Source organism: Stenotrophomonas sp. T8, from assembly GCF_051853085.1.
GTDB classification, from domain to species: Bacteria; Pseudomonadota; Gammaproteobacteria; order Xanthomonadales; family Xanthomonadaceae; genus Stenotrophomonas; species Stenotrophomonas sepilia.
The window spans coordinates 575,533-628,552 of record NZ_CP195329.1; the positions used below are offsets into that span (position 1 = coordinate 575,533).

The window sequence follows — 53,020 nt, forward strand, 5'->3', positions numbered from 1 at the left end:
GGCCTGGTGGCCTCGATGGTGCTGCGCTGCGACGACTGCATCAGCTACCACGTGGCCCAGTGCAAGGACGCCGGGGTGACCCGTGAGGAGTTCTTCGAGACCTTCTCGGTCGGCCTGGTGGTAGGCGGCTCCATCGTGATCCCGCACCTGCGCCGCGCGGTCGACTTCCTCGACCAGCTCGAAGGCGGCGCCGCCGCGCCAGCCGCGCACGAGCACTGAGGGTCGTGCCGGCCAGCGGCCGGCATCCCCTGAACCCGACATGGCCGGGGTTGCCGGCCAGCGGCCGGCACTACCGGGCCCTCGAGGGGGCCTGTCCCGCGATCCAACAGCCCAGGAGCCCCTTCTTGTTGAAGGGGCGCGCCGACAGGGCGGGGGTAGAGGGGCGATGCGCGGGCAATTCTGCCTGAGCCGGGGACTGGGACCATGGTCTATTTGGGACCTCGGCCCCGGCTCAGGCATAATTGCCGGTGAAACTTCCTTTGCGCCGGCGTTTCCGGGCACGTCCGGACGGCGTTTTTCCCCCTGTTCGGAACATCGATCAATGACGCAGAAAATTACGGTCATCCGCGGCGACGGCATTGGCCCGGAAATCATGGACGCCACCCTGTTCGTGCTCGACCAGCTCAAGACTGGCCTGGAGTACGAAGACGCCGACGCCGGCCTGGTGGCCCTGGAAAAGCACGGCGACCTGATGCCGGCGGTGACCCTGGAATCGATCGCGCGCAACAAGGTCGCGCTGAAGAGCCCGCTGACCACCCCGGTCGGTGGTGGCTTCACCTCGATCAACGTCAGCCTGCGCCGCCACTTCGACCTGTACGCCAACGTGCGCCCGGCCCACACCTTCCCGAACACCAAGTCGCGTTTCGACAACGTCGACCTGATCACCGTCCGTGAGAACACCGAAGGTGCCTACCTGGCCGAAGGCCAGGAAGTGTCGGCCGACGGCGAGACCGCCTTCTCCGGCACCCGCATCACCCGCAAGGGCTCCGAGCGCATCGTGCGCTACGCCTTCGAGCTGGCCAAGAGCACCGGCCGCAAGAAGGTCACCGCCGTGCACAAGGCCAACATCATCAAGTCGACCTCGGGCCTGTTCCTGAATGTCGCCCGTGAAGTGGCCGCGCAGTACCCGGACATCGAGTTCCAGGAAATGATCGTCGACAACTGCTGCATGCAGCTGGTGATGCGCCCGGAACAGTTCGATGTGATCGTCACCACGAACCTGTTCGGCGACATCATCTCCGACCTGTGCGCCGGCCTGGTCGGCGGCCTGGGCCTGGCTCCGGGCGCCAACATCGGCAAGGATGCGGCGATCTTCGAAGCCGTGCACGGCACCGCGCCGGACATCGCCGGCCAGGGCAAGGCCAATCCGTGCGCGCTGCTGCTGGCGGCCGCGCAGATGCTGGACCACATCGGCCAGCCGGAAAACGCCGAGCGCCTGCGCAAGGCCATCGTGGCGACCATGGAAGCCAAGGATTCGCTGACCGGCGACCTGGGTGGCACCGGCACCACCATGAGCTTTGCCAAGGCCATTGCCAGCCGCCTGTAAGCGGCCGGCCGACCTCGGTCGGACCCACAGCGGGGCGCCTTCGGGCGCCCCGTTGCGTTTTTCCGCCTCTGTAGAGTCGAGCATGGCTCGACTCCACAGAAGCGGTCTGTGCTGATATCGCACAGATCATGTGCTGTTTCACGGCTGGTTCGTGCGCCATCCGCTCCGCATCCTGTGCCCACTTTCCACTGCACAGGAGTCGCTCCATGAATCTCACCGCCTTCGGCCTGGCCAGCTTGCTCGGCATGACCGCCACCATCCCGGTTGCTGCTGCCGAGCCGGCCCATGCCACCATCCGCCATATGGCGGGTGCGCCGGTCGCGACCTCGCTGGATGCGGCGAAGACTGCCGTGCTGGTGATCGACTTCCAGAACGAGTACTTCGATGCCAGGGCCGTACCGGGCTTTGCGGGTGGCCGCATGGTCATTCCCGATGGCGTGGCCGCACTGCGTCAGGCCAGGCGGGTAGTCGAATTCGCCGATGCCCACGGCATCCGCGTGATCCATGTCCAGCACGTGCTGCCGGCCGGCGCACCCCTGTTCGCGCAGGGCAGCGTCAATGCCGCCTTCCATCGCGACCTGCAGCCGCGCCAGGGCGAGACCGTGGTGCAGAAGGACAATGTCAGCGTGTTCGCCGGCGCGTCCGCAGCCGTGCTCGACCCGATGCTGAAGAATGCCGGTATCGATACCCTGATCGTCACTGGCCTGCAGACCCATGCCTGTGTGGCCGGTGCCGCGCGCGACGCAGCGGCCGCCCCACGTGGCTACCGGGTGATCGTCTCGTCCGATGCCAGCGCCAGCCGTGATCTGGATCTGGCCGGCGGCCGTCGCATCGATCATCGCGCGCTGCATGAGGCCTCGCTGGCGCAGATCGAAGACGCCTTCGGCGACGTCATGAGCACCGACGCGATCCTGGCGCTGCCGGTACGCAAGGCCGGTGACGGCGCTTGATAAGCTGGCGGGGCCCGCATGCCGTGGGCCCCGCCACGTGGAGCTGCCCGCCGATGGATCACTTCGCCGCCCTGCGCGCGCTGCGCGCCATCGTTGACGCGGGCAGTTTCACCGCGGCCGCCGAGCGCCTGGGGACCACCCACTCGGCGATGTCGCGGCAGCTGCGGCAGCTGGAAGAACACCTGCAGGTACGCCTGCTCGATCGCAACAGCCGTCGGCTGTCGTTGACCGAGGCCGGGCGCGATTACTACCGCGAGGCGGCAACGCTGCTGGACCGCCTGCAGGAGGCGGACGATCGTGCCCGCGCCGGGCAGGCGCAACCCAGTGGCAGGGTGCGGATCAGCGTGCCGCAGGTAGTGGCCAGCCAGGAACTGCCGCATTGGCTGCCCTCGTTCCTGCAGCGTTACCCGCAGGTCACGCTGGACCTGTCGGCGGATGATCAGGTGGTGGATGTGGTCGGTGGTGGCTTCGACCTGGCGCTGCGCATTGCAGCTTCATTGCCGGACAGCCAGCTGGTCGCGCGCGAGCTGGCCAGCTGCCCGCGCATCCTGGTCGCCGCACCGGCCTACCTGGCCCGGCATGGCCTGCCGCGGCAGGCTGCGGATCTGGGGCAGCACACGCTGCTGGGTTTCAGTCCCACCCCATCAATGCCGCCCTGGCAGTTACAGGGGCCGCGCGGCGCCTGCGTGAGCGTTGAAGCCGGGCAGCGCCTGCGTGTGGATGCCACGCCTGCGCTGTACGCCGCCGCGCTGGCCGGAATGGGCATCAGCCTGTTCACCGCGTTGACCGTGCAGGAGGACCTGCGCGCCGGTCGTCTGATCCGCGTGCTGCCGGCCTGGCATGCCGGCCAGCGGCGCTACTTCGCGTTGTACCCGCATGCACGTGCGCTCGCGCCCAAGGTGCGCGCGCTGGTCGAGCACCTTGCGGCGCACTACGCTGCACAGGCTGGCGTGGCTGGCGTGGCTGGCTAGCCGGGAAATGCAGCAGCCACGCGTTACAAAGAGAAAAGGGCGCCCCGAAGGCGCCCTTTGTCGTTTATGGCTCTGTCCGGTTCAGCGCTGCTGGATCTTCGACAGCAGGCGCAGGAACTCCACATACAGCCAGACCAGGGTCACCATCAGGCCGAATGCGCCATACCACTCCATGTACTTCGGCGCGCGCTGGGCGACGCCGGACTCGATGAAATCGAAGTCCAGCACCAGGTTCAGCGCGGCCACGACCACCACGAACAGGCTGAAGGCAATGCCCAGCCAGCTGGAGTCGTGGATCACCGGCACGTTGATGTTGAAGAAGCCCAGTACGAACGAGGCCAGGTAGAGCAGGGCGATGCCGCCGGTGGCGGCGACCACGCCCATCTTGAAGTTCTCGGTGGCCTTGATCAGGCCGCTGCGGTATGCGAACAGCAGGGCGGCCAGGGTGCCGAAGGTCAGCAGCACCGCCTGGAACACGATGCCCGGATACTTCATGTTGAACAGGGCCGACACGGCGCCCAGGAACAGGCCTTCGACCAGCGCGTACATCGGCGCGGTGACCGGCGACCATTCCTTCTTGAAGATGGTGATCAGTGCCAGCACCAGGCCGCCAATCGCGCCGCCGATGGCGTACAGGCTCGCGCTGCCGGAAATCTGGCCGTACTCGTCGACCGCCTGGCTCCAGGCGAACGCCGCGGTCAGCACGGTCAACAGCAGCAGGATGCCGGTCTTGTTGGCGGTGCCATTGAGGGTCATGACCTGGTCGGGGCTGGTCACTACCGAGCCACTGGCGAGGTCGAGGAAAGTCGACTCGGAAAGAGCCGGGTTGCCGCTGCGCATGCGTGTTCTCCGTGCGGATGAAGGTCGGGACGGCCATCCGGCCGATGGGCGTGAGCATAGCCGATGACTGCTTTCGGCGTTGTGGCAGGCCCGGGTTCTGTGCATCCTTCGTTGACAGTTCCCAACGCGCTTGGCGACAATGAACAACTCCCCGGGCCCAACCCGAGGGGATTGCAAGACCGGGGTATAGCGCAGTCTGGTAGCGCGCCTGCTTTGGGAGCAGGATGTCGGGGGTTCGAATCCCTCTACCCCGACCAATCCCACGCCACGTCGGATTGGACACCGTTCCGGTTCGGGCGCCCGTAGCTCAACTGGATAGAGCACCGGCCTTCTAAGCCGGCGGTTACAGGTTCGATTCCTGTCGGGCGCGCCATTGGAATCAATGGCATATGAATTACTTTGGTGCTGGCGGAGCCTATTCCAGGAACAGCGGAAATGTGTGGCGCGCGCCGCCGTGGGTCACAAAAAAGGCCAGCGCGGTGCGCTGACCTTTCTGTTCTGTGTCCTGGCGAGAGCACTTCGTTGAAGTGCCCCCAAGGCTGAATCATATCTGCTCAAGTTCGCCTACATCGACCCTGCCGCCACCGCAGTTGCCATGGCAACCGCCGCCGATCGGGGCACTGCCGCCACCGCCACCACCACCGCCACCACCACCGCGGGAGTTGGGCGGGAGCACGGTCGAAATCACTTCGCCGGAGTCGAAGCCTGCGCCTCGCCACGTGTAGTTGACGCAGGAAATACCGTTGCAGACGGTCAGGACATCGCCGGTCTGAACTCGCGTCTGGGCTGTCCAGACGGTGGTCCGGCCGTCATTGAGCTTCTGGACCTCTTGGGAAAGCTGCTGGTTGGTCACCGGATCGGGATACGGGGTTGTCAGCGTGCATCCGGCGGTGCAGTTGATGACGCCAGGAAGCTTTTTCGCTTGAACGCTCCCGCTCGCCATGAACAGCAGCACGCCTGCAATGGCGGGAATGGAGTTTCTACCAAGCGAAGGATAATCCCAATCAGTCTAGCTTTCACAATAGGTCCTTATCGTGGGATGCAACAGTTCCTGAAGATTTCATTCGATGAAATGCGGGCTTTCTCTTTCTCCTGACTGCTCAGGTTTTTCTCATGGTTGGCAATGTCATTGGTGGTGGCAAAACGTGGGTCCAGCCGGTTGAGGACGCGGGTGTACGCCAGGGCGGCAACGGGATCGGCAGGAACGATGCCGCCATAGGTGTAGGCCATCGCCATGTCGCTGATGACATTGACGTTCCCTTGTGATTCCAGCTCGCGCAGATATCCGGTGGCGGTGTCCTTCCACGCCTCGAGCGCCGCGGGATCACGGATTGCGTCATCAAGCGAACCGATGACTTTCTCCGGCGATCGCGAGTAAGCGCGCATCGCTTCCTGCGAGCCCATGGCGGCGGCCTTCGAAAGCCAGTCGGCGTGATAGATGTCCCGATCCAGGGCCAGCGACTCGCACTCTCCGAGGATTCGTTCCGATCGCTCCAGGAACCAGTTGCCGGACCCGACCGTGGTGGCTGAATCCGCCAGCTTGTCAGCGCGATCCGAGATGAAGGTCTGGCACTGCTCGATGGTTCGATAGATTTCGTAGGTTGCTGTGGCATCTCCGGATTCGGAGCGCAGCATCAGTTGCTTGACGTGGGCGAGCGCGTCACCGGGAGGCCGGAACTCATTGCCTCTTACGATCTCGTAGGCTTTGGGTCCCACCGCCTTGTACGAGCCTGGCGGGATCTTGTTGTCCCGCTCAAGCCTCTGCGCGGCCGCCGCACCTGACGCAGGAAGCGGCCTTCCCTGGTCGGGCCTTTCATCGAGGCTGCCACTCTTCCAGGATTCCTCTGCCGTCACATCGACAGCCGCCTGCTGCCGGTAGCTGGACATTGCAACGGCTGCCACTGCCAGCACGGCTGCTAGCGCGACGAATCCGATTAGCCGCTTGCTCATCTATTGCTCTCACCTTCATTGCAGGAACCGGCATGGTTGCAAACGCGCGCCTCGCGTTCCATGTCCTGCAGCTAACGTTGTATGAATGGATCTCCCCCATTTCTGTTTGAGATTCATTCATGATTCGTTCACTTATTATTCACGCTCTCGGGAGTGGGCCCGACGATGTCGAGCTGTTGCCTGCGCCTGACCATCGGTACAGGTGGCACGCACCTTCCGGCGATCGGCATGAGGTGCAGTTTCGAAAGGCGCGGGAGAGGTAGAGCGGGTGATGGCCGAAGTGCATCGGCTGCGCAGGCACCAATAGCGGCTCACTCTGTATTGCGGTGGTCTCGCCTTGCTGGTGTTGACTGGCCTGCTGATGGGGCGACAGCCCAGCGCAACGCGCCGTTCGACGTGATCGAAACGATGGTGCCGAAGGACAGCTGCGGCCGATGTTCTCGGCTGAAGATGAGCGCTTGCACGCGCAGACTGTGCAAGCGATTACCCGTCGTGTGCGTCCTGGCAGGCCGCAGTCGCGCAATGCGATGCTTCAGCTGATCGACGGGGCGGGCCAGCTGCGCCTGCAGTTGCAGGTCACGCCCAAAGGTGAGGTGACGCTGTCATTCTTGGATGAGCACGCAGACATCGCGCGCGTGGTCTCGGCGGAGCAGCTCTGATGTCCTGTTCCGGCCCCTGCACATCAATGTGAAGAAGTGCTTGCAATTCCTTCGCGACTACCGGAAAATGCCGGACTCGCTTCGGGGGACGGACTTCTGGTTCCGCCCGGTAGCGAAGCATCAAGTTCCAGCGCCAGCCTCATCGGCGATGGAGCGAAAGTTTCAGTGGTGGCTGTAGCTCAGTTGGTTAGAGTACCGGATTGTGATTCCGGTGGTCGGGGGTTCGAATCCCCTCAGCCACCCCACTGATTCAACCGCATCGGCGCAGCCGAAACGGTATTGCAATAAACAGAAAGCACGCTACAATGTGTGTCTGAGTTTCACGGGCCGTTAGCTCAGTTGGTAGAGCAGTTGACTCTTAATCAATAGGTCCAAGGTTCGAATCCTTGACGGCCCACCAAGACAGAAGCCACCTGGTACGCCAGGTGGCTTTTTTCTTATGGGTGTGACTCCCATCGTTCCGATGGATCACGCGTTGCAGAACCCGTTCGGCGTGGATCTGCAGCAGGAGCGGGGCCCGCAGTGCTGGTTTCAACCACGTTGAAAAAAGTGCTTGCACCCACCGAGCGGATCGGGTCATAATTCGCGCCCCGATTTCGGGCTGTTAGCTCAGTTGGTAGAGCAGTTGACTCTTAATCAATAGGTCCAAGGTTCGAATCCTTGACAGCCCACCAGACGAAAGCCACTTGGTTCGCCAAGTGGCTTTTTTCTTGCCTGTTCGCTGAGGGGCATCTGCAGATGCCAGCGGTGCTGGCTGGAGTGGAGCCCCCTTGAGTCAAGGGGGCGCGGCGAAGCCGCGGGGATGTGGCGGCTGATGAAGTGGGGCCCGCGCTTTGCCGCGCAAAGCGTGGGGCTGCGGCGCGAATGCGCGGCAGCTTCCCACTTGGTTCGCCAAGTGGCTTTTTTCTTGCCTGTTCGCTGGGGGGGCATTTCATCCGCGCATGGCGTGGATCGACTGAAGCAATGCTGAAATCAGGGTCATACGCGTCATCAGTGTTATCAATGCTGTGCGCTGCATCTCACCGCATCGCATCCTGCATCGCACCCAATGGATCTTCCGCGCCGACGGCGCATGCACGAAGGAAGATGTTGATGGCTCATATCAATCGATTGCACCGCACGCTGTGGGTTTCCTTCGCGTTGCTGGCACTGGCGGCCTGCGCGCCCGCCGACAATCCCGCGCAGACCGTCGAACGCGATGCTGGCACTGAAAGTGCTCCTGCGCGCCCGGTCGGTGAGGTCATGCAGATGCAGCCGGCTCAGCCGGCAGAGCGGGAGGCCCTGCCCGATGCGGTGGACGTGCAGCGCAATGCGGATGGTTCGGTGGATGTGCGCAAGGCCACGCCGGAGCCGGCGGCCCTGCGGCGCACCGGCGACGGGGGCGTGGAGATCCGCAAGGTGGATCCTGCAGTCGGGCAGGGTGCCGATACGGCGTCGGCCAAGGCCAGGCCGCAGCAGTGAACCCCGCCACCCCGGATGAGCTTGCGCTCGCCGGGGTGGTTCAACGCGCGGGCTGCGCACCATTGCCATGTTCAGTTTTGTGCAGGCCTTCCGCTTCCCGCCATCGCCTGCGACAATGAACACCTGCGCCGGCCACGCGAAAGTGGCGGAATTGGTAGACGCCCTGGATTTAGGTTCCAGTGAGGGTGACCTCGTGCGGGTTCGAGTCCCGCCTTTCGCACCATCAGCCGAGCACAGACTGCCCTAAGTGATTGAAAAGTAAGCTGGCGACGGTCAGTTGCGTTATTGGATTCCCGCTTTGGCAATTGATCCCTGTCTCGGAACGTCACCTAGGCCGTTCGAGGCAGCGGGGAGGCGGAACTGCTCCAGCGCTGACATACCTTGGAGCGACTGCTCGGCCAGCACCTTGGCGTAGACCGCTGAGGTCGTCTGGATGTCGCGGTGGCCGAGCCACTCCTGCACGAGCTTGATGTTGCCGGTTGCCAGCAGCAGCCGGGTGGCGCAGGTATGCCGGAGCGCGTGCGGTACGCACTCCTTCTCGGAAGCGAGATGTGTCCCCTTGATGGCCCATTGCCACAGCCGGTCGGCGCGTGTCCGGTTGAGCATCGAGAAGGGGCCTTCCGTGGTAGTGCCCAGGGCGTCCCTGCGACGCTGTAGCACGTCGGCTACGCGGGCGGTGCAGGGTAGGGTGCGGGGGCGCCCCTTCTTGAGCGTGGCGTGCCGCCAGAAGCGGACGTGGAGCCTTCCGCCCTGCTCGACCACCTCCGACCAGCGGATGCCGAGGGCCTGGCTCATGCGGCAGCCCAGGTCGGCGAGGCATACGAACAGGTCTCGGTAGTCCGCGCCGTCGCGCACTCGTGGGTGACCCCCTGCAGGGCCATTCGGGAGCGTGTCCCACTCCAGCAGCCGCGCCAGGATCAGCTCCTCGTCCTCGACGCTGAGGACGAACGTGCGTGCGTTGTCCCGCTCGTCGGCCAAGCTGTACTCGGGCAGCTCTCCCAAGTACCGGCCCGCCTTGCGCTCACGTTTCAGCAGGGCGAGGAGGCACTGCATCTTCCGGTTCACGGTGGCGGGGGCCGCCTTGTCGTCGAGCATGCGCTGCGCCATGTCGTCCACCGCGGCCTGAGTGATGTCGTTGATGGGCGTTTCCTCGCCCAGGTAGCTCTGGACCACCTTGCAGTTGGTACGCACGGTGTCGATGGACCGGAGCTTGCCCCAAAAGTTGCGGTCGCCCAGCGCGTCGTCCATCGCGTCCTTGAGGGTGCGATGGCGGACCTTGGCTTTCGCCACGGCCATCTGCACCGACCGGGACTTACCCCTAATCAGCTCCCGCAGTGCGTCCTCTGAAATCTCGGGGTCTTCGCGCAGGGCGTCGAGGGCCGCCTGCTCCTTGCGCTCGGCTGCCACGCGGTCGCGGGTGCCGGTGGACAGGCGCACGCGGCGGTATCCCTCCTGCACGTCGAGCATGTAGTAGCGCTTGTCGGGCGCGCCCGGCTTGGGCGCGGTCCCTTTGAGGCGAAGGGCCATGTGTATCTCCAGAAATGAAAAAGGCCCGCACTAGGCGGGCCTCGGGGCACAGCGGGGTGTTGGGGGTTAGGCGGCTGCGACGCGCGCCGTCACCTTGCGGTTGACACGTTCTGCGAGCGAAGCCAGCCAGTGCAGCGCCTTGGTCGTCGGGAAGATCAGGTTGCGCTTGCGGTAGGCGGGATCAGGGCGCTGCTCCAGGAAGTCAGGCCCCGGCTCGCGGTTACGCTTGATAGACGACAGGTCGAGCACATTGCGGCTCACTGCGGAGGGAGAGAGTCCGCCGAGGACGCGCTCAAGGTCCACCTGCTGAATGCCCGGCTCGTCCACAACGGCGAGTAGGGTGAGGATGCGGGTGGCGGTGATGTCCTCGTCGATCTCTTCCCGGAAGGCTGACAGTGCGGTTGTGAGAATGGCCGTCAGTTCTTTCTGCGAGAGATTCATGGTGCGCTCATTTTCCGTAAGGGGATGGTTCCCCCTTGGGAAACCATCAGGGTCTATCTTGGAGCCGCAATGTAAGGATTACAAGGCCCAAGCCAATGTTGATGGCATTCTTGCCAATTTTGTCCATCCAGAAACCACGCTGCCAAGGCGTGGGGGAGGGGTCGATTCCGATCTCATATCCAAAGGCTTTCACGAACAGGTCCAGCTACTTCTGCCCTGCGAAGGGGCCGTCCTGTCCCCTGCTCACGGCGTTGTAATGCGCCGCCACCCCCGGCTGCGCTCCACAAAAAGGTCTTACGTTTCAGTGTTTTAAGAACGGTAGTGCCAGCATCGCCGCCAGGGTCACAATGGCCCCGACCACGGATGCAAAAAACAGTCCTTGCCCTACGCGGACTACCGCGCTGGCTATTGTCCGTCTCACCGTACTCATAGACTGAGAACGCCCCCCTGGTCGTCTGCGGATGCGCAGCCCGACAGCATGACGCTGCCGTCGGGCAGACTACAGGCCACAATGATGGCGCGTCCGTAGGAATCAAGTACCACGGGAGAGATTGATCCCGACTGGTGCAGTGAAGTCATGGCCGAGGGGTCTCCGTTGGGGCCGCGGGTGGGACCGGATACGACACCCGCCAGCCACAGTCCTCGGGGACGACCGAGAACTGGACGCGCTCGTTGAGTAGGCCGAGCATCGCGCGGAGAGCGCCGCGCTTCTCGTTATGGTCGAAATTGATGGTCCGAATCATTCGGGCACCTCGTAGGTCCGTTCATGCAGGACCAAAACCTCCCGCTCGAATACCAAGAACGGGCCGAACTGGTGGACGCGGAGGGCCACGTTGACGATCACCAGGGTCGAGTTTGCGGTGAAATCTGCGTTACGCATATGTAAGTCTCCTGTTATGCAAGTGCTACAAATGGAACAATGAGTGCCAAATATCGAGATTGGCCTTATGATTAGGGCTGAAGGGCGTGATCGCCACTCCCGACCCCAAGGACCATTCGATGATTGACCCCCGCGTAGAAGTCGCCATTACGGCCCTTCACCTAGTCGTATGGGTGTGGACTAGCTCGGTGCCGGCGCATCGCACATACCTGTATTGGCGCAGGGTCTTGCGGAAGCGGCGTTAGCGGCTCCAGAAGTAGAAGCCGCTCACCTCAAACGCGTCACCGTTGAGCCGAATGTCGCGGCCATAGCTCTCGTAGTCGAAGTAGCGGGAGAGGGCGTCGGGCACGCCGTGAAGAAGCCCCGATTCGTCCACATAGTTCTCGGCAAAGTCGGCCCAGCTATCGAACTGGCCCACGTAGGCTTCGTGGAACTGCTCCACGGTCACATCGTCGAGGCCCTCGTGGTCGCAGAAGGCCGTGTAGGCGGCGCGTTCGGTGTCGTTGTGCAACTCGTCCAGCCGCTCTTGCAATGCGCACAGCTTGTCCAGGTCGGGGTGCTCGCCCCAGGTATCCCCGAACACGTCGTCGTAGTCGTGGACGGCCCACTCCTCGGCGCTGGCGACCTTGCCGCTTCCGCCACACGCCGTGCATTCCGCCCCGCCGAATACTAGGGGGACGTATGTGGTTCCAGTACCGCCGCAATCCGGGCAATCAACGGTCACGTTCGGGTGCGGCGACTCGCGCAGGATGCGGGCAATCTCATCGCGCACGTCGTCGGCGTCGCGTCCCTCCAAGTCGATCCACTCGCCGTGCAGGACGCCAGCGTTATATGAGGCAAGGCAGGCAACGTAGATTTGCATGGTGTGCTCCAGAAATGCGAAGGCCCGCACTAGGCGGGCCTCGGGATCAGCGGTGGTTGTCGGTCAGTGCGCCCAATCGGGCTTGACGTTCAGCAGGTAGGCGGCGGCCACTGCGCGGGCGGTGTCCTCGTCGGCCACGTCGGCAATCCACCACCAGCGGTCCTTACCGGCCCAGCGATAGACGCCCCAAAACTGCGCGGCCATCGGTGCGCAAGGCTCGACGCTTCCATCGAACGCTTGGCGGGGACCGTAGGAGACCGATCGGTCGCCCAGGGTGACCAGCTTGTCACCGGCAGGTACAGCCAGCTCGTTGTCGTTGCTCATTGCGACAGGCCCTTTGCGTGCTCAATGGCACGATCCAGCGCGCCGGGGATGTTGTGAAAAATGCCGTGGCGTGTCGAGTGGGTGAGGCCGATTTTGTAGACCTCAAAATGGTTCGGTCCCTTGCGCAGCACCCACGCCTTTTCGGTCTCGAACATGATGTCCTCCTCGCGGTAGCTCATCGCGCTGCTCCCATGCCCTCGGCGATCCATGCGCGGGCCTGCTGCTCGGCGCGCGCCACACCATCGGCGGTCTCGTGGTCGATGCCGTTCCTCGACAGCCATCCTCCCAGCGGGTCGGCGATGTCGTAGGCCCACACGCCGCTCCACTGCTCGCCGACCTCCTGCCAGAGGCGGTGCAGCATGCGCGCCACCTCGACAAGGAATTGCGAGTCCTCAATGCCCAGCGGCGCAGTGCTGCTCGGCTCGGGCCACGTCCACCCACTCGCCAGCTGCGCGAGGTCGATGGGGTCGAAGTCGGTATCCCTGATTGCGCGGTTGACCACGGTGGCGAACTCCTCGGCTTGCTGCGGCGTCATCGCGGTCGCCGCCAGTTGTTCGTGATAGCGACCCGGCTGTGCCAGGAACACGTTGCGGGTTCCGTAGGTGCGCAGTTCCATCACAGCACCCCCAGCCCGCGCAGCACCGGCATCACCAGCGCGTTGGTCTCGTCGTTGTCGCTCCAGTCGCTCGCGGCGTCGTCCCCGTTCTCCCAAATCAGGAGCACAAACCCCGCCTTTGTCGCGTCCGGGCGGTAGAACCGCAGGTGATCGTGGTCGGTAGAGGCGAGGGCCTCCAACACTTCTTGCCGGTCGCGGCTGTGCCGAACCGTGGTTTCTTCGCCGTCGTAGACGCCGAGCGAGTAACCAGCGGCGAGGGCGGCATCCACCAGCGCCACGGCTATGCGCTTCGCGCTCGCGGGGGCGTAGTTGTCGAGGTTCATGGCTTTCTCCGGGCAACAAAAAAGCCGCCTTGCGGCGGCTGATGGGTTCGGGTTAAGCGCGGAGCGCGTCGCTGCACAGTGCTTCCGGGTAAGCCGAATCGCGCATCGGCATGACGACGAAAGCGGCGCTCCTGATGTAGGCATCGGTGATGCCGCCTACGGCGAACATTGCCGTCACATCGCCGCCAGTCACCGGGATCAGCGAAGTGGCCTTGCCGCCGAACGCCTTGCGGAGCACCCCGGCGGCCTTCACCACGCCTTCGAGGACAGACGGATCAAAGCCAGATGGCTTCAACTCGTTCGGCTTGGATACGACAGCTCGCCAGTCCGGGTAGGTGCCGTCAATGGCGGCAAACTCGATGGCCTGGCCGCCGCGATCCGCCTTGAACCTCTTCGCGTCGCCCACAGCGCTGAAATAGACGTCGCCCTTCATCTTGGCGATCAGCTCGCACGCATCGCGCGGCACGATGATCTTGCCGAGATCCCACGGCAGCCTGGTGCGCACCACCAGCATGCGGTGGCCGTCTGTAGCAACGATGATCGCACCATCGGCGTGCGACTCAATCAGCACGCCATTCAAGTAGAAGCGAACGTCATTCTTGGAGGCCACATGCAGAGAGGCGGCGATCAGGGCGGAAGGAATTTTGTTCATGGCTTTCTCCGGGCAACAAAAAAGCCGCCTTGCGGCGGCTTCGGGTGGATTTGGCGGTGTGCTGTTACAGGAACAGCTTGGTGATCGTGATGATGGCCGTGACTAGCGCCGTAGCGACCGCGAGCGGATACCAGCGGGTCTCCGTCATCAGCTTTTCGCTTTCGCGGTTGATCTTGCGAATCTCGGCGGCGAGCTTGCGCATCTGCAAGTCCTCCATCGGGTTGTTGTCGCTCATGGTAGCTCCAAAAAAGACCCGCCGTCACACGTCGGCGGGGTGTGGAAAACCGAATTGACAAAAGGGGATCAGATGACAACGGGGGATGGACAAGGCGCAACTTGGGTGCGGTTCTTGTTCGCCTGGCGCTCCCGCTCGTTGAGTCGGGCGCGGTGCTCGCGGATGCCGCGGCGGATGCAACCGGCCACGTAGTAGTCGCGGGCGGTCATATCAAACGGGATCATCGTCATGGGTTGCTCTCCAGTGAATCGGACCACCAAAACGCCCCATCACAACGGTAGGGACGCTTTGGCGGTCAGACTCATGCTTGTAAGGCATGGAATCTGACCGTCGCCAGCTTCCGGGAGCGCCTCCAGCTCGCCTAGGAATCCCGTACAGATGGCCCCGCTCTTTCTGGCGTGGCCCGGTGTCCGTGGCGGCCTTCGTCGGCCCTTACACTTCCCGGCGCGGCTAGTGTTACCAGCTCCCCGCGTTCTGCCGTGGGCGGCGATCCTGCCTGCCCCTTTCTACTGTCAGGACCGCACCCTGCGGCCCGCTTTCCGATGGTGGGCATTATGCCCGGTTCCTCCCGGCTTGTCAATCGTTCCCGGTAGCGGGACGGTCGAGGCCGTTGTTACCTGCGGTGCGCTTAGGGGCCTTTGGGGCTAGTCCTGGTGCTGGCGGGATAAGCTCTAGGTGCTGTCGATCCATCGGTCGCACGTCTGTCGCCGCCTTTTCCGCTGCCGCCGTGTTGCTGGCGACGGGTATAGATTAGATCAATCCCCGGATGGCTGTCAATACCCCGATGGCAAGAATTTTCAGAGGGGCGATAGGACGCCTTACGCGCGCGCGTGTGAGCTTCTATGGGCGGGCCGGTAGGGTTGCCCGTGTCGGATGCTGGGCGGGCCGTGGCGGCGCTGCGGCAGGCATTGGCGGGCCTTCGTTCCCCGTGGTGGGACTGAGGCGGGCGGCAGGTGGGCGGGAGCGTGCCGAGGTGGGCGGCGGTGGTGCCGAGGTGGTGCCGAGGTGGGCGCGTGGCGGTCAGGGCAAAAAGACAGATAGGGACAGACAGAGGCGCGAACGTTTGCGGGCCGATGTCCGCAGATTGCCCAGGCATCGCAGGGGATCGCCTAGGTACTGGATACCTAATCCGGTGGTTCACCTTTGGAATCAGCAGGTTAGCCGAGGTGGTGACGCCGCAGGTGACGCGAAGGGGGCGCATCGTGCCTTTGCGCTACAGGGGGGCGACCCCCCTACGGGGGGTGATCGCGCGGTTCCAAGTAGTTGGATACCCCTTCGGAAATTTGCCGCAAACCTTTCGACCCCCTCAGTCGCGCGAGGAGGGAGCCTCAGTCACACCGGAGCGCTTCCGCGTCGCCACGACAGCGAACCAGGCGAGCGACCCAAGTCCCCATAGGACGCACACAGGTACAGCCCAGGTCATCCCTCGGTTGTACGCGAGGATCGCCAGGAGCGGGTTGATGGGCGTGACGCCCGCGATGAGCAGGATCAGGAGAAGTCGGTGCATGGGAGTTCCGCCGCAGTGGCACCCAAGGAGGACAGAGGAACACCCCAGGAGTGCATAGGAGGACTGTAGTTCTACTTGGTGGTGAATACCAATGAATAGAACTCTACAGTCCCACTATAGTAATACTTAGGTCTTACTATGATACCACGCTTGTCAAGTGGGTCTTTGGTCGCCCCCTCTTCCAGTACACTCCGACCCGCTCGGGTTGGTCGGGCATCTAGACAAGGACAGGGGGTTCAATGAAGAAGCTGTTGAAGTGGTTGCTGCTCGCGGTCATTGTTTTCTTCGCCGCGGTGCTGGCCTTGGGCGTGATTATCAACGCAACGATGTCGCCCGAAGAGAAGGCAGCACAGCAAGCTCAGATCGACGCCCGAAAGGCGGAACAGGCAGCTGCCGCCGAGAGCGCACGAGTCGCTGGGGAACAGAAAGCACAAGAGGCTAAGCAGGCTGAAATCGCTGCACTTCCGGTGGTGAGCGCGCGCGATCTGGCGTCCGCCTATGAGCAAAACACGGTTGCCGCCGATCAGATGTACAAGGGCAAGAAGTTCAAGGCAACGGGCGAGATCGCATCCATTTCCACCGACTTCATGGGGCGGCCCTATTTGACGCTTCGTGGCGGGGTCAATGAGTTCATGGAGCCTCAGTTCATTTTCTCCAAGGACGCGCTGGACAGCATCGCCAAGCTGAAGAAGGGTGACGTTATCAGCGCCATCTGCGTGGGCAAGGGCGACGTTGCCAAGACTCCGATGGTCGGTGACTGCGAGTTCTTCACTCAGTAATCAGACCGAAAGCGGGGAGGCTTATGTCTCCCCGCCTCGGAGATCACTTTCGCGGCTTTAGAAAGGCCCGCCTCTTGGTGCCGTAGGTCTGCACCGGAGGACCGCTGTAGAGGTCCGTCGAGCAGGCCATGAGGACTGCTTCGGTCGCGTTGTGGCCTGCCTTCATGGCGGCCAGGGCAATCGCACCACCACTACCGGCGACGAGGAAGTCGCGCCGGAGGTCGAGAGGGAGACCGTCGTGGTAGAAGGCCACCGGGTTGTCCCGCAGGCCGACCACGAGGATCGTGTACTCGCCCTTGGTCAGTTCGTCGAATCCCTCCGACAGCTCGCGCACGGCTCGCTGGATGTGGGAAGTGGTTCCCGCGCCGAACACCACCAGGTCGCGCCCGGTGGTGTCGGTGGTGCGGTAGAACTTCTCCTCCTCGTACCGCAGATCACCAGCGGTGACCTGCGAGTCGATAGCAACGAGCCGGCCGTCAAAGGCCAGCGTGGTCACTGCTTGATGTGCTCCCGCCAGTAGCTCGGGGTGAACGCAGCCCACTCGATGTCGCTCACGTCATCCCACAGGCGCTCCGCGGCATTCCGCAGGTGCTCCCACAGGCCGCCGAGGACGACGTATGGCAGCGCCAGGAACACGGCGACGAACAGCCAGCCGGTGTAGGTGCGACGGGAGGTCTCTCGCAGGCGCTCCAGGAGCCACTGCGAGGCCAGGGCGATGCGCAGCGCTACGTATCCCTTGGCGCGCTCGTAGGCGCGCACCAGGCGCTCGCTGGCGCGGTTGTAGATGGTCTTGATGGTCACTTGGAGTTCCAGAGTTTGACTTCCGCCTCGCGGCGGTCGATGAGGCCGCGCAGGTCCGTCAGCACGCCCTTGACGCGACCTTTGGTCCATCGACGGAGCTGTGCGGGCACCGCCGCGTAGTCGCCCGCGTTGAGCACGCGGAGCAGGGTGGAGCTGGCGAAGTTGCCCTCGCCAAGGTTGAACACGAAGTCGATCAGAGCGGCTTCCTGCGGCGCGCTGAGGGGCACGCGCACGTATCGACGGACGACCGTAGCGGCCTTGGAGAGGTCAGCCTCCAGCAGCTCCACAGCGCGTTCCTCGGTGATGCGGAGGCCGGGCCTCACGTCGCTGCCGGTGTGGCCGTAGCCGATGGTCCACTTGTCTGCGGGGCACAGGTAGGCCACCAGGCGCAGACCCTCCGACTTCATCGTCAGAGGGCGCGCGAGCTGGACAGCCTGGCTCACACCGGGGCGTATGGGTTCGACTGGCCGCCCTGGGTGTGGCAGCAGGGAGCGCGGTTGCAGTCGCACGGCGTTACCGGCGCGGGTGCGCTCGGGCCGTCGTTGTCGTCGTCGTTCTTGCGGCGCAGGAACAGGTACAGCAGGGCAGCGGCGGCGAGCGCCATCAGCCACGCAGCGAGCGTGTTGGACATTGGGTCTCCTACAGGATGTCGAGGTAGTTGTCGGGTGACGGCATGCGGCCGGTCACGGACTGGATGAAGGAGGCGTACTCGCGGTCGAGCAGCTCCTCCAGGTAGCGCTGCTCCTCCTTGGACACGTCTCGGGAGAGTTGGTCGGCCCAATACTTCACGGCCATCGCCAGCGCTTCGAGGCGGTCGTCGTGGCGCAGTGCGCCGCGGTCGCGCGTGATGCGCGTCAGCTGGTAGAACAGCTGGTACTTCTGTTCGGACTTCTGATCGGCGCGGATGATCGAGGCATCGACCACCAGGCGGTGCTGGTTCAGCACCGGCTCCAGCACGTCGATGATTCGGTTCTCCTTCGAGGTGCCGTAGTGCTTCACCTCCTCGATGGAGCACGGGTACACGCGCGCCAGGACGCCGGAGAGCATCTTGGCGAACATGCCGTCACCGAAGTTGGCCTCAATGAGGACTGCGGAGACCTTCTCGGCGCGCGCGATGTGCGCCAGAGTCTCCAGCGTGTCGTCGTCGTAGCCGCCCTTGGTCGCACCAGCACGGCGCGCGTAGAGCATGCCGCGAAGCATGCCGACGACCGCGTAGCCGGTTTCGTCGCCGCCTCGCCCCGAGGGGTCGATGGCGAGCACTTTGCCGGTGAACTCCTCCATTTCCGAGGCGAGGTACATGGGCCGGTACAGGCGGTCGCCAGTGAAGCCCACGGATGGGATGTCGCTGACGATGTACTCCGGGCCGCTGCTGTAGACCACGCGGATCGGAGCGACCTCGCGGTCCACGTCCATCACGATCAGGTCGGACAGCTTGAGCGGGTACTTCTCGGCGTCGGACAGCGACGCATCGAGCATGAACTGGAGCATGAAGCCGGAGCGTCCGTAGGACGCCTCGCGCTCCATCAAGTCCTCATCGGAGAAGCGGACGCTCTCGCAGTTCTTCCAGGCGAGCTTGGGGTTAGCGTCGAACGCATCGGCGATCATCGGCGCGAGGCGGTCGCCGTACACCTGGCGGTGCTTGGTGTCCTTCGGGTAGCGCGCAGGCCAGATGCGGATGACGTAGCCGCGCTCGGGCAGCTTGTTGTAGAGCGACTCCTCGGTCTGCGGGGTGCCGAGGTAAATGATCTCGCCGCCCGGCTTGAGCACCGCGTCGAACTCCTTGACCAGCTCGGCGAGCTTCTCGCGCTGCACGACGGTCATGGAGTTCTTCGGGACTTCGATGTCGTCCGCGATGATGGTGTCGGCGCGAGAGCCGGTGAGCTGGCCGTTGATACCGACCGACTTCACCGAGGGCGACTGATCGGGCTGCGCGGGACCGACATCGAACGCCAGGTTCGAGTTGCGCTGGTCCGGGCGCGGGCGCAGGTGTTGCAGCTCAGGCAGGGTTTCGATCAGGCGCTTGACGAACACCGAGAACGCATCGGCGCGTTCCTTCGATGCCGAGACCACCATGATCTTGTGCTGGGGGTCTTTCCAGAGGAGCCAGCAGACGTAGGCGGCCGTCACCCAGGACTTGCCGACGCCGCGGTACGCCATGATGACGCGACGGCGCGGGCCGGTTTTCAGGAACTCGCAGATGTCGTACTGGATCGGAGTGGGGCTTGGTAGCCCCAGCTCCTTCCAGACGTACCAGGCGAAGTTGCGGAAGTCCTCGAAAGGGTGACGAACGTGGAGGCTCGTCATGCCCTCCATCAGTTCAACCGCCCATCCTCAGCGGGATCGAACGGGAACTCGGACACCTTGTCGGCCAGCTTGCCCAGCGGTGAGCCGGGCGGGGTGGCCGCAACGTCGATGCCGTTGTCCTTGAGAAACTGCCGGGCCACGTTGAGGATCGAGGCCAGGCCCTTCGCGTCCGACTCCATCGAGTCGATGGTGTCGGCGAGCTTGTCCGCGACTGCGGCGTGCAGTCGCTCCAAGGCATCCTTGGGGGCGGTCACTTGTTGACGACGCGGTTCAGTACGGTCTCCAGCGCGGACGTGCCGAGCGACGCCAGGATGCACGCGAGGGCGACCTGGGCGACGAAGGAGACGCCGGGGATGAAAATGACGATGGCACCAGCGGCAAGGCCGGTAGCACCGGAGAGGATTGCGCGGCCGAGCGCCTGCTTCCAGGTGATCGGGTCGTTCGACGTGAGCATCTTTGCGATGCCCACGATGAGGCCGACGCCCGCGAGAGCGCCGACCAGCTTCACTTCATCGTGCATTAGGTCTCTTGTAGGTGGTGAGGGCGTTAGATCGGAACGCCGAAGGTGTAGCTGTAGTTGCCGGTGAGGGTGATGTTGGTCACGCCGTCAGTAACGACGACAGTGAACGTACCGGAGCGCTCCGTGTTACGGCCGGTCGCGCGGACGACGACGTTCAGTCCGCTGCCGGAGATCGTCGCCCCGCCCGTAACGCTGCGCGAGACGATGGAGTAGTTACCGGTTCCGCCAGAGCAGCTGACGGTGGTACTACGTGACACGGTGCCTTGCGTGTTCTGCGCCCACTCACCGGACAGCCAGCTCGCCATGGACGCCTGGAATGGCGTGGCCTTGACGGCGTTGTAGAACTGCGAGGCGTAGATCGGGCCGCTCGTGGGAACGCCGTAGTTGGCTGGAACGTCGGGCACCAATCCAGCGCCCCGATAATACTGGCTCGCATAGATCGGGTAGCCTCCGCCAAACTCGGCGCGGATCATTTCCCAGGAGATCGGGCCGGAACCGGGGAGGGCCATTAGGCACCTCCCCGCAGCTCGGCGACTTCCTTGCGGAGCGCCTGCACCTCGGCGATCAGGAAAGGCACGGCCTTGTCCCACAGGATCGTCTTGATCCCGTTGTGCTCGGACTCGTAGACCATGTACGGCAGAACCTCCTCGACCTCCTGCGCGATTGCGCCGTACTCATGCTTGGCCGAGTAGGTGAAACCGGGGTTCAGCTCGTTGATCCGTTCGTCGTTCCAGTCGAACTCCCGCACGCGGAACTTCGTAAAGAAGTCGTCCACTGCGGCGCGCGCGATGGGTGCGATGTTCTCCTTGAGACGGGCGTCCGATGCGTAAGAAATGCTGTTGCTCTGACACTGCCAGTCGTTGCTGCCGTTGCGGAAGCAGGCCCAGGCGAAGCTATTGCTCGCCAGGAAGCCGAGGTTGTTGTCGTTGCAGTGAATCCAATGGGTCGTGCCCTGGTCGGCGTCGTAGAACGTGATGGTTGGAGAGGTGCCTTCCAGACGCAGGCCAGCGTCAGCTCCGTTCGCCCCATTGATGAGAACGCCCCTGCCGTTATACGAGCGAATCCACGAGTTGTCCTGCATGAACCAGCCGCCGCCGTGCGGCTCGGAGTACCAGCCGGTGCCGGACTGCTGGGAGCGGAACCAGCCACCGTTGAGGTAGAGCTGATCCCCTACCGTCAGACGGCCGGTCGCCGTGATTGCGGTGGCGCTTAGGGAGCTGGCAAAGTTCGCGCTGTTGTCGCCGTTGATGCGGAACAGCCAGGTGTTGTTGGTCGCGTCGTAGAAGCCAGTGTTAGGCGTGGTGTTGGACACGATGCGGATGACGCGGCCGCCGTTCGAGGGGCCAAGGTTGATGTTGGCCTCGTTCGCGGTGTTGATCGTCATGTTGCCGCTGAACGTGTTCGCTCCCAGCCCCGCCTTGGCGTCGAGCGCACCCTGTAGCCCCGTGACGTTTGCGATGGTGTGCGAGTGGTTGGCGTCAGCCTTCGTCGCGGGGTTGAACGTTCCCGAGTGCCAGACAGAGTTGCCGTTGATCTTGATGGCGGCCTTGGCCGGGTCGATCTCGATGACGTTGTTGGTCTGAGCCGCTGCGATCTGGAACCTCTTGGCACCGGTGTTGTCATACAGCTGGAGAACGGTCTCAGCGGCAGTGCCCACTTGCTTAAACGACCACGAGCGTTCGCTGTTGAACGTGAGTAGGTCGTTGCCGTCTCCCGCAGAACCTACGCCGACAGGCCCGGTGAAGTTCGCCCCGGACAGGCTTGCCTTCGCGTCCAGCGCTGCTTGTAGGCCCGTGACGTTGGCGATGGCGTGCGAGTGCGACGCCGCGGCCTTGCCGTCGAGCGCAGCCTGGAGGCCGGTCACGTTGGCGATGGTGTGCGAATGCGACGACGCGGCCTTCCCGTCGAGAGCGGTCTGCGTGGCGGTGCTGATCGGCTTGTCGAGGTCGGCGGTGTTGTCCACCTTGTCGAGGCCAACCTGCGCCTTCGTGTGCGTGTGCGTGCTCGGCGGGTATGTCGTCGGCTTGCCCGTGACGTGGGTGTTGAAGTCCACGTTGTCGCGGATCGCTAGTGCGCCCAAGCCGCCGATGTCGCCAGCCACAAGCGATACATCGCCTTGCTTTCCGGCGACGCTGGTGACCTGATCGGTGTTGTCGATCTTCTCCCAGGCGACGCCGTAGAGCGCCTGATCGCCGACTCGCCAGTGGATGTCCCCCACGGTGCCTTCGCCGACGACCTTGTAGAAGTGACCCTTCACGGGATTTGCTGGGAATGCCCCGGTGCTCGCGTCCCACGACCCCATATAGATCAGGGAGCCGGTAGCCGCAGCCTGAGCCTGGGCGGCCCAATGCTTCGCCGAGAACTCGCCCGGAGAAACCTCGGTGCCCTGCGGAGCGTTCGCGTACAGGTTCGCCTTGTCGCGGGCAGCCTCGGCAGCGGTCTTGGCCGACGATGCGGTCTGCGCCGAGGTGGAGGCGGCCGACGCCGAGCCGGACGCTGCGGATGCATGGCCGGCCGCGGTTACAGCCGAGCCAGCCGCTTCGCTGGCCTTGGTGGTGGCGATGGACGCCTGGGCTTCTGCCCGGTTGGCCTGGGAGGTTGCGCTGGTCACCGAGGCGGCAGCAGCGGTTGCGCTGCCAGCCGCGGCGGTCTTGGAGGCAGCGGCCGACTGAGCGTCAGCCTCCACCAGGTCGGCCAGGTCTGTCATGTCCTCCAGCACCGCCGCCGAAGCGGCACGCGAAGCGTCAGCGGCGTCCGCCGCCGCCCGAGCCTGCGACATCGAGTCACCGGCCAAGGTGGCAGAGGAGGCCGCTGCCTGCGAGGACGCTGCGGCATCGGCGGCCGAAGCGCTGGCCTCGGTGGCCTTGGTCGCCGCCGCAGACGCCGATGCGCTTGCCTCGCCAGCCTTGGCGACAGCGGTAGCCGCCGCTTCGGCGGTAGCGATAACGTCTGCCTCGATACTCGCTGCGGAAGCCTCGGCGCGGTCGGCGGACGCCGAGGCCGCGTCAGCAAAGCCAGAGGCGTTGTCGGCATATTCGGCTGCGGCGTTCGCCATGCCGGTTGCCACGGACACCAGGTCGCGCACCTGCACGACCGAGCCGGTCAGCTCGTCGGTCATGCCCGTCACATCCTTCTGGAGCTGCGGGAACGACGGGAGCGTGTAGTTGACGCCGAGGCCGTCCGTCACAACGACGGTGCCTTCCTCCTGCGTCAGCAGCGCGATCATCTGATTCTCGCGCCGGTTCCAGCGGTCCACCAGCGTCGAGAGGCGGGATGCCAGCTCGGAGTTGGAGACGTAGCCGGGATTGTTGCTCATGCGTTTGAGGATTCTCTATGTTGGTTAGCGAATGCCAAATACGTAGCCGCGAACCGAGCGGACGATTCCGTTCTTACGCAGGCTGTCGAGGTCTTGAACAATCAGAAGGCGAAACTCGGACTCGGAGCCGGTCTGATAACCGGCGCCGCTGATCTGCCCGTAGCGGCCCATAGGGATCGCGGTCGATCCGAACGCGTAGATGCCGTCCATGCCCGCGCGGGTAACGTCTAGCCAGACGGAGCCGACACGCTGCTGTAGTACGTACACAGGGCAGTAGGCTTGGTCGTGGACGATACTGAGGTTGATTGCCGGGATGTGCTGCTCCCCGGCAAGCAGCGGCGCAGGAAGCCAGAAGCGCATCACCTCGACTTCCTCGCGCGGGCCACCAAGGTTGACTGCACCAGACCAAGTGATTGCTGCGGCGGCCTGGAACTGGCCCACGATGTTCGGGGCGTTGACCCTGCCCGCGAACTTGGCACCACCGGAGCGGTCCACGTAGAAGACGGCGTTGTTGCCGTTCTTGCCGCCCGACCCCACCCACAGGGGGAAGTCGCCGACGTTGGACATTTCCGCGCGGAACTCGTTGGCGTTGACCACGTTGCCGTTGCCATCGAGCGTGTGCGTCTTGAAGGTGCCGCCATTGATCGTGCCTGCATTGGCCGTGAGGGCCGACAGGTCGTTCACCTTGATCTTGTTCGCGGTGATCGTCCCGTCCACCACCAGCGCGCCCTGGATGCCCACGGTGGACACCCCGCCCACGCTGCCAATCACGAACGGGTACTTCACGCTCGCCAGGTTGCCGCCTTGGGTGTACTGCGGGTGGACGAAGGCGAACCGGTCGGCGGACACGATGAAGTCGCTGCCCGTCTGCGGGTTGGCCGACAGGGCGATACCGGCGACCACGGGGACGCCGTTGATGGTGCCCGCGTTGATCTTGACCGAGTAGTTGGCCTGCCACTGACCGTACATGCCGGAGTGCTGCCCGGCGACCACGTTGAACTCCTGCCGGATGGTGGCGAAGTCGCCGTCCTTGAACGCCTGGACCTGCGTGGCCGCGATGGCCTGTGCCTGCTCGGCGGTGATCTTGGTGGTGTTGAGCTGCTGCACCAGCGCGCCGGTCGGAGAGGTGACATCCAGGTCGGCCTTGCGCCAGCCGGTGCCATCCCAAATCTGCGTGAGGTACGCCCCGGTCTGCCCGGTCTTGACCCAAAAGGTCGGAACCTTGAAGCCGCCAGCGGGCGGGGAGGGCTGCGTGTCCGAGAAGATCGTCGGCGCGGTGCTGGTCTCCAGCGTGGATACCTGCGACGCCAGGGCTTCGCGTGCGGACGCTTCGGTGTCGATGCGCTGCTCGAAGGCAGCCGAGACCGCCGACACCTGGCCGTCGATCTCATTGGCGATCCCCTGCGGCACGTTCGCGCCGTAGCTCGCCGCCATCTGCTGCCGGAATGCCGTGTTGGCACCCTCGGCGTCCGTCAGGGCTTCGGTGGTCTCGGCCAAGCCAGCAATGTTCTCGCCGTGGCGGACCACTGCCGTCTCAACGTCGGACACGCGGGCCTTGGTTGCGTCAACCTCGGCCATGACTGCCGTGCGGACCTGCGCCGCGCTGTCCTCGATCTCCGCGCCGAGGCGCTGCTCGGTCGCCGCGCGCGCCGCTTCGGTGGTGCTCTCCACCTCGTCGATGCGCTGGTTGAGCGCAGCGGAGATCGTCTTGCCGTTCTCGACCACCTGGCCTTGCAGCTCGGTGATCGCCTCGACGCGCGCAGAGTGCTCGTCGGCGATAGCGCGGTTGACCTCCAGGAAGCGCGCTTGGTTGCTTTGCTCCCCGCGATCCACCCGCGCGAACAGGTCGATGATCTGCTGCGCGATGACCTTGTTGCCTTCGGTCAGCAGTCCGATCTCGTGGGTGGCCGTGCTGATCTTGTCGCCGTAGTCGCGCTGCACGTCGAAGAACTCGTGTGAGCGCATGATCTCCTCCAGGATCGCCTCGGCGTTCACGTCGATGAGGTCGATGCGGGTCAGCAGCTCTTGCAGTGCTGGCGAGCGGAGGAGCTGCTCGATGATTGCGTTGAGGTCCGGGTTGCCACCGGGGTTGCCGGGGCCGCCACCGGGGAGGCCGCTGCCGCTACCGAACTCGGCGAGTTCCTGGTGTGCGTACAGCAGTTGGCGGAACGACTTGGACAAGTCGCGCGCCGGGAGGTTTGCGCCTTCCTTGTAGTTGACCAGGAGGGCGTCAATCGGCGTGAATCGCCGGATGGTCACAGTGTAGGGTGCGTCGAGCACGCCATCCTGCGACGGAATCTCGATGGTGCTGGCGTCCACCCACGACACGGAGACAGCGCGGGCCGCGTCCGGTTCACCGACGAACGCCCGGATGTGCTCGCGGGCGATGTACGGGAACGGCACGGTGAACCGCGTAGGGCCTCCCTCGTAGGTGTAGAGCACGAAGGAAAGGCCGCGCGATAGTTCGATCATGAGTCCTCAAAAACGTGGAGGCCCCGAAGGGCCTCCTGGTTACGGTCGATCAGTCCCGTCCTTGCGGTCGGGGAACTGCTGTAGGGCTTGATCCGCGATGTTGCGGACGCCCGTCATGTTGTTGAACCACCAAATCTTCCAGAAGTCGCGCATCTGCTTCTCGGTGATCTCCTCGTCGTCCTTGAGGGCCGAGCCGATCATTCGGGAGCTGCCGTAGACCTTGTTGAACAGGTCGATGGACGGGATGCCCATGACGCCGTTCTCCAGGCCGGTCGAGCGGTTGTTGGCGAATACCGGGTCGTTGCCCAGCGTGTCCGCCCACACCATATCGGTGATCGCAGGGATCACGTTTGACCAGCTCGATTGCGCGACGGCGTTCTTGTAGAAGTTCGCCTGGGTGAGCTGCTTCTTGCGCTGCTCCGGGTTGCCAGCGGTGTTGATGTACGTGCGCGCCGCCCAGCCCATCCCGGCTGCCGACGTGGACAGCACGACCATCATGTAGGTCCGCCAGTCGTCGTAGTGGTGGATGGAGTTCAGGAAGTGGCGCGAGTAGCTGTTGACCATGAAGCTGCGGAACTGCGTCACGAGGCGGCCGGTGGTGCTGTGCATCAGCTCGATGCTGTCCGAGGCGTCGCCTTCGAGAACCTGGTGCCGCGTCACGCGGAACAGGAACGCCGCCATGCGCTCGCGCGTCTGGAACGGCAGCTTGTCGGGGTCGATCTGCTCGATCTGCCGCTTGCCTTTCAGGTAGCCGAACACGTCGGCCTGGGCCTTCTCGTCGAGGCCCCAGGTGCGCAGGCGGGCCACTTCGGCGTCCGACAGCTTCTTGGCGTTCGCCATGTCCAGCAGACGCAGCAGCGTGGCGCGACCGGCGATGCGTTGGAGCATCGTGTTGATCGGGGCCATGCCGGATGCGACCGAGGTGACGTGCGTCGCCATGTTCATCGCGTTGTCGATCTTCTCGCCGTGCTTGACGTTGAACGTCTGCGGCACGAGCGCGTCCTCGTCCAGGCGCAGGAACGGTGGGTTGCGCAGCCAGTCGGTGCCGGGTGCGAACAGCCGCTCCATCACGCGCGCCTCCTGCGAGGACAGCTTGCCGTCAGCGCCGCGCACCAGGAAGTCGCGGGCGGCACCCACGGAGTTCCAGAAGTTGCGGAGACCGGCATGCGCGATGGTCGGGCCAAGCTCGGCGAACAGCGAGAAGCCGACCTGGTTCATCACGCGGGCGAAGTTCCAGTTGCGCAGGAACCGCGCGTAGCGTGCGCCACGGCTTGCGGGATCGAGTTCGGTGCTGCGGCCGAAGGTGGACTTGAGGCCGATGTCGATCAGGCGCTCGATGTCCTTCACGTCGTCGCCGGACTTGCGAGCGTCGCTCTTGAGCTTCGACACGAAGCGGTCGAGCTGCGCGCGGTTCTTGATGCCAGCCTTCGACGACAGCGCCGACCAGCCGGTGATCTCGCGCATGTAGCGGGTCATCACCGAGTCCACATCGTTGTCGAACAGGTCGGCCATCGAGACCTGAACGTCCTCGCCAGCCTCGTTGCGGATGGTGGTGGAGTAGGTCTCGTCGAGGTCGATGCGCTTCTTCGCGCGGTCGAGCTTGCCCGACTCGTAGGTCTTGCGCTCCAGCTTGGACAGCAGCTCTTGCGACCGCACGGGCGAGACGCCCGCCTCGGTCAGCATGTTGCCGATCTCCTCGACCGAATCACTGTCCAGCGGACGGACCAGCAGGTCCATCCCGTCGCCCTCGAAGTTCGCCTGAGCGCGCTTGAGGTAGGAGCGTGCAACCGCACCGAGCAGCTCGTCGTCGATCTCGTCGCCTTCGTCGGCGGCGGCCTCCCATGCGCGGCGCATGGCGGGCTTGATGAGCTGGTCGATCACGTCGTCCTGGTGGAGCTGCATTTCGCCGAACAGGCGCTTGAAGCCCTTGCCGCTCCAGTAGCGCGGCAGGTAGTTGCCGTTCTGCGCCACGTTGGCGAAGCCGTCGAGGTTGCTGTCCTGCGCGAGCTTGAGCGCATCCCGCATCGCCTTGGCGACGCTTCCGGCAGCCTTGGCGGCTTCCGGTGACACGTCAGGCGCACCGCGCACGGCGCGACCGACCTCCTCGTTGAACTTGGCGCGCTCGGAGAAGTTCCACCAGTGCGTGCCCGTCCGCTGCTTGTAGGCGTCCCACGCGGCGTTCACTCCGCTCCGCCATTCCGTCTCCATGACGGCCAGGTGGCGCTTGGCGAACTCGCTGGTGGACTCCTGGACCGCGACGGAGCGATCGGTGTAGCCGACGCCATCGCGGAACAGCAGACGGCCCGCCTCGCGCACCAGCGGCGACTTGGCGCTACCCATGCGGGCAGCAAGGTCGCGGCGGACGGTGGCGAAGTGGGGCGTGATGTGCGCGTTGACCAGCGCCTTGTCGGTGAACTCCTGCTCGAATGCGCTCTCGTTGCGCAGCGGGAGGACGCCTGGCGTGGGGTCGTTGGCGGCGGTGCCTGCCACGCGGGCGGCGGACAGCGAGTCGTCACCGGCCAGCCGCTTCACCACGTCAGGCTTCACCTCGCCATCGAACAGGGCACCCCGGCGAGCGCCGAGGGCACCACCGAACGCGAACGACAGGGCGGCGCTCTGCACGCCATCCGCGAGCGTCTGCTCGGGGTCGTAGGTGGAGGTTGCGGCCGACATCAGCGCGGAGGTGCCCGCAGCCTGTAGACCGGAACGCACCGCGTTGGCGAGGCGTCCGGCCTTGGCTGCGTACCCCAGGCCGCCCGTGGCGAGATCGAGGCCGGTTGCCACCGGGTCGGTGAAGCCGAGGGCGATCTGTCCGCCCAGGCCAAACTGCGCCAGGTCGTCGTCCGCCATCTGATTCATGAAGGCCACGGATTCCAGATAGGAGAGGTGCTCGTCGGACGTGGCCCGGCCGAACAGTTCCCACTGCTCCGGGCGCAGGCCCATCGACTCCCAGCGCTTGCGCGCGTCTGCGGGAATGCGATAGCCCTGCTGCGGCTCGTAGCCCAGCTCGGTGATGAAGCGGTCGATGAAGCCGATGCCGCCCTTTGCCTGGGCAGCGCCCCATCCGTCCCATACGGTCGTCTGATCCTTCCGGCGCTGCGCGGCCTCTCGCTGCTCCTTGCGCTCGCGCACGGCTTGCACGATGGGCTGCTGGGTTGCCGGCTTGACGACGTTCTCGTCTGCGCCGGGTAGGGATTCAAACATGCGGTCTTACTTCCTCGTCAGGTACTCCAGGAAGTCCTCGGGGACTGCCGGGGTGGTGGTGGTTTGCTTGGTGCCCGCGTTGGGGACCAGCGGCTTGGTGAGGTCGAACTTGGGCAGCTCGAAGGCGGGGGCCTCAGCGGCGCTTGCGTCGCGCTTGGCGATGGCCGCGGGGACTTCCGTGGTCGCCGACTGCGAGCGCAGGTCGCGGATATTCCGGGACTGGTCCGCCCAGGTGGTGCGCTGCTCGACCCGACGACGCGCCTGGGATTCCGCAAGGTCTCCCTTCCAGCGCTGGTGCTGTGCCGCGATGGCACGCGGGTCGAAACCGATGGCGCGGCCGGTGTCCGGGTCAGGGATCAGCCAGTTGTCGGGGCCGACGATCTGCCACTGCCCCGGATTGCGGGGATTCGGCAGGGCCGACAGCTCATCCGGGTCGCGGCCGAGCTTGCGCGCGACCGTCTGGATCAGCTCGTCTACCGCTGGCTCGGCACCCTGCGGCATGCCGATGTTCGGCACGCGGCGGCCGTTGACGGTCGTGCGCTGGGCGTCGATCTGACCGACCGCCGCACGGATGGCGGCTTCGCCGGACACGCCGCCACGAGAGGCGATGCGCTCGGCTTCCTGGCGGATGCGGTGCAGCTCACGCGGGTCGCGCGGCTTGCCGTCGATCTCCAGGTAGTCTTTGATGCCGGACTTCCAGGTGTCGTTGATGACCGAGCGGGCCTCCTCGACTTCGCGCTTCGGTTGCGTCAGGACGCGAGCGGCCTCCTGGTGCGACTGACCGCTGCGCCGGGTGTCGTAGAGATACTGGTCCAGCATTGCGGCAGCCTCGCCGCCAGCGACCGTATCGGCGTACTTGGGCGAGACCTTGCGGAGCTGTTCGTACAGCGTCGCGGCGTTCTGGAAGTTCTCCTGGAACGCCGGGTCAGCGCGCTTGAGGATGCGTTCGAGCTGGGGGATGACGATGCCCTGCCGTGCCCACTTCTGGAGCACCTGGCCGCGTGCGGCCTGCGGGGTTTCCTCCCACTCCTTACCGGCCTGCTTCTTGAGGTCGGCGTCGCTGATCTCGTAGGGGTTGCCCCCGGCTACCAGCTTGCGGATGCGCTCCTCTCGGGCGCGCTCCTTCGCTTCCTGCTCCCAGCGGCGAAGCGTCTGCTCCTGCTGGTTGTTCCAGTAGCGCTTGAAGGACTGGAGGTCGCCGCCGCTCAGGCCGAACTTGCTGGCCCAGGTGTCGATGGTCTTGTGGGTGAGTTGGCCGCGATCCGCGAGGCCCTGGAGCGTCCACTCGGCCTCGGCCATCGCCTGCTTGCGTGCCTCGTCCTCGCGGTGTGCGATTACGCGGGCACCAGCGGCAGCCGCCGCGCGCAGCTCGTCGCCGTGCTCGATGTTCATCAAGCCGGGCTGGCCGTCGCCGCGGTCCTTCTCCAGGAACGCCAGGATCGACTGAGGATCGCGGTTGCCCGCAGCCAGCTCCTCCTTGGCGGCCTCGACGTAGAGTTCGTCCACGTCGCGCTTGTTGAGGTAGGCGTACTCCTCCTGGTCCAGCATCGCGTACAGGCCGTTCATGCCCTCGGAGGTGAGGAACGTGCCACCCTTGATGCCGTCGCGGATGATCGCGGTCAGCGACTCCTTCTGCCGGACCAGCATTTCCCGCATCGAGTCGGCCTGCCACTGCTGGCGGACCTGCTGCGCGGCGCGCATGGCGACCGGCATCAGGGCCTTGCGGACCTGCGGGTCTTGGAACTCGGGGTTCTGCGTCAGCGCCGCCATGCGCTCCTTGAGGAGCGGCTCGATGTCGGTGCCGGGTTCGGCCTTGGCGATCTCCTTGGCCGCTTCGATCTGCCAGTCGCGGACGCGGATGATGCCGTCAGCCTTGAGGTAGCCGCGACGCCATGACTCCGACTGCTGGGCAACGAAGTCCTCGGCCTGCCGGGGTGTACCCTCGGCGTCCTCCTGCATACGTTGGGTCGCCGCGGCGCTGTACTGCTCGCGGCTGTTGGAGATCATCTGCGAGTTGACGGAATCCGAGACGCGCGTCAGCACCGCAGCGGCGGTGCGAGAGAGGGCACCGGCACCAGCGGAGGACGCCTGGTCAGCCTGCACCGCCAGGACGGGGCGCTCGGCGAGACGCTGCGGCACCTGCGCGCGGCGGATGATCTCTTGGGGTTTCGTGCGAGCCACGGGTTACTCGTCTCCGGGAATGGAATAGCGCTTGTAGGTTTGGATGTTGCTGTAGGCGTTCGCGCCTGACTGCATCACGCCGCCCAGCGCCTCGGCATTGCCGGTGCGGATACGGGCGCGCGCTTCGGAGCCGCTTTCGACGACTCCGTTCCTGCGGTTCTTCTCGATGAGGGCCACGTCACGGCCAGCCTGGGCCATGATGTCGTTCGCCAGCAGCTCGACCGAGTTGCCGGACACTGCCGCTTCTGCTGCGGAGGCGCGCATCGCGGATCGCAGTGCGCGGGCCTCCTCCATGCGCTGTTGGGTGCGCTCGGCGGCCTGGTCGTTGATCTGCTCCTGCTGACGCTCCGCGGCTTCCTCGATGGCCTTGTTGTTCTGATTCTGGCCGTACATGGTCGCCATCGCGCTGACTGCGGCGATACCGACCTGGACTGCTACGGGGTTGCACATGGGGTCTTGGTTACTCGGACGAAGGGTGTCTTGGCGAAGCCGTAGGCGGACTCGACGCCGCTCTCGCGGAAGCCAAGCCAGCCGAGCCATCGCCGCGTGGTGACGGCGTGGACATCGACGAAGTTGAAGATGGTGCCGAAGGTGGCCGCCCACTCGTCGCTGATCCGCCGAGCTTCTCGGAGGAACGTGCGGCGGAACGAGGGAGCCACCAGGGCGTCGGTGCCCAGCAGCCAAACCGAGGCGATACCCTCGGCGTGCTGGGTGAAGCCGAAGATGCACACGGCGGAACCGTCGTGCATCGCGGCGAAACTGCGGTCGCTCGCGGTGACTGCGTATGCGAGCGCCTGGAGCGGGGTGTGACCATGCGAAGCCGCCACCTCCAGGATGTCCTCCTGCCGCATGTTCTCGGCGACGTGGAGGATGTCGCTGGCGGTGGGGCTTCGATAGGTCAGGGTCATACTCGGCTGCGGGAGACGAACATGCCGCGCCACTGTGCTGACTGGAACCAGCACTGGAACGGCAGGCGGTTGACGAGGTGCATGCGGACGCTGTTGGCGTCGCCCAGCACGGGGAACCGGCGAGAGCCGGAGTGGAACGTCGGGGCGCTGGTGCGGAACACCGAGTCGTTGAGGACGCGCGCGGTGTACGCACCGGAGTGCGACGCCACGTAGGTCTCGACTCGGGCGTTGCCGTGTTGCTCGACCTCCAGCTCGAAGTACGCGCCGTCCTTGTAGGCGACCTCGATGTCACGCACCTGCGTGCGGCCCACCAGCACGGCCTGGTTCTGCCCGCCTCGAACGATGGGCTTGGTCAGGGTGAGGCGGTGCTCGTAGTCCATGCCGACGACCACGCGGCCCTCGGTGTGGTTACCGGGGAGCGCGAGGCGGGTGCGGGCGTTGTCCCAGCGCGCCTTGGTGATGTCGAGGTACGCGCCGGGGTCTTGCCAATCGTCCGTCTTGAGGACGGTGACCGTCATGCCATCGGGCACGATGTAGGGCAGGTCGATCCAGGTCTCGTTGCCGAACTGCTGATAGGTGGGCTGCACCACCAGCATGCGGTCGAGCAGGAAGTTGTAGTCGCCCGTGGCGTCCGCGTCGTGCTGGTTGAGCACCATGCGGAACTTGAGCAGCTCGCAGCCGCCTCCCGGCGCTTCCGCGACGGCGTACAGCACGTCGTTGATGGCGTGCATGTGGACGATGCGGCCGACGCCGGAGATTGACCAGCGCGTCCATGCGGACTGCTGCTTCTCGTCGCCGATCCATCGGACGAAGTAGACGTAGAGCTGCGCGTCGGTCGGCTCGTCAGGAGCGAAGAACACGCAGTCGGCACCACTTGCGCTCGCCATCGCTCGCATGCGGCCTGGCATCAGCTTGGGCACATGCGCGGTCACGTCGGCGGCGTCGCCGGTCACCGACAGGTCGTCGATGAAGTATTCGCGCACGCTGGCGTATGCGCCGCTGTCCTCGGTGAAGTACAGCGACTCGCCCATCAGCTTCGGCCGGATGTACGGCGAGCTGCTGTAGCTGTTAACCGGATCGCTCTTGACGTTCTTGGCGGCCAGGTACGGCTCGGCGGTCAGGAGAAACTGGCCCCCCGCAGCGGCAAGGAACAGGGCCGACTGGAACGGAACTGCGTGGTAGAGCGTGGTGACGCCGTTCGACCCGCTGACGCTTACGTCGATGGGGTCGGCGTCGAGCACCTGGGTCACCGAAGTGCGCCAGAGGTTGAACGGATCGGAGACCTCGGACATCAGCACGTTCTCCCCGGCCAGGAAGCCCAGGCGGTCCCGGTGCTTGAACACCTCGCGGATGCGCTGACCGTCGATGGACGGGAACGGGTTGCTTTGCTCGTCACCCGCGAGGCGCGCGGTCCACTCCGGTCCACCGAAGGAGAACCAAAAGCCGTCCGCATGCACCGGATCGGGGATGCGCTTGAGGATGTGCGGCATCGTCTTGGCATCGAAGCGGTGCTTGATGCCAGGCCGGGCGACCTCCAGGTAGACCGAGGAGGACTGCTTTTGGACGTAGTAGTCGTCGAACTGCGACTCGGACGATCCGATGATGTTGTAGATCGCGCCGGTTGGCACAACGGCCGAGCCTTTGTCGCCGGGCTTCGGCAGGTCGGACATCGTTTGCGCCGATCCGTACAGCGAGCCGGGCGACAGCTCGTCGCTCTGCTTCACGTCTACCAGCCGGTTGACGATGAAGGTGGTGTCAGCGAACGTCGCCAGCGCGAAGCACGACCACGCACGCTGTCCCTGGGTGTCCAGGTAGTTGAGCGCGTCGCCCGTGGCGTTGACGGTGTACTCCTTGCCGGTCTCATGGTCGAAAACGCGGATGCTGCGGTGACCCACGGCGACGATGTAGCGCTCGTTCTCATCGCGGACGATGGAGTGGAAGGCGCAGTCGTGATCGAGGGTGACGCCAAGGCCAGCAACGAACTCGGCGGGCGGGCGCTTGCCCGCGCCCATTGCGGCATGCAGCCAGGCGTTGATCGCCTTGGTGAGCTGGTTCGGCGAGCGGACGGTATCGTCCTGCTGCGACTCGCCTCCCAGGAACGAGGGATAGTCCCCCGTGATTAGCGGCATCAGCGGTCCCAAATATCAGACACGTCCGTCGATCCACTGAGGAAGTTGTGGCCGCGGGCGTAGGTGAAGTCGGCGTGCTCCTGCGCGAAGATGAGGTATGCCTCCTCCTCGTGCTTCTCGGTGAACACGTAGAGCTGGTCGCTACCCAGCACGCTCGTCTGGAACAGACGCGCAGCGCGCACGGCGATGTAGCGACGGGCCGACTCGGGCAGCTCCTCGTAGGCGAGGAACCAGGTCACGAAGTCGGCGGTGGGTGCCGACGAGAACGTGTCGGCGAGGGTGAGCGGGTTGATGAGGCGCGTGCCTCGGATCACCAGCGGCTCGCTTCCGCGTGCGGGGACGAGCTTGAGGATCGACTGCGGCGGCAGCACCTTGCCTTCCGCGTTGAGCGTGAAGGTGAACGACTCGCTGGTGTTGAACCACCAGCCAGCGGTTTGGACCTCGCGGCTCACCGCGCGGAGGGTGTCGCGCGCCTGCGAGGCGTACAGGTTGCCGAGCGCTTCGAGGTCGCTGATCGGCGCTTCGCCGATAGCACCGAGCAGCACGTTGACGGCTTCGAGTTCCGTGGTCGGAGTGAGTTCGAGGTTCATGGATTCGGGGCAAAAAAACGGGGGACACCCGTGTGGATGTCCCCCGTAGATGGAGAGAGGTTGGAGTTGGGACGGGAGCCGACTTGACGATCTAGGTCTGCGGTGCCAGCTACACGACCGGGTACTCTATGAGTCCCGTCCCGGTGGAACTTATGCGGCCTTCGACAGCTCGATGGCACCGCGCGGAGCCAGGATGCCGTGACCCAGCGCGTACTTCGCCAGCATCAGGGTGCCCTGCTTCTCGCCCTGGTACACGTCCTCCAGGGACAGGTCCAGCAGCTTGAGGGTGCCGACAGCCGAGCGGTGGAAGATCACGCCCACGGTGTCCGCGAAGTTGCCGCGGTACTTGGCCGGGATCGAGGCCAGGGCCGACTCATCGACACGCGGCATCGCGTTGATCTTCACCAGCGGGATGCGGGCGACCGAGGAAATGATCGCCTGGCCGTAGGAGCCGTTCGATTCCGCGTTGATGTCGCGGTCGATCAAGTCCTTGTTCTCGGTCAGCAGATACCACTGAGCCGGGGCCAGTGCGCCAGTGAACTCCTGCGGGTTGTCCGGCAGCAGCTTCTCGTCGAACAGCATGCGGGCGTTGCGGAACGCATCGGCCAGCACGGTCGGATCGGAGGCCATCGTGGCGGCCTTGATGATGGCACCACCCGGCTGGCCTTCGACCTTGCCTTCGGTGGTACGAGCGGCCAGGATCGCGCAGCGCAGCTCGTTCTGCATACGCTTGAGCGCCAGCTCCGCACCCTGCTGACGGGTGTACTCGGAACGCACGTCGTAGTGGTTCATCGCCTCGTCGATGTTGGCGATGAAGGCGTGCGAGATCAGCATCGGATCGAGGGTGATGATGGTCTCGTTGTGCTCGACCACCAGGCCCTTGATCTCGGTGCCCGGCACATGGTACTCGGAGCCGATGGTGCCGACGTTCGGGAACGAGGCGGACTTGCCGCTCTCGATGTTGCGCACCGACACGCGGCCGTCCAGCTTGTAGTTCTCGACGAAGCTGGTGATGGTTTCAGCAGTGTAGTTCTGCTTGAACAGCGCCCAGGCGTCGCCGTTGGCCTGGGCTTGACCCAGGCGGGAGGGGATTGCGTCCGACATTTAGTCCTTGCTTGAGGTTGAGTGGATTACTTGAACAGCGGCGACACGGCCAGGCGGGCGGAGACTTCCGCGCGGTAAGCCGGATCACGGTGGTAGCGCACATCGCGCATCGCTTCGACGACCTGCGCCTGCGACTGGAACGGCTTGGGGCCAGCATCGGCGTTCGATGCGGTCTTGCCATTCAGAAGGCGGCCGTTGCCGCCACGGAGGGCGACGAGGCCCTGGACTGCCAGCGCTGCGCGGCCGGCGTCGCCGGACTGCACCGCTTCGTTGAACGCCCGCTTCTGCTCGGCGCTCAGGTTGGTCTTGGCCCACTGGACCAGGCCGTCGTAACCGGCCTTGCCGCCTGCGGGCGAGTAGACGGCGTTCTCGTAGGTCTGCACGCGAGCGCGCAGGCCATCGACGTACACGTCCACCAGCTCCTTCGGATAACCGGCGTCCTGGAGCTTCTTGTAGCTCTCCTCGGACAGCGAGCCGTTCGAGTTGAACTCGGTGGCGAAGTCGTCCAGGTTCAGGCCAGCCCGCGCCAAGGCGTCACGCGCGTCATCCGCGGTGGCGTCGTCGATGGTCGCGGGGCCGCCCTTGCCACCCTTGTCGTCGGCTGGCGTGCTCAGTTGTGCGTAGGCGGCTTCCAGCTCCTCCACGGTCTTGTACTTGCCGCCGAACAGGCGCTCGCCATCGGTGCCACCCTGCGCGCCCGGTGCGGGCTGCTGGGTGTCCTGGGAGTTCTGCGGCGGCTGCTGACCTGGGGTCGGCTGGCCGTTGATGCCGTCAAGGCTGACGGTCACTTCGGACTTGCCCGGCTGCGACATTACTTGTCCTCGGGCTTGTAGTTGACGATGACCAGGCCGTTCGTCTTGCGGGTGATCTCGGCCTTGCCCTTACGCTCGACGCTCGGAGCCTTCGGGGCTTCCTTGGTCGGCTTGGCGGGCTTCTCGGTGGTTTCGTTCGACATTGCGTCCTTCTCGGGGTTACGGGGTTTGGGTCATCGCTGAGGCGATATTCGGAGCGGCACGGACCATCGCCTCCTGCGCCGAGGCGTCCTGCTGCTCGGCAGCAAGCTCGTCGTCGGAGCGGATCAGGCCCTTGGTGGAAATGTCGGAAGCGGCGGCCAGTCGGGAGATCGCCTCGCCACTGTTGAGGCGGCGTGCCTTCTCCTCTGCGCCGACAAGCGCATCCACTGCCTGACCGAACTCGATCAGCTTGTTCAGGTCGTGGCCGCGGCCGAGGGCAGCGATGCCAACGGTGATGCGCGGCTTGATGAGTTCCTGCGGCAGCTCGGGCAGGCGACCCTGCTTCTGGAGCTTGTGCAGGCGGCGGCGGATCAGCGGCAGCAAGAGCTGCTCGCCAGACATCGCCATGAAGCCGCTGAGGGCGTCGTCGAGTTCCTGGGTGAGCACCCGGATTTCGTAGGCGGTCACACGCTCGCCGGGGCGCTGCACGGCGGACTTCACGCCGAAGATCAGCTCCAGCGAGTTCGCCAGCCCTTCGGCCTCCTGACGCACGAAGTTCAGGTCGTAGGCTTTCTGGAGCTGGAGCGTGGTCACGTCGCTGGCCTCGCCACGCAGTACCGCGCCAGATTCGGCCTCGGTGAGCTGGCGCTCGCGGATCGTCGAGGTCGGCTTGAGGAACATGATGATCTTCGCCAGCGCGGCGGCACCCTTGCGGATCGCCTTGCGCAGCGCCTCCAGCGACTCGAACGCGCCCACGTAGTCGTAGACCAGGCCCTCGCCGTAGTCGTCCACGAGGGACGGCGGGGCGCACAGGGGAATCCACGGGCAGGCGTCGATGGGGTAGGTGCCCACGGTCTCGGGGACTTCGACGCCCTCGACCTCCTGCACCACTTCCCACTGCTGACCATCTTCGGAGCGACGCACCCACGTATAGAGGTTCACGTCGTCGTTCTTGGTCTTTTCGTCGCGTTCCTGTGAGAGCTTCTGCATCACCGCCGCGCGGATCGAGTCCGGCAGCATGGCCGGGGCGATCTTGTCGAGCGTGATGATCTCCAGCACATTGCCCAGGCCATCGCGGTCGGTCACGTAGGAGGTCAGCGGGTACAGCTTGGGCTTGCCCTCGTCGGGGTCGTAGAGCAGGAAGTTGCCGAGGACGATGGCGTGCTTGGCCGCCTCGCTGAGGACCGGGCGGACGCCGCTGGTCTCCAGGTCGTTGACGATGACCCGCTCCACGTCCACCAGCGCGGCCTCCAGTTCGGAGGTCTCCACGCCAGCCTGCTCGGCGATGTTCTCGGCGACGGCCTGGTCAGGCGCGAGCTTGAACACCGAGGCGTTCGGCGGGAGCCAGGCAAGCACGATCTTCGAGGCCAGGGCGTTGACGCACTTCGGGCCGGTGTCGATGTAGGCGGAACCGGGGGTACGCGATTTCGCGCCCTCGTCCACCCACAGGCGGGGCAGGGTGACCTTGGCGCAGCGCTTGGCGCGCGTCTCGGCTTCTTTGCGGTTGGACTTGAGATCGCCGTAGCGCTTCGCGGCCGTCTGCTTCTCGGCCGAGGTCTGCTTGGCGTCAGCCATTCGGAATGGTCAGTCCTTGGTACTGCGTTGCGTTGTTCAGGTCCAGGCGGACCTTGGACTTACGCCGCTGATCGGCCGCGTGGCCGGTCGGCTGGGTGTCCTGGCGGGTCAGCAGGATCGGGTCTTTCTCCTGCTGGTCCGGCATGTTGGGCTTGCTGCACATGGTTAGCGGGCGCGGTGCTCCATCTGCTCGACCTTCCGCAGCGCCTTGAGCCGGAGGATCAGGCGGCGCTCGCCCTGCCGGAGCAGGAACTCCTCCTTCGGCTGGGCGGGGTCGTAGATCACTTCGGGGTGCAGTTCGTCCAGGAGGTCGATCAGGTCGTAGGAGTGCAGAGGGATTTGCATAGAACTCCTGGGTGGTGTTTAGGTGGGGAAACTCCCGTTTCCCCTACTACGACGACTAAAAGTCACAGCCGAACAAGGGCTTCGGCGGCTTGGCGCAGGCGGTGGACCGGGCCGTTGTTGTCGATCACGGTGTCGATCAGGTCGCCCTGGACGCCTGCCTCGGAGGCATGCGCCGAGACCGGGGCCGCGCTGTCGCGGAGCACCTGGACGACCTGGCCGCCCCACTCGCGGATGAACTGCGCCTCGTTGTCGAAGCGAACGTCCGACACCACGACGCCAGCAGCGCCGTCGCGGCGGGCCTGACGGATCTTCTGCGCGACTACCTTGACCCACAGGTCACGGTCGATCATTTCGCGGCCCCACTCGGTGCCCACGGTCTGCATCAGGCGGCGCGGGGTCTGCCCGTTGAGCCAGTCGAGCGGCTCCTCCTTGAGCGGGCCGTCCTCCATCGCGGACACCGGCAGGCCGGTGATGTCCGCCACGAAGGCGCGGATCGGGGCCGCGAAGGACAGCTTCACGAAACCGTGGTCGCTGACCAGGAACTCGGCCAGGGTGTCTTTGCCGCTACGGGCGCGGCCGGTGATTCCGATGATCTTCATGGGGACTCCAGAAAAGGAAAGGCCCGCACGAGGCGGGCCGAAGGGGACTTGGGGGAGAGGCGCTACCAGCCGGGACGGCCGTGCAGCGCCAGGTTGATGGCGAGGGCCAGCAGCTTCGGACGCATCAGGCGAAGCACCGGGCGATCAGCCAAGCGGCACCCAGCAGACCGCCGAAGTACGGCCACAGCGGCAGCTTGGCGCTGCTCTTCCAGATGGCGTACTGGATCGGGTTCATGCGGCCCAGGGACCAGCTCAGGACGACCACGCACAGGACGGCGAAGGCCACGGCCACGACGGCCAGGATGGTGACGAACAGGATCAGGGTTTCCACAGCTTCACTTCCTTGGTCTTGGGGTTGTAGTCGCCGTAGCGCAGGATTCGCGCGAGGCGTGCTTGGCGGATCGCATCGTGCTTCGACAGCGGCTCGGTGCCGCCGCGGGGGATGCGGGTGGTGTAGGTGGTGACGACGGTGTTCCACAGCGCGCCGAGGTGCTCCTCGACGGACGCATCGCGGTACGCCTCGTGGATGGGCATGAGCAGCTCGTCCGCGCCCTTGTGGCCGATGCCGGGGAAGCCTGGGTAATTGTCCACCTGGTCGCCCGTGAGCACCTGCTTCATCCAGAACAGGTCAGCGTCGTGAGCCGAGATCGGCCGGACGCCCACGTCGGGACGGTTGGGGTTGTAGAGACGGATGCCGGGGATCGTCTGCATGTCCTTGTCGATGGACACGACGATGCGGCTGCCAGGCGCGCGCTTCGGATTCGGGTGCGAGGCCAGCAGGCCCAGCACGTCGTCTCCTTCCAGGTTCTCGATCTCCACGATCTTGTCGCCGAATTCGTCGTAGACGAACTCGTCGAGGACGTACCACAGGGCAGGCTTGTCCTTGCTGGCACGGTTGAGCTTGTAGGTGGGGTCGATGTCCTTGCGGAAGTTGTGCTTCTTGCAGGACAGGGCCAGCAGGTAATCACGCGCGCCGAACTTCTCGACGATCTCGTCGATGTAGTCCTCCAGCTTCGCCTTCGCGCGCTCGGGCTGGATCGCTTCGACCTTGTTGCCGTCGCCGTTCCAGTCGATGTTCGCGGTGTTCGAGAACGCGAGCTGGTAGCGCAGCACGTCGGCGTCGATCAGCAGCAGGGGGCCGCGCTTGCTCATGCGTCCACCCACTGCCATCCCAGGAGAGTCAGGGAGAACCAGCGGTGCAGCAGGCACGGCCGCTTGTGGGCCTGGACCATGAAGCTGTTACCGATCCTCCAGTATCCGGCCACCTTCGGCGGTTGGAATACGGAGGTCATGGCCGATTCTCCGGGTGACGCTCGTACCACGCCTGTAGCTCGGCGGCGTAGCGCTTCATTCCGGCTTGGTACTCCGGGCCGTCGCCGAGCGGGTACTCGTACTCGTCGCAGACGTAATCGCTGGTGGGGATGTACGAGAATCCGCCATTGCCGTTGGGGATCAGCATCAGGCCACTCTCGGTGTGCCCTTTCAGGCACGAGCCGTAATCGGCGCGTGGCGGCCAGGGCTTCATGTCGCACGCAGCGAGGCCTGCGCACAGCGCCAGGATCAGGAGGGCGTGCTTCATGCCATGCTCTCGTGTACGGCGACCCAGCACTTCTCGCCAACGCGGCGGATAAAGTAGGTCGCGGTGCTCCACTCCACGGGGCGCAGCATGCGCTCCGTGCAGCACGGGCACTTGGCGTTGTAGGCATGAACCTCGGGCTGGTGTTCGAGCACAGCCACGCGATAGGTGGTACACGGAGCGATCACGCGGACATCGCCGTCAGCGGGGCCGCCAATGAAATGCACGCGAAGCTGGTTCTCGTTCATCGGTTCGATTCCTTGAGGAATTCCAAGGCACTCGCCTTGTCGGCGTTGCAGCGCAGGAGGCCGTCCTCGGCGTTACCGCCAAAGCGGTAGAGGTCGTAGGTGGTGGTGGTCGGGTCAGCCATCACGGCGTCGAGTGAGGAGTGCGTGCCCTCAATGACGGTCGGCTGGAGGAACTGCTCCGGCACGACTTTCGAGGTGTGCGCGGCGCAGCTCGTCAGGAATGCGGCGAGACAGGTAATCGCCAGTTTCCGGGTCAGCATTTGCTGCAATCTCCACAGAGCGGTTGGTGGTGGCGCGGGCGTTCCGCAGCGCTGCATCGAAGGCAGAGCGGCGCACGGCTTCGCGGTTGAGGGTCTCGACGGTCTGCTTGAGGTCGGCCAGTTCCTTTGCCGACTCCTCCAGCTCAGTCACGCGCTGGGCCATTGCGGTGTACTTCCAGGCTGCGAAGCCGCCAGCCGCGAGCGCGGCAACGACCAGCAGCGCCGCGAGGGCGCGCAGGATGTTGGTTGGGTTCATCGGTTCTCTTGGACGTAACAGGCGACTCGCAGAAGCTCCGAGGGAGTCGCGTCGGACTTGATCTGATTCGCGCGTGCGGAGATCACGCGCACGTTGCCCCGGACGTAGCCGAGGTCAGGTTCGATGCGGTCGAGCGTGGGTGAGTTGGGGCCTTGGGCCTTGCGCCCGACAGCGCGGTACAGCGGGATGCCCAGCGCCGGGCAGAAGTCGGGGACCACGATGTCGTCCGACGTGAGGTCGAACGGTAGTCCCTTCCTTGCTGCCCGGCGTTTCGCTTGGCGCACCAGGGCGAGTGCAATGTCCCGCTTGCCGCGGGTCAGTGCGTCTCGGCCCAATTCCTTCCGATCTTGAACTCGCCATCCAGCGGACAGCGGAAGCCGAAGTGATCGCCAGCCTTGCGGATGGCAGCCTGGGCGGTCTTGCCCACGAACTCGGCCTTGTCCTCGTCCACTTCGATCTGCCACTCGTCATGGACGTTGGCGAGGAACTCGTAGTGGACGCCCGGCACCAGCCCTGCGGCTTGCAGATCGGCGTCGAGAATCACCAGGGCTTTCTTCATCACCAGCGCACCGGCCGACTGGAGCAGGGTGTTGAGCGCGGCGTGGTCGCTGCGGATGTGCAGCTTCCGGCCGTCGAGACCGATCAGGTATCCCTTCTCGGCCGCGCGCTTCTTGACCCCGCGTACCAGCTTCTCCAGCGCAGGCAGCCCGGCCAGGAACTTCGAGCGGAGCTTCGCCCCGGCCTGGCGACCCTTGCCCACGATGGAGCCGAGCTTCGCGTCGCCTGCCCCATAGAGGAAGGCGTAGATGAAGGTCTTGGCGTTGTCGCGGGTGGGCAGTCCTGCCGCTGATTGGTTGACGGAGTGGATGTCACCTTCGAGGATGACCTTGGCGTACTCGCCACCGTCGTGCTTTGCCATGAAGTGCGCCAGGCAGCGCAGCTCCAATCCCGAGGCGTCCGCGCCGACCTGGAGTTTCCCTGTCGGTACGCAGAACAGCGAACGGCATTCCTTGCCATAAGGCACGCCGCACTTCGGCACCTGAGCGATGTTCGGCTTCGAGTGCGTCATGCGGCCGGTCACCGCTGCGTTCTGATTCACGCTGCCGTGGATGCGGCCGTCCTTTTTGATGGCCTTGAGCCACGCCTCGTCGCCTTCGGCGAGCTGGCCGAGGCGCTTGTTGACGATGAAGTGCTCCAGCAGGAGCGGGATGATCGGGAACTTGAGCGCGCCCAGGACTTCTTCGTCGATCTTCGGCTGGCCCTTCTCGGTGAACTCCTGGGGCTGCCAGCCGTACATTGCAGTCAAGCGGTCAGCGATGTGCTGGCGGCTTGCCGGGTTGAACACCACGTCCTTGTAGGTCGTGACCTCCACGCCCTTGACGTAACCGCGGCGCTTGTCGTCGCGCTTCGGTACGAACTTGCGCTTCACCACCTTCCACGGCGGAATGACCTTGCGCAGCTCGGCCTCCAGCGCAGTGCGCCGGGACACGAGGATGCGCTCCAGCTCACGCGCCTTCTCCTGATCGAACAGGAAGCCGTAGCGCTGCTGACGCGAGAGGATCGGCGCGACGGCCTGCTCCAGCTCGATGGCCTCGGTAGGGAGGCCCTTGCTCATCAGCAACGCGAACAGCGCTTGCGTGACCGCAACGTCCTGGTCGCAGTAGTCGTCCATTTCCTGAGACCACTGTGCCCAGGGATCGAGACCGCGTGCGGCCATCTGCGCCGCGTAGTCGCCTTTCCAGCGACCGAGGCGGTAGCCCCACGCTTCGAGGGCGTGGCGGCCGATCAGCTTGCCCGGCAACACCGGGTTCGCCCCCTGCTTCTTGCGGGCCTTGAAGTCGCGGTCCTTGAGGTCCGGGTAGACCAGCGTGGACATCAGCAGCGTGTCGAAGTACGCCTGGACCTTGAAGTCCGGGAACACCTTGGCGATAGCCGGAATGTCGAATCCGGCGATGTTGTGGCCGACAACGCGCTTGGCCTTCTTGAGCCTCTCGACGGCCTGACGGACTGTCATTTCGCCCGTGCCGTGATCGTTGGCGGACAGGATGGGACCGCGCGGTGCGCCGGTCTCATCTACCTCTTGGAGGGAAATGCAGTGGATCGTGTCAAGTTCGTCGAGGAGGCCATTGGTCTCGCAGTCGAATACGAGGATCAACGGCGTTCCTCCTTACGGGTAGCCGTGGTTGGTTACGGGGATTGCGCGGACGCGGCGGCGGGCGCGGAGGATGTACTCCGGCTCGGGGGCCTTCGGCGGCGTGTGGACGCCCTGCGGCGCGTGGCCGGGGAAGTCGTCGTCCTCGAACAGTTCGTCCTGCTCGGGCTGGTCGGGATGCAGCGTGTAGCCGTAGTCCTCGACGTAGTGCGTGATGCGGCGGATGGTGCGCTCGGTGCCGTTGTTGTTCAGCACGAACAGCAGCTTCTCCGATGCGTCGGCAACCGCGCCTTCGAGGGATACCACCACCACCTCGTCGGTGCTGGGTTCGTAGATGGCGACATGGGCGCAGCACCGCAGATCGAACCGGGCGCAGTGCTCATGCGGCGTACCGAACTCGAAGCCGATCAGGCTCACGAGGTGACCCTCGGGCGAGCGGAAGTTGCGGATGCCGTTCGGAGCGGCTTCGCTGGTCCAGTCGCTACGGCCGCTCAGGTACGCGGCCACGTAGGTGTAGCTCGCAAGTGACACGAAGAAGCAGTCGATGTCCTTGATTTCGGTCCCGTCGTAGAACGCGCGCAGGCTTCCGCCACCCAGGATCACCAGGTGGCGGACTTCGGCCGGCAACACGTCAAACAGGGACCGAGCGTGTTGCTCGGCAGTCATGGTTGGTCCCTTAGCGGATCAGGTTGGTGAAGCGCTCGGCGACGCGCAGGGCGCGCTCGGCTTCTTCTTCGTGCTCGTCGGCCTGCGAGTGCAGGACATCGGCCTTGTCGCGCAGCGTCGAGGCGGTGGCGATGCGGTCGGCGCTGATCTTGAACAGCTTGTCCACCTGGTCCTCCAGCACCTTCACCACGTCGGTCACGGTGTCCTTGCGGAACGGAGCGGTCAGCAGGTCGATTGCGATGGCGACGATCTCTTTCATTGGGGTAGTTCCTCGGCTTTGATGTGGATGACCACGCGCCGCCCAGGCTTGCCGTACATGACACGGCAGGCTTGGTCGGAGCGGGGGAGTTGGTATGGGAGAACGAGGCTCTCAGCGAAGGAGAGCGGCGCATCAGCTGGGATGAAGCCGACGACCGAGCGGCCGTCAGTAGTCGGAGGTGGATACATCGGATGACTCGTCGGCGAAGTCGCCGTATTCGCCCGGAGCATCTGCATTGAGCAGGCGGCCGGATGCGTGGTCGTAGCTGTAGTAGAGAACCTGGCCGTTCGACTGGCCGGTGAAGCGATCCTTGAGGACGCGGAAGGTCGTGCAGTTACGCTCGGCCTCGTTCTCGGCCTGCGTGTTGCGCTCCAGGCCGAACGCGAAGTGCGTCCAGAAGCCAATCGCGCGGCTGCCCTTGAAGTGGCGGAGCATCACGCGCCCGCCTTCCTCGTGTGGCTTGCCTTCCGGCGTGGCGAGGTGCGAGACCAGGTAGATGCAGATGAGGTGGCGCTGCGCGAACTGCGCGATCTTCGCCATCGTGTCCTCCAGCATCTTCCGCTCGTCCTCGGCACCGGCTGCAAACGACGTGAGATTGTCGAGGACGATGTGCTTGACGCCCTCGGCGACGACCATGTGGGCCATCTTGGCTTCGATCACGTCCCACTCGGACGAGCCGAAGTGGTCGTAGATGAACACCTGGCCCTTGTCGAGAATCTCGAACGCGGCTTCCAGTTCCTCCTGCGTCCAGCTCCCATCGGGAACGTGGAATCGGCGGCCTGCAACCTTGCCTGCCATGCGCTTCGCCGTCTCGACCGGCTGCTGCTCCAGGAAGAACAGGCCAACGCGGTCGCCGGTTTCCTGTGCGATGAAGGCTGCTTCCTCCATCAGCCAGTCGGTCTTGCCGATGCCGGTGCCCGCGCCGAAGGTGTAGACCTCGCCGTACCGCTTGCCGTAGGTCAGTGCGGTGAGGCGCGGGTCGTGCCAAGGCATGCCCATCGAGACCGGCTTGAGTGCCTTCTCCTTGAGGGAGCCGAACGTCACCACGCCATCGGGGCGCTTGGTCTGCGCTTCGTAGATGGCGCGAGTGATCGCCTCGGCATCGCCACGCTGGAGCAGCTCGTTCGGGTCTTTCGCCGGGAGCTGTGCGATCTTGGCCTTGCCGGGAGTCAGCAGCAGCGCCACTTCCTGCGCGGCGGCCTGGCCCGGTTCGTCCATATCGAACATGAGCACAACCTCGTCGAAGCCGTTGACCCACTCCAGCTCGCGCTTGATGGACTTGGCTGCGCCTTGCGCCCCGTTCGGGACGGACACCACCGGCCAGCGGAGGCCGAGTGCCTGCGCCACGGAGAGCGCGTCGATCTCGCCTTCGGTGATGACGAGGCGTCGCCCCGGTTCGTAGAGGTGCTGGCCGAACAGCCCGCACGCCTTCGAGTCGCCGATGAACGAGAACTTCTTGTCGGCGTAGCGGAGCTTCTGCGCGACGATGCCGCCATCACGCTTGTAGTTGGCGATCTGCACGGTCTTGCCGTGCTTGTCCTTGCCGATCCAGTAGCCGTACTTACGGCATGCTTCCTCAGTGATACCGCGCTTCGCCAGGGCTTGCGGTTCACCCTTCGCAAAGTCGCTCATGGTTTTCCTGCTGGTGGGTTGAGAGACCTCCTCGCCTTCGGCTGGCTCGTAGTGACCGCAGCCGAAGCAGTAGCCGTGCCCGTCGCTGTAGCGCGCAAGGTTGTCCTTGCTGCCGCAGTTCGGGCACGGCTCTTTGTGGAGGTATTCGGAGTCAGCGCTTTGCACGCTCCACGGACCACATGCGCTTGCGGTAGGAAATGCCGAGGCGACGATTCAGCGCACCCTTGACGGTGCGGCCCAGGCCGCGGAACGGCTTGTCGGCGCGCGCCCATGCGCGCTCGAAAGCCAGGCGCATCGCGGACGGAATGACAGTGGTGGCGGTGTTGGTCATGCGTTCTTCTCCAGCAGGAACTTGGTGAATGCGGCGACTTCTTCGGTCGCATCGTTGGCGTCGAGGCCCAGCTCGTCGGTGCAGTAGTTGCGATACAGCTGGAGCAGCGCATCGACGCGGTACTGCTTCGGAGCGCGGCGCGCTTCCAGGAGCGGAGCCTTGCTGCGGCGCTGACGGCGCGACAGGCGATAGCGCGTGTACCGCTGCCCCGAGGCGTCCTCGCAGGTCTGCGTTTCGATCTCGAAGCCAGCAGCGCGCAGCTCATCGACGCGCGAGGCGAGGCGGCGGATGCGGTAGACGCCTTCGGCCTGCCACGAGGTCAGGTGCGAGTGGCGACGCAGGTGGTCCAGGACGACCTGGGTTTGCGGGGGCAGCGGTTTCACGTTGGGTTCTCCTATCGAGGGAAGTCAGGTGCCCACACGACGGGCTTGCCGTAGGCGGCGAGCAGGCGTCGCAGCGCGGCGTGTTGGGCTTCGGTGAAGTTGTCCTCGGGCTGCATGGCGTCGTTGACGCCGCCCAGGAGGCAGACTTGGTATGCGGATTGGTTGTGCTTACCGGCGAGAGCGCCGGGCTGATTCAGCGGGCGACCGTCGTAGATCGAGCCGTCGCGTTCGATGACGAAGTGGACGGCGATCTTTGAGTAGCCCTGCGAGCGGTGCAGGCGCGCGAGTTCTTCGCCCGTCGTGACCTGCTCGGGGCGGGTCATGCTGGCGAGGACGAACAGCGCCTCTACCGATTCCAGAGGTTTGAAGCGCACTTAGAGTTTGTAGAGGTGGACTTCGGTGCGTGGTTCTTCGTCCGGCTGCGCCCAGCGCTTACCGGAGAGCAGCCACATGACTTGCTTGTCGTCGGCCCAATAGCCCGTGGCCTTGGTCACAACGTCCATCGGTCCCTTGGCGAGGTTGTCCACGTCGCCTTTGGGGAATGCGGCCTTCGAGGTCTTGGCGCGCTTCTGTACCGCTACTACGACGACTAAAACCGGATCGGTCGGTGTGAGTTCAAGATTGCCTGGTGGCAGGTGCTTCTCGGCGGCTTCCTTCCAGGTCTTGTAGGTCTTGCCGTAGTAGACTCCCCAGCGCGAAACCTTCGGGCGCGAGGCGGGCACTGGATCAAACGGGAACACGAGAGAGGCCACATGCGTGGCCCCCCTCGCGGTGTTCACGATGACCGACAGCGGATCAGTAGTCGCCGTCATCGCCCTCGTCGTCGGAGTCGCTGTCGTCGTCCGAGTCGTCATCGCTGTCGCTGAACGGTGCGTTGTCGGCGGCCTCGTAGCCGTCCTCCTCGCCGAAGCCGTAGTCCTTGGCGTTGCGCTGGCCGAACTCGACCAGCTCGATCACCTGGACGGCGACCATGTAGCAGGTCAGGTAGAACTTCTTGGCCGATTCGACGAACGAACCACCGATCTCGTAGGAGACCTTGAGTTCGCTGCCGCCGCCGATCTGCGGCGGGTTGTCGATCTTCTTGCCGCGGGCATCGAAGATGTCCGGGCGCATGGTGAACTTCTTGCCGGTGCGCTTGCTGACGCCGCTGGCCTTCATCTTGAACTTCACCAGCACGCGGCCGGTGTCATCGCCGTTTTCGTCGGTTTCCTCGGTGAACACCGGGGCCACTTCGGAACCCTTCTTCTTCTTCGGGTTCTCGCTCAGGAACTCCTGGAACAGCTCGTCGCGCCGGGTTTCCAGCTTCTTTGCCAGCGCCTTGAAGTCCTTGTCGTTCGGGTCGAACGCCAGGCTCACGGTGTATTCGCCTTCCGGCTTGAACTTGGTGTCCGGTTCGTTCAGGCGCGGCCACACGGCGGTGCCCTTGGGAGAGACGAATCGTTCGCGCTTCTTGGTTGCCATCAGTTGTCGGTCTCGTAGTTGGTCGGGAGATAGATGCCCGCGCGCCACAGGTCGGCGGCGGCGGTCATCGGGGTGTCGGCGGAAATGCCGAAGGCTTCGTCGATGTCGAAGCCGGTGAGCGCCTCGTCGATGAAGGCGTCGGTGATCGGGTCACGCATCACGGGTAGTGCGGTTTCAGCTCGCGCTCCGCGTAGCGGCGCACGGCGTTGAGGGTGTTGACTTGCCGATAGCGGCAGTCCTGCTCCATGCGCGAGACGACCCGCAGCACTTCCATCGGATCGAGGCCGAGCACTTCGCAGAAGTTCTTGAAGGCGCACGCCAAGCCGATCACCTGATCCGCCGGGTGGCCGAGGGATTGCACGCTGTCGATCACGACGAAAGCGCCGCGTGCGGCGCTCTCGGCAGAACGTGAGTGCAGTCCGTCGATGACGCGATCACGCACCTGCGTGCAGCTCCGTCATGCGGTGCTTGAACTCCTCGACCGTGCCGTGTTCGGCCGGGTTGTAGATGCCGAGGACCACACCGAAGTGGTCCTGGGCAACGTAGGTGTTCAGTGCGTGCTGGTAGTTGATGCTCATGTTGATGTTCTCGCTCGGGGTATCAATTGCCAAAGGGGGATGGACTAGGCAAAGAAATAGCGCGACTCCAGCACCAGGCTGAGGTCCAGGTCGCCATGCGGCGGGAGGGGTGGGAGTTTCGATGCCGCCTGCGGTGGGAGTTGCTCGGCGAGCTGATCCCGGAAGTCCGCCAGTACGTCGCTGCTGTACTGATCGACGAATGCCTGGCGCAACGCGGCGGCCAAAATGGCGGCCTTTCCGGCGTGTGTGCCGTAGGAGTCGTGGATCATGGCAAACGACGTGATGCCGTTGTCTGCCGCGAGGCAGGTGGTCAGCATCATGTGACTGGCGTCGCACGAGTGGACGAAGTTCGGACTGATCCCGAGCGTCTGCCGGCGACGGTCCAATTTCGTCCCTTCTACTGTGACGACTAAATTAAGCAGCTTGCCGCCGAAGTGCGCGCCGACGCGCTGCCCGAGCTGCTCCTTGTACTCCTGGAGTACCGGGAAGCCTGCCGGGGTCGTCCAGCTCACAGGCAGATCGGCCGAGGACGCGACCTTAGACGCATCGCGCAGCCAGTCCATCGCAGCGCGGGCCGCGATCACGACCTCTCCGATGCACTCCCACAGCAGGGCGGCAAGGTACTCGGCGGTTTCCCAATCATCCCCCAGGCCCAGCTTCTTGAACTTGGCGAGCACCTGGGAGCGCATCCCGGACTTGGTTACGCCGTAGGGCAGGGTCATCACCGGCTGTTTCACCAGGTCGCGGGTGAGCTGACCGTCCAGCTTGATCGCCAGCGCATCACCAGCCTCGGCACGGACGCGGAGCTTTTCCTGCGCTACGTCCTTCACGCGCGAGTAAATGTCGGCGGGTTTGACCTGGGGAATCAGGTTCGTCGCCGCGCCGCCTACGGAGTCGCGGAGCATTGCCGAGAAGTTCTGGAGGCCGTTGCAGGAGCCGTCGAGCGCGATGGGCAGGTGGGAGACGTGATCGCGGCCATTGATGCTGTAGCCGAGCCACTCGAAGCACGCGGCCAGCGCACAGAAGGGGCTGTCGGCGTCCATCCAGAAGCGTTGGCCGTCCAGGGGGTCGAGAGCACTGTCGAGAATCTGCTCCTCGTGGTTGCGCACCCACTGCACGCGCTCCTCGAACGACACCTTGTCCACGCCGAAGCAGTTGGCGACGTGGATAGCGAGCCAGTATGGGCCGTCCTCGCCCAGCGGCACGCCTTCGGCGAACGTCAGCAGGCCCTTGGTCGCGTCGTCGCCTTGCGGGTTGAGGAGCGGCGGGATCGGGTAAGCGCGGCCGCGGAAGTCAAGGTTGTGCGGGAAGTAGATCGCCGGGAACTCGGCGAACTTCTCGGCCAGCGCGATCTTCTGTGCGCAGGCGAGGCGGCGGGACATCGCACGGGCGTTCTCCTCGTAGACCTTGGCACGCTCGCGCTTCCACCCCTTGAACTCCTCGGCGTGGTGCTCCTTGTAGTAGTCCGGGTCGGTCAGCAGCAGCGCTGGCTGTTCCGGCAGGTCCAGCAGCTCGCGGTCGGGCAGCCCGGCCAGGCCGCCGCCAGCGTTCCACAGCTCGCGCATGACCTCCAGGACCGGGACGTTCACCTTCCACGGCGTCTCCTGGATCGCATTGAGGGCTTGGTAGACCTGGGGCATATCGACCAGCGCCAGCTCACGCTTGTACGCCTTGTTGCGGGTGCGGACCAGCTCGATCCGGCCACCGATGTCGGTCAGGTAGCCGCCGTCCTTCGGGCCAGCCCACGGGCGGGGCGGCACGACCATCGGCAGGAGCACCGGGGAGAACAGGGCCGCGCTTTCGTGTGCCTTGGTCAGCCAGTCCATGATCTTTTCGTTCGGGCGCAGGTAGCAGACGAGGTGGTTCTTGCCCTCCTTCTCGGTCGAGAGGTGGCAGAAGCCGGTCGCTTCGACGAACAGATCCACGAGCTTGCCGCCGACGAGCACGGCCTCCTTGGCGTCCAGGCTCAGGCGCTCCTCCAGGTCCGCCGTGTTGACGACGTGGCGCATCACGTTGTTCGCGTGGCGTGCGGATGTGGATTTCTGGACCTGCTTCTGCACGACCTTGTAGAGGCCGGGGTGCTTCTCCCGCAGCAGGCGGTAGTTGATGTCGTCAGCGACCGCCGCGCCCACGTTGGAGGAGACCACCGTGAACCGCGCCCCGTCGTTGGCGAGGGAGTTGATGCAGATGGTGGCCGTCAGGAAGGCCAGGCCGTGCGGGTCGAGGTGCCGGATGTACTTGAGGGCGGCGTGGCGCTTGCCGGGCTTGCCGGTGTCGGCCTCGGCGATGAAGCCCTTGATGGCCTCGGCGACCGAGTTGACGGTCTCAGCGACCAAGCGGCGGCCGGGGCCGGTGTCGCTGGTGGGCCGCTCGGCCATCATCTTCTGATACCGGGCTACGCCCAAGGAGGTGCTCTCGTGCTCCAGCTCGATCTGCTGCTGGTAGAGCGGGTGGTTCTCTTGCCAAGTCGTCATCGTTTGCCCTCGGGGGATGCAAAAGTCAAAACGGGAGGACCGCACCGGGGGCTGCCCGGTACGGTCCTGAGTGTTCGGTTGGTGGTCCTGGGTGGACCTATGTGGAACTGTAGTAGTCCTCGGTGGTGGATTCCAATGAATAGTGATGAATGGTTCAAGCCTCAGTCGTTCCTACTACTACGACGATTTTATTCGGCGTCACCTGGTGTCACCTGTCGCGGCACCCGGTGTCACCTATATGTCACCCGCAGCGTCACCTGATAGACTGAAATGCTGTAAGTAGTTGAGCGGTCTGGACTAATCGGCAGGGGCTTCGGGATTTAGGTTCCAGTGCCGCAAGGCGTGGGGGTTCGAGTCCCCCCTTTCGCACCAGTGCCGGCCTGTCCCCGCCCTGATCGGGCCATCTGCGCCCCCTTGACCGGCACGCGCTGGCAGTGCACGCCGAATTGGGCGAAACTAAAGGGCTGCGGCAAGCAGGCGCGTCCCAGACGTCGCGTCCTTACAACCGTTTCATCCCAATCATCGAGCCGGGGGCCTGGGCCACCGGTGGCAGGAGTCAACATGCAAGCTTCGATCGAATCCACCGGCAACCTGGAACGCCGCCTGAGCTTCTCGCTGCCGGAAGAGCGTCTGCAGAGCCACATCGCCGGCCGCCTCGGCGAAATCGCCCGTACCACCCGCATCAAGGGCTTCCGCCCGGGCAAGGTGCCGGCCAAGGTGATCGAGCAGCGCTTCGGCGCGCAGGTCCGTGGCGAGGCGCTGGACGGCCTGCTGCGCGAAACCTTCGATGCGGCCGTGCGCGAGCACGACCTGCGCATCGTCGGCAGCCCGCGCATCGACAAGGGCGACGAGGGTGAGTTCTCCTTCGTGGCCACCGTGGAAGTGGTGCCGGACTTCGGCGACATCGACGTCAGCAAGCTGACCGTCGTGCGCCATACCGCCGAGATCACCGACGCCGACATCGACCAGATGATCGAGAACCTGCAGAACCAGCGTCGTACCTGGGCCCCGGTCAGCCGTGGCGCGCAGGACGGTGACCTGGTCGCGGTGGAAACCTGGTCGCAGGCCGGCGAAGAGCGCCTGCCGGCCGAGGGCACCGAGAAGGGTTCGATCGTGCTCGGCCAGGGCATGATGTTCGACACCATCGAGAAGGGCCTGGTCGGCCTGGCCAAGGGCGAAGAGAAGACCCTCGACGTCGAGTTCCCGGCTGACTGGCGCGT

The 53,020-nt window shown here is 64.8% G+C and carries 65 protein-coding genes and 6 tRNA genes (2 of these 71 running past the window's edge); 14 read left to right on the top strand and 57 right to left on the bottom strand.

The features are described from left to right. The 4 genes from ACSDHM_RS02590 to ACSDHM_RS02605 all read left to right on the top strand — a co-directional run. On the top strand, window positions 1-219 hold the 3' portion of the coding sequence (locus ACSDHM_RS02590) for a carboxymuconolactone decarboxylase family protein (RefSeq protein ID WP_004154542.1). Its footprint begins 174 nt before the window's first position; 219 of the gene's 393 nt are visible here — the last part of the coding sequence; its start codon lies off the left edge, out of view; its stop codon occupies window positions 217-219. 322 nt (window positions 220-541) lie between these two features. Further along, window positions 542-1,546 carry an isocitrate dehydrogenase gene (locus ACSDHM_RS02595; protein ID WP_012479261.1) on the top strand — a complete coding sequence of 335 codons (1,005 nt, stop codon included), beginning with the start codon at window positions 542-544 and terminating at the stop codon, window positions 1,544-1,546. Window positions 1,547-1,752: 206 nt separating this feature from the next. Continuing rightward, a complete protein-coding gene (locus ACSDHM_RS02600) occupies window positions 1,753-2,496 on the top strand; it encodes a cysteine hydrolase family protein (RefSeq protein WP_088496165.1) in 744 nt (247 codons plus the stop codon). Window positions 2,497-2,549: 53 nt separating this feature from the next. Then, the gene (locus tag ACSDHM_RS02605) at window positions 2,550-3,467 is read left to right on the top strand and encodes a LysR family transcriptional regulator (protein WP_439426616.1); all 918 of its coding nucleotides are present in this window, start codon (window positions 2,550-2,552) and stop codon (window positions 3,465-3,467) included. An 81-nt stretch (window positions 3,468-3,548) separates the two neighbouring features. Here ACSDHM_RS02605 and ACSDHM_RS02610 read toward each other — a convergent pair whose 3' ends face one another. Continuing rightward, window positions 3,549-4,307, bottom strand: a complete 759-nt coding sequence (locus ACSDHM_RS02610; RefSeq protein WP_072168268.1) for a Bax inhibitor-1/YccA family protein — start codon at window positions 4,305-4,307, stop codon at window positions 3,549-3,551. A 180-nt stretch (window positions 4,308-4,487) separates the two neighbouring features. On the opposite strand from ACSDHM_RS02610, the gene ACSDHM_RS02615 reads away from it, so the two are divergent. Continuing rightward, window positions 4,488-4,564 (top strand) — tRNA-Pro (locus ACSDHM_RS02615). 39 nt (window positions 4,565-4,603) lie between these two features. After that, window positions 4,604-4,680 (top strand) — tRNA-Arg (locus tag ACSDHM_RS02620). A 171-nt stretch (window positions 4,681-4,851) separates the two neighbouring features. Here ACSDHM_RS02620 and ACSDHM_RS02625 read toward each other — a convergent pair. Then, the gene (locus ACSDHM_RS02625; protein WP_245884910.1) at window positions 4,852-5,262 is read right to left on the bottom strand and encodes a hypothetical protein; all 411 of its coding nucleotides are present in this window, start codon (window positions 5,260-5,262) and stop codon (window positions 4,852-4,854) included. 74 nt (window positions 5,263-5,336) lie between these two features. After that, on the bottom strand, window positions 5,337-6,257 hold the full coding sequence (locus tag ACSDHM_RS02630; protein ID WP_088496094.1) for a hypothetical protein: 921 nt from the start codon (window positions 6,255-6,257) through the stop codon (window positions 5,337-5,339). A gap of 434 nt (window positions 6,258-6,691) precedes the next feature. On the opposite strand from ACSDHM_RS02630, the gene ACSDHM_RS02635 reads away from it, so the two are divergent. The 6 genes from ACSDHM_RS02635 (at window position 6,692) to ACSDHM_RS02660 (ending at window position 8,600) form a co-directional block, all read left to right on the top strand. After that, complete coding sequence (locus tag ACSDHM_RS02635; RefSeq protein ID WP_439426617.1) at window positions 6,692-6,916, top strand: hypothetical protein; 225 nt, start codon at window positions 6,692-6,694, stop codon at window positions 6,914-6,916. Between the two features lie 168 nt (window positions 6,917-7,084). Beyond that, window positions 7,085-7,161, top strand: a tRNA-His gene (locus ACSDHM_RS02640). Window positions 7,162-7,240: 79 nt separating this feature from the next. Continuing rightward, window positions 7,241-7,316, top strand: a tRNA-Lys gene (locus tag ACSDHM_RS02645). Between the two features lie 198 nt (window positions 7,317-7,514). Continuing rightward, window positions 7,515-7,590, top strand: a tRNA-Lys gene (locus ACSDHM_RS02650). Between the two features lie 418 nt (window positions 7,591-8,008). Continuing rightward, entirely contained in the window at window positions 8,009-8,377 is a 369-nt protein-coding gene (locus ACSDHM_RS02655) for a hypothetical protein (protein WP_439426618.1), read from the top strand. 136 nt (window positions 8,378-8,513) lie between these two features. Beyond that, window positions 8,514-8,600, top strand: a tRNA-Leu gene (locus tag ACSDHM_RS02660). A 59-nt stretch (window positions 8,601-8,659) separates the two neighbouring features. Here the strand turns inward: ACSDHM_RS02660 and ACSDHM_RS02665 are convergent. From ACSDHM_RS02665 to ACSDHM_RS02715, 11 genes are all read right to left on the bottom strand, one after another. Continuing rightward, window positions 8,660-9,904: a tyrosine-type recombinase/integrase gene (locus tag ACSDHM_RS02665; protein ID WP_439426619.1), complete on the bottom strand. Its 1,245-nt coding sequence runs from the start codon at window positions 9,902-9,904 to the stop codon at window positions 8,660-8,662. A gap of 66 nt (window positions 9,905-9,970) precedes the next feature. Next, window positions 9,971-10,345 carry a hypothetical protein gene (locus ACSDHM_RS02670; protein WP_005412378.1) on the bottom strand — a complete coding sequence of 125 codons (375 nt, stop codon included), beginning with the start codon at window positions 10,343-10,345 and terminating at the stop codon, window positions 9,971-9,973. A 739-nt stretch (window positions 10,346-11,084) separates the two neighbouring features. Further along, window positions 11,085-11,225: a hypothetical protein gene (locus ACSDHM_RS02675; protein WP_005412379.1), complete on the bottom strand. Its 141-nt coding sequence runs from the start codon at window positions 11,223-11,225 to the stop codon at window positions 11,085-11,087. 241 nt (window positions 11,226-11,466) lie between these two features. Continuing rightward, complete coding sequence (locus tag ACSDHM_RS02680) at window positions 11,467-12,087, bottom strand: antirestriction protein ArdA (RefSeq protein ID WP_197644189.1); 621 nt, start codon at window positions 12,085-12,087, stop codon at window positions 11,467-11,469. A 63-nt stretch (window positions 12,088-12,150) separates the two neighbouring features. Beyond that, a complete protein-coding gene (locus ACSDHM_RS02685) occupies window positions 12,151-12,411 on the bottom strand; it encodes a hypothetical protein (RefSeq protein WP_111007480.1) in 261 nt (86 codons plus the stop codon). After that, entirely contained in the window at window positions 12,408-12,590 is a 183-nt protein-coding gene (locus ACSDHM_RS02690; RefSeq protein WP_049397876.1) for a hypothetical protein, read from the bottom strand. Before ACSDHM_RS02690 ends, ACSDHM_RS02685 begins: the two co-directional genes overlap by 4 nt. Next, entirely contained in the window at window positions 12,587-13,027 is a 441-nt protein-coding gene (locus ACSDHM_RS02695; protein WP_111007479.1) for a hypothetical protein, read from the bottom strand. The genes ACSDHM_RS02690 and ACSDHM_RS02695 overlap by 4 nt, the downstream gene beginning before the upstream one ends. Beyond that, the gene (locus ACSDHM_RS02700; RefSeq protein ID WP_111007478.1) at window positions 13,027-13,350 is read right to left on the bottom strand and encodes a hypothetical protein; all 324 of its coding nucleotides are present in this window, start codon (window positions 13,348-13,350) and stop codon (window positions 13,027-13,029) included. The genes ACSDHM_RS02695 and ACSDHM_RS02700 overlap by 1 nt, the downstream gene beginning before the upstream one ends. Window positions 13,351-13,402: 52 nt before the next feature. Next, a complete protein-coding gene (locus ACSDHM_RS02705; RefSeq protein WP_197644191.1) occupies window positions 13,403-14,002 on the bottom strand; it encodes a hypothetical protein in 600 nt (199 codons plus the stop codon). A gap of 64 nt (window positions 14,003-14,066) precedes the next feature. Further along, window positions 14,067-14,237: a hypothetical protein gene (locus ACSDHM_RS02710; protein ID WP_181503416.1), complete on the bottom strand. Its 171-nt coding sequence runs from the start codon at window positions 14,235-14,237 to the stop codon at window positions 14,067-14,069. 68 nt (window positions 14,238-14,305) lie between these two features. Further along, entirely contained in the window at window positions 14,306-14,467 is a 162-nt protein-coding gene (locus tag ACSDHM_RS02715; protein ID WP_155029018.1) for a hypothetical protein, read from the bottom strand. Window positions 14,468-15,983: 1,516 nt separating this feature from the next. Between ACSDHM_RS02715 and ACSDHM_RS02720 the strand changes: the two genes are divergently transcribed. Beyond that, window positions 15,984-16,523 carry an OB-fold protein gene (locus ACSDHM_RS02720; protein WP_439426620.1) on the top strand — a complete coding sequence of 180 codons (540 nt, stop codon included), beginning with the start codon at window positions 15,984-15,986 and terminating at the stop codon, window positions 16,521-16,523. 43 nt (window positions 16,524-16,566) lie between these two features. On the opposite strand, the gene ACSDHM_RS02725 is transcribed toward ACSDHM_RS02720, so the two are convergent. The 43 genes from ACSDHM_RS02725 to ACSDHM_RS02935 form a co-directional block, all read right to left on the bottom strand. Further along, complete coding sequence (locus ACSDHM_RS02725) at window positions 16,567-17,019, bottom strand: hypothetical protein (protein ID WP_439426621.1); 453 nt, start codon at window positions 17,017-17,019, stop codon at window positions 16,567-16,569. Next, window positions 17,016-17,324 carry a hypothetical protein gene (locus ACSDHM_RS02730; protein ID WP_414498419.1) on the bottom strand — a complete coding sequence of 103 codons (309 nt, stop codon included), beginning with the start codon at window positions 17,322-17,324 and terminating at the stop codon, window positions 17,016-17,018. Before ACSDHM_RS02730 ends, ACSDHM_RS02725 begins: the two co-directional genes overlap by 4 nt. Beyond that, complete coding sequence (locus tag ACSDHM_RS02735) at window positions 17,321-17,767, bottom strand: lysozyme (RefSeq protein ID WP_439426622.1); 447 nt, start codon at window positions 17,765-17,767, stop codon at window positions 17,321-17,323. Before ACSDHM_RS02735 ends, ACSDHM_RS02730 begins: the two co-directional genes overlap by 4 nt. Beyond that, window positions 17,764-17,955, bottom strand: coding sequence for an LPXTG cell wall anchor domain-containing protein (locus ACSDHM_RS02740; protein ID WP_439426623.1), 192 nt, complete (start codon window positions 17,953-17,955; stop codon window positions 17,764-17,766). The genes ACSDHM_RS02735 and ACSDHM_RS02740 overlap by 4 nt, the downstream gene beginning before the upstream one ends. An 8-nt stretch (window positions 17,956-17,963) precedes the next feature. Then, window positions 17,964-19,628: a phage terminase large subunit gene (gene terL / locus ACSDHM_RS02745; protein WP_239515487.1), complete on the bottom strand. Its 1,665-nt coding sequence runs from the start codon at window positions 19,626-19,628 to the stop codon at window positions 17,964-17,966. A gap of 8 nt (window positions 19,629-19,636) precedes the next feature. After that, entirely contained in the window at window positions 19,637-19,882 is a 246-nt protein-coding gene (locus tag ACSDHM_RS02750) for a hypothetical protein (protein WP_032961803.1), read from the bottom strand. Next, window positions 19,879-20,148, bottom strand: a complete 270-nt coding sequence (locus ACSDHM_RS02755) for a hypothetical protein (protein WP_005412393.1) — start codon at window positions 20,146-20,148, stop codon at window positions 19,879-19,881. The genes ACSDHM_RS02750 and ACSDHM_RS02755 overlap by 4 nt, the downstream gene beginning before the upstream one ends. 26 nt (window positions 20,149-20,174) lie before the next feature. Next, window positions 20,175-20,657 (bottom strand): hypothetical protein, encoded by a 483-nt coding sequence (locus tag ACSDHM_RS02760; RefSeq protein WP_439426624.1) that lies wholly within the window; start codon window positions 20,655-20,657, stop codon window positions 20,175-20,177. Further along, window positions 20,657-23,464 carry a tail fiber domain-containing protein gene (locus ACSDHM_RS02765; RefSeq protein WP_439426625.1) on the bottom strand — a complete coding sequence of 936 codons (2,808 nt, stop codon included), beginning with the start codon at window positions 23,462-23,464 and terminating at the stop codon, window positions 20,657-20,659. The genes ACSDHM_RS02760 and ACSDHM_RS02765 overlap by 1 nt, the downstream gene beginning before the upstream one ends. 24 nt (window positions 23,465-23,488) lie before the next feature. Further along, the gene (locus ACSDHM_RS02770; RefSeq protein WP_439426626.1) at window positions 23,489-25,936 is read right to left on the bottom strand and encodes a phage tail fiber domain-containing protein; all 2,448 of its coding nucleotides are present in this window, start codon (window positions 25,934-25,936) and stop codon (window positions 23,489-23,491) included. 39 nt (window positions 25,937-25,975) lie between these two features. Continuing rightward, window positions 25,976-29,140: a hypothetical protein gene (locus ACSDHM_RS02775; RefSeq protein WP_439426627.1), complete on the bottom strand. Its 3,165-nt coding sequence runs from the start codon at window positions 29,138-29,140 to the stop codon at window positions 25,976-25,978. 6 nt (window positions 29,141-29,146) lie between these two features. Next, complete coding sequence (locus tag ACSDHM_RS02780) at window positions 29,147-31,321, bottom strand: hypothetical protein (RefSeq protein WP_439426628.1); 2,175 nt, start codon at window positions 31,319-31,321, stop codon at window positions 29,147-29,149. Between the two features lie 3 nt (window positions 31,322-31,324). Continuing rightward, window positions 31,325-31,723 carry a virion core protein, T7 gp14 family gene (locus ACSDHM_RS02785; RefSeq protein WP_049397861.1) on the bottom strand — a complete coding sequence of 133 codons (399 nt, stop codon included), beginning with the start codon at window positions 31,721-31,723 and terminating at the stop codon, window positions 31,325-31,327. Between the two features lie 32 nt (window positions 31,724-31,755). Next, a complete protein-coding gene (locus ACSDHM_RS02790) occupies window positions 31,756-32,229 on the bottom strand; it encodes a hypothetical protein (protein ID WP_392914998.1) in 474 nt (157 codons plus the stop codon). Next, window positions 32,226-34,358 (bottom strand): hypothetical protein, encoded by a 2,133-nt coding sequence (locus ACSDHM_RS02795; protein WP_439426629.1) that lies wholly within the window; start codon window positions 34,356-34,358, stop codon window positions 32,226-32,228. Before ACSDHM_RS02795 ends, ACSDHM_RS02790 begins: the two co-directional genes overlap by 4 nt. Beyond that, a complete protein-coding gene (locus tag ACSDHM_RS02800) occupies window positions 34,358-34,948 on the bottom strand; it encodes a hypothetical protein (protein ID WP_005412402.1) in 591 nt (196 codons plus the stop codon). The genes ACSDHM_RS02795 and ACSDHM_RS02800 overlap by 1 nt, the downstream gene beginning before the upstream one ends. Before the next feature lie 150 nt (window positions 34,949-35,098). Continuing rightward, window positions 35,099-36,052 (bottom strand): capsid protein, encoded by a 954-nt coding sequence (locus ACSDHM_RS02805; protein WP_164260792.1) that lies wholly within the window; start codon window positions 36,050-36,052, stop codon window positions 35,099-35,101. Between the two features lie 26 nt (window positions 36,053-36,078). Further along, a complete protein-coding gene (locus ACSDHM_RS02810) occupies window positions 36,079-36,864 on the bottom strand; it encodes a capsid assembly protein (protein ID WP_005412404.1) in 786 nt (261 codons plus the stop codon). Next, entirely contained in the window at window positions 36,864-37,007 is a 144-nt protein-coding gene (locus tag ACSDHM_RS02815) for a hypothetical protein (RefSeq protein ID WP_004154577.1), read from the bottom strand. The genes ACSDHM_RS02810 and ACSDHM_RS02815 overlap by 1 nt, the downstream gene beginning before the upstream one ends. A gap of 16 nt (window positions 37,008-37,023) precedes the next feature. Next, entirely contained in the window at window positions 37,024-38,580 is a 1,557-nt protein-coding gene (locus tag ACSDHM_RS02820; protein ID WP_439426630.1) for a portal protein, read from the bottom strand. Continuing rightward, entirely contained in the window at window positions 38,573-38,725 is a 153-nt protein-coding gene (locus ACSDHM_RS02825) for a hypothetical protein (RefSeq protein ID WP_005412406.1), read from the bottom strand. Before ACSDHM_RS02825 ends, ACSDHM_RS02820 begins: the two co-directional genes overlap by 8 nt. A 20-nt stretch (window positions 38,726-38,745) precedes the next feature. Next, window positions 38,746-38,925, bottom strand: a complete 180-nt coding sequence (locus ACSDHM_RS02830; protein WP_004154580.1) for a hypothetical protein — start codon at window positions 38,923-38,925, stop codon at window positions 38,746-38,748. Window positions 38,926-38,987: 62 nt separating this feature from the next. Next, complete coding sequence (locus ACSDHM_RS02835; protein WP_439426631.1) at window positions 38,988-39,524, bottom strand: adenylate kinase; 537 nt, start codon at window positions 39,522-39,524, stop codon at window positions 38,988-38,990. Window positions 39,525-39,648: 124 nt separating this feature from the next. After that, on the bottom strand, window positions 39,649-39,855 hold the full coding sequence (locus ACSDHM_RS02840; protein ID WP_439426632.1) for a hypothetical protein: 207 nt from the start codon (window positions 39,853-39,855) through the stop codon (window positions 39,649-39,651). Then, entirely contained in the window at window positions 39,843-40,676 is an 834-nt protein-coding gene (locus ACSDHM_RS02845) for a phage exonuclease (RefSeq protein ID WP_439426633.1), read from the bottom strand. Before ACSDHM_RS02845 ends, ACSDHM_RS02840 begins: the two co-directional genes overlap by 13 nt. 136 nt (window positions 40,677-40,812) lie before the next feature. Next, window positions 40,813-41,103 carry a hypothetical protein gene (locus ACSDHM_RS02850; protein WP_439426634.1) on the bottom strand — a complete coding sequence of 97 codons (291 nt, stop codon included), beginning with the start codon at window positions 41,101-41,103 and terminating at the stop codon, window positions 40,813-40,815. After that, complete coding sequence (locus ACSDHM_RS02855) at window positions 41,100-41,348, bottom strand: hypothetical protein (protein WP_439426635.1); 249 nt, start codon at window positions 41,346-41,348, stop codon at window positions 41,100-41,102. The genes ACSDHM_RS02850 and ACSDHM_RS02855 overlap by 4 nt, the downstream gene beginning before the upstream one ends. Beyond that, complete coding sequence (locus tag ACSDHM_RS02860; protein WP_439426636.1) at window positions 41,345-41,470, bottom strand: hypothetical protein; 126 nt, start codon at window positions 41,468-41,470, stop codon at window positions 41,345-41,347. Before ACSDHM_RS02860 ends, ACSDHM_RS02855 begins: the two co-directional genes overlap by 4 nt. A 28-nt stretch (window positions 41,471-41,498) precedes the next feature. Then, window positions 41,499-41,864 carry a hypothetical protein gene (locus ACSDHM_RS02865; RefSeq protein WP_005412414.1) on the bottom strand — a complete coding sequence of 122 codons (366 nt, stop codon included), beginning with the start codon at window positions 41,862-41,864 and terminating at the stop codon, window positions 41,499-41,501. Next, window positions 41,861-42,199 carry a hypothetical protein gene (locus ACSDHM_RS02870; protein WP_050483582.1) on the bottom strand — a complete coding sequence of 113 codons (339 nt, stop codon included), beginning with the start codon at window positions 42,197-42,199 and terminating at the stop codon, window positions 41,861-41,863. Before ACSDHM_RS02870 ends, ACSDHM_RS02865 begins: the two co-directional genes overlap by 4 nt. Beyond that, a complete protein-coding gene (locus ACSDHM_RS02875) occupies window positions 42,181-44,019 on the bottom strand; it encodes a DNA polymerase (protein WP_439426637.1) in 1,839 nt (612 codons plus the stop codon). The genes ACSDHM_RS02870 and ACSDHM_RS02875 overlap by 19 nt, the downstream gene beginning before the upstream one ends. A 12-nt stretch (window positions 44,020-44,031) precedes the next feature. Continuing rightward, complete coding sequence (locus ACSDHM_RS02880) at window positions 44,032-44,682, bottom strand: hypothetical protein (protein ID WP_088476070.1); 651 nt, start codon at window positions 44,680-44,682, stop codon at window positions 44,032-44,034. A gap of 10 nt (window positions 44,683-44,692) precedes the next feature. Further along, window positions 44,693-44,941: a hypothetical protein gene (locus ACSDHM_RS02885; RefSeq protein ID WP_111200670.1), complete on the bottom strand. Its 249-nt coding sequence runs from the start codon at window positions 44,939-44,941 to the stop codon at window positions 44,693-44,695. A gap of 165 nt (window positions 44,942-45,106) precedes the next feature. Further along, window positions 45,107-46,738, bottom strand: coding sequence for a toprim domain-containing protein (locus ACSDHM_RS02890; RefSeq protein WP_439426638.1), 1,632 nt, complete (start codon window positions 46,736-46,738; stop codon window positions 45,107-45,109). After that, the gene (locus ACSDHM_RS02895) at window positions 46,725-46,904 is read right to left on the bottom strand and encodes a hypothetical protein (RefSeq protein ID WP_004154591.1); all 180 of its coding nucleotides are present in this window, start codon (window positions 46,902-46,904) and stop codon (window positions 46,725-46,727) included. Before ACSDHM_RS02895 ends, ACSDHM_RS02890 begins: the two co-directional genes overlap by 14 nt. Beyond that, window positions 46,901-47,287, bottom strand: coding sequence for a helix-turn-helix domain-containing protein (locus ACSDHM_RS02900; protein ID WP_004154592.1), 387 nt, complete (start codon window positions 47,285-47,287; stop codon window positions 46,901-46,903). The genes ACSDHM_RS02895 and ACSDHM_RS02900 overlap by 4 nt, the downstream gene beginning before the upstream one ends. Before the next feature lie 11 nt (window positions 47,288-47,298). Next, entirely contained in the window at window positions 47,299-47,661 is a 363-nt protein-coding gene (locus ACSDHM_RS02905) for an N-acetylmuramoyl-L-alanine amidase (protein WP_439426639.1), read from the bottom strand. Continuing rightward, a complete protein-coding gene (locus ACSDHM_RS02910) occupies window positions 47,662-48,099 on the bottom strand; it encodes a RusA family crossover junction endodeoxyribonuclease (protein ID WP_439426640.1) in 438 nt (145 codons plus the stop codon). Beyond that, window positions 48,083-48,748 carry a hypothetical protein gene (locus ACSDHM_RS02915; RefSeq protein WP_439426641.1) on the bottom strand — a complete coding sequence of 222 codons (666 nt, stop codon included), beginning with the start codon at window positions 48,746-48,748 and terminating at the stop codon, window positions 48,083-48,085. The genes ACSDHM_RS02910 and ACSDHM_RS02915 overlap by 17 nt, the downstream gene beginning before the upstream one ends. Next, window positions 48,748-48,906, bottom strand: coding sequence for a hypothetical protein (locus tag ACSDHM_RS02920; RefSeq protein WP_439426642.1), 159 nt, complete (start codon window positions 48,904-48,906; stop codon window positions 48,748-48,750). The genes ACSDHM_RS02915 and ACSDHM_RS02920 overlap by 1 nt, the downstream gene beginning before the upstream one ends. Continuing rightward, window positions 48,906-49,190 carry a hypothetical protein gene (locus tag ACSDHM_RS02925; RefSeq protein WP_005412421.1) on the bottom strand — a complete coding sequence of 95 codons (285 nt, stop codon included), beginning with the start codon at window positions 49,188-49,190 and terminating at the stop codon, window positions 48,906-48,908. The genes ACSDHM_RS02920 and ACSDHM_RS02925 overlap by 1 nt, the downstream gene beginning before the upstream one ends. Then, window positions 49,183-49,326: a hypothetical protein gene (locus ACSDHM_RS02930; RefSeq protein WP_005412422.1), complete on the bottom strand. Its 144-nt coding sequence runs from the start codon at window positions 49,324-49,326 to the stop codon at window positions 49,183-49,185. Before ACSDHM_RS02930 ends, ACSDHM_RS02925 begins: the two co-directional genes overlap by 8 nt. A gap of 44 nt (window positions 49,327-49,370) precedes the next feature. Further along, a complete protein-coding gene (locus ACSDHM_RS02935) occupies window positions 49,371-51,800 on the bottom strand; it encodes a DNA-directed RNA polymerase (protein ID WP_439426643.1) in 2,430 nt (809 codons plus the stop codon). 561 nt (window positions 51,801-52,361) lie between these two features. Between ACSDHM_RS02935 and tig the strand changes: the two genes are divergently transcribed. Beyond that, window positions 52,362-53,020 carry the 5' portion of a trigger factor gene (tig, locus tag ACSDHM_RS02940; RefSeq protein WP_069138945.1) on the top strand. 637 nt of this gene lie beyond the right edge of the window, so only the first 659 of its 1,296 coding nucleotides appear in the window; the start codon lies at window positions 52,362-52,364; its stop codon lies off the right edge, out of view.

What these genes read in the sequence shown, in the direction of transcription:
- ACSDHM_RS02595 (WP_012479261.1), top strand. Translation starts at nt 542, where the DNA reads ATGACGCAGAAAATTACGGTCATCCGCGGCGACGGCATTGGCCCGGAA.
- ACSDHM_RS02600 (WP_088496165.1), top strand. Translation starts at nt 1,753, where the DNA reads ATGAATCTCACCGCCTTCGGCCTGGCCAGCTTGCTCGGCATGACCGCC.
- ACSDHM_RS02605 (WP_439426616.1), top strand. Translation starts at nt 2,550, where the DNA reads ATGGATCACTTCGCCGCCCTGCGCGCGCTGCGCGCCATCGTTGACGCG.
- ACSDHM_RS02610 (WP_072168268.1), bottom strand. Translation starts at nt 4,307, where the DNA reads ATGCGCAGCGGCAACCCGGCTCTTTCCGAGTCGACTTTCCTCGACCTC.
- ACSDHM_RS02630 (WP_088496094.1), bottom strand. Translation starts at nt 6,257, where the DNA reads ATGAGCAAGCGGCTAATCGGATTCGTCGCGCTAGCAGCCGTGCTGGCA.
- ACSDHM_RS02635 (WP_439426617.1), top strand. Translation starts at nt 6,692, where the DNA reads ATGTTCTCGGCTGAAGATGAGCGCTTGCACGCGCAGACTGTGCAAGCG.
- ACSDHM_RS02655 (WP_439426618.1), top strand. Translation starts at nt 8,009, where the DNA reads ATGGCTCATATCAATCGATTGCACCGCACGCTGTGGGTTTCCTTCGCG.
- ACSDHM_RS02665 (WP_439426619.1), bottom strand. Translation starts at nt 9,904, where the DNA reads ATGGCCCTTCGCCTCAAAGGGACCGCGCCCAAGCCGGGCGCGCCCGAC.
- ACSDHM_RS02670 (WP_005412378.1), bottom strand. Translation starts at nt 10,345, where the DNA reads ATGAATCTCTCGCAGAAAGAACTGACGGCCATTCTCACAACCGCACTG.
- ACSDHM_RS02675 (WP_005412379.1), bottom strand. Translation starts at nt 11,225, where the DNA reads ATGCGTAACGCAGATTTCACCGCAAACTCGACCCTGGTGATCGTCAAC.
- ACSDHM_RS02680 (WP_197644189.1), bottom strand. Translation starts at nt 12,087, where the DNA reads ATGCAAATCTACGTTGCCTGCCTTGCCTCATATAACGCTGGCGTCCTG.
- ACSDHM_RS02685 (WP_111007480.1), bottom strand. Translation starts at nt 12,411, where the DNA reads ATGAGCAACGACAACGAGCTGGCTGTACCTGCCGGTGACAAGCTGGTC.
- ACSDHM_RS02690 (WP_049397876.1), bottom strand. Translation starts at nt 12,590, where the DNA reads ATGAGCTACCGCGAGGAGGACATCATGTTCGAGACCGAAAAGGCGTGG.
- ACSDHM_RS02695 (WP_111007479.1), bottom strand. Translation starts at nt 13,027, where the DNA reads ATGGAACTGCGCACCTACGGAACCCGCAACGTGTTCCTGGCACAGCCG.
- ACSDHM_RS02700 (WP_111007478.1), bottom strand. Translation starts at nt 13,350, where the DNA reads ATGAACCTCGACAACTACGCCCCCGCGAGCGCGAAGCGCATAGCCGTG.
- ACSDHM_RS02705 (WP_197644191.1), bottom strand. Translation starts at nt 14,002, where the DNA reads ATGAACAAAATTCCTTCCGCCCTGATCGCCGCCTCTCTGCATGTGGCC.
- ACSDHM_RS02710 (WP_181503416.1), bottom strand. Translation starts at nt 14,237, where the DNA reads ATGAGCGACAACAACCCGATGGAGGACTTGCAGATGCGCAAGCTCGCC.
- ACSDHM_RS02715 (WP_155029018.1), bottom strand. Translation starts at nt 14,467, where the DNA reads ATGACGATGATCCCGTTTGATATGACCGCCCGCGACTACTACGTGGCC.
- ACSDHM_RS02720 (WP_439426620.1), top strand. Translation starts at nt 15,984, where the DNA reads ATGAAGAAGCTGTTGAAGTGGTTGCTGCTCGCGGTCATTGTTTTCTTC.
- ACSDHM_RS02740 (WP_439426623.1), bottom strand. Translation starts at nt 17,955, where the DNA reads ATGTCCAACACGCTCGCTGCGTGGCTGATGGCGCTCGCCGCCGCTGCC.
- terL (WP_239515487.1), bottom strand. Translation starts at nt 19,628, where the DNA reads ATGACGAGCCTCCACGTTCGTCACCCTTTCGAGGACTTCCGCAACTTC.
- ACSDHM_RS02755 (WP_005412393.1), bottom strand. Translation starts at nt 20,148, where the DNA reads ATGCACGATGAAGTGAAGCTGGTCGGCGCTCTCGCGGGCGTCGGCCTC.
- ACSDHM_RS02760 (WP_439426624.1), bottom strand. Translation starts at nt 20,657, where the DNA reads ATGGCCCTCCCCGGTTCCGGCCCGATCTCCTGGGAAATGATCCGCGCC.
- ACSDHM_RS02765 (WP_439426625.1), bottom strand. Translation starts at nt 23,464, where the DNA reads ATGAGCAACAATCCCGGCTACGTCTCCAACTCCGAGCTGGCATCCCGC.
- ACSDHM_RS02770 (WP_439426626.1), bottom strand. Translation starts at nt 25,936, where the DNA reads ATGATCGAACTATCGCGCGGCCTTTCCTTCGTGCTCTACACCTACGAG.
- ACSDHM_RS02775 (WP_439426627.1), bottom strand. Translation starts at nt 29,140, where the DNA reads ATGTTTGAATCCCTACCCGGCGCAGACGAGAACGTCGTCAAGCCGGCA.
- ACSDHM_RS02785 (WP_049397861.1), bottom strand. Translation starts at nt 31,723, where the DNA reads ATGGCGACCATGTACGGCCAGAATCAGAACAACAAGGCCATCGAGGAA.
- ACSDHM_RS02790 (WP_392914998.1), bottom strand. Translation starts at nt 32,229, where the DNA reads ATGACCCTGACCTATCGAAGCCCCACCGCCAGCGACATCCTCCACGTC.
- ACSDHM_RS02795 (WP_439426629.1), bottom strand. Translation starts at nt 34,358, where the DNA reads ATGCCGCTAATCACGGGGGACTATCCCTCGTTCCTGGGAGGCGAGTCG.
- ACSDHM_RS02800 (WP_005412402.1), bottom strand. Translation starts at nt 34,948, where the DNA reads ATGAACCTCGAACTCACTCCGACCACGGAACTCGAAGCCGTCAACGTG.
- ACSDHM_RS02805 (WP_164260792.1), bottom strand. Translation starts at nt 36,052, where the DNA reads ATGTCGGACGCAATCCCCTCCCGCCTGGGTCAAGCCCAGGCCAACGGC.
- ACSDHM_RS02810 (WP_005412404.1), bottom strand. Translation starts at nt 36,864, where the DNA reads ATGTCGCAGCCGGGCAAGTCCGAAGTGACCGTCAGCCTTGACGGCATC.
- ACSDHM_RS02815 (WP_004154577.1), bottom strand. Translation starts at nt 37,007, where the DNA reads ATGTCGAACGAAACCACCGAGAAGCCCGCCAAGCCGACCAAGGAAGCC.
- ACSDHM_RS02820 (WP_439426630.1), bottom strand. Translation starts at nt 38,580, where the DNA reads ATGGCTGACGCCAAGCAGACCTCGGCCGAGAAGCAGACGGCCGCGAAG.
- ACSDHM_RS02825 (WP_005412406.1), bottom strand. Translation starts at nt 38,725, where the DNA reads ATGCCGGACCAGCAGGAGAAAGACCCGATCCTGCTGACCCGCCAGGAC.
- ACSDHM_RS02830 (WP_004154580.1), bottom strand. Translation starts at nt 38,925, where the DNA reads ATGCAAATCCCTCTGCACTCCTACGACCTGATCGACCTCCTGGACGAA.
- ACSDHM_RS02835 (WP_439426631.1), bottom strand. Translation starts at nt 39,524, where the DNA reads ATGAAGATCATCGGAATCACCGGCCGCGCCCGTAGCGGCAAAGACACC.
- ACSDHM_RS02845 (WP_439426633.1), bottom strand. Translation starts at nt 40,676, where the DNA reads ATGAGCAAGCGCGGCCCCCTGCTGCTGATCGACGCCGACGTGCTGCGC.
- ACSDHM_RS02850 (WP_439426634.1), bottom strand. Translation starts at nt 41,103, where the DNA reads ATGAAGCACGCCCTCCTGATCCTGGCGCTGTGCGCAGGCCTCGCTGCG.
- ACSDHM_RS02855 (WP_439426635.1), bottom strand. Translation starts at nt 41,348, where the DNA reads ATGAACGAGAACCAGCTTCGCGTGCATTTCATTGGCGGCCCCGCTGAC.
- ACSDHM_RS02860 (WP_439426636.1), bottom strand. Translation starts at nt 41,470, where the DNA reads ATGGCTGACCCGACCACCACCACCTACGACCTCTACCGCTTTGGCGGT.
- ACSDHM_RS02865 (WP_005412414.1), bottom strand. Translation starts at nt 41,864, where the DNA reads ATGAACCCAACCAACATCCTGCGCGCCCTCGCGGCGCTGCTGGTCGTT.
- ACSDHM_RS02880 (WP_088476070.1), bottom strand. Translation starts at nt 44,682, where the DNA reads ATGACTGCCGAGCAACACGCTCGGTCCCTGTTTGACGTGTTGCCGGCC.
- ACSDHM_RS02885 (WP_111200670.1), bottom strand. Translation starts at nt 44,941, where the DNA reads ATGAAAGAGATCGTCGCCATCGCAATCGACCTGCTGACCGCTCCGTTC.
- ACSDHM_RS02895 (WP_004154591.1), bottom strand. Translation starts at nt 46,904, where the DNA reads ATGACCAACACCGCCACCACTGTCATTCCGTCCGCGATGCGCCTGGCT.
- ACSDHM_RS02910 (WP_439426640.1), bottom strand. Translation starts at nt 48,099, where the DNA reads ATGACGGCGACTACTGATCCGCTGTCGGTCATCGTGAACACCGCGAGG.
- ACSDHM_RS02915 (WP_439426641.1), bottom strand. Translation starts at nt 48,748, where the DNA reads ATGGCAACCAAGAAGCGCGAACGATTCGTCTCTCCCAAGGGCACCGCC.
- ACSDHM_RS02920 (WP_439426642.1), bottom strand. Translation starts at nt 48,906, where the DNA reads ATGCGTGACCCGATCACCGACGCCTTCATCGACGAGGCGCTCACCGGC.
- ACSDHM_RS02930 (WP_005412422.1), bottom strand. Translation starts at nt 49,326, where the DNA reads ATGAGCATCAACTACCAGCACGCACTGAACACCTACGTTGCCCAGGAC.
- ACSDHM_RS02935 (WP_439426643.1), bottom strand. Translation starts at nt 51,800, where the DNA reads ATGACGACTTGGCAAGAGAACCACCCGCTCTACCAGCAGCAGATCGAG.